Consider the following 57,671-nt stretch of genomic DNA (forward strand, 5'->3'; position numbering starts at 1 on the left):
CTTAGATGCGAGTACTTCATGACGCCTATTGGCATTGATAAACAAAGGCCGAGATTAAGTTGGGTAACGGAAAACACAGAAACCAGTTTTGTGCAGACAGCCTATCGCATTATCGTGGCTTCAAGCCCTGCCCATATAAATCGTCATGCAGGTGACATGTGGGACAGCGGTAAGGTTGATTCCAGCAGGCAAACCGCCATTCCATACGATGGCGTCAAGCTGTCGTCGAAAACCTGCTATTGGTGGAAAGCGAAGATATGGGATCAGCATGGGAATGAGTCCGTCTGGAGCGATGCGACTTACTTTGAAACGGGAATGTACGAACCAGAAGACTGGAATTGCAGGTGGATGAACTGCGAATATCCTAACAGCCCATCAGCCGTCTATTATGAAAGAAGAGAATTTGAGACAAGCCGAAATAACCCGATCAGTACCGCAAGGGCTTATATCGGCGCGACGGGAAGCAAAGCGAATGCCTACGAGCTGCGGATGAATGGTGTCAAAGTTGGCGAGGACCTCATCAGTCCAGGGCAGACCCACTTCAAACGCGGGATGTACCGTACCTATGATGTGACGGATCTCATTCGTTCCGGCAACAATGCGATCGGCATCATGCACACAAGAAAAGTCATCTTCCATCTGCATATCCGATATGCCGACGGTACCACTCAAATCATAGTAGGGGATCAGGCTTGGAAAAGGCTAAAAAAGGGGCCGTATACCGCTCTGCGTTATTCGGGAGGCAGTATATCAGAGGGTAAAGGCGAGACCTATGATGCAAGACTCGAGCCGGAAGGATGGGATAGGCACGGCTACGATGATTCTGCTTGGGGATGGCCGATTCTTGATACCGGCCCTCTGCTGCTGACCGCGCAGCTGCAGCCGATCAGAGGTATTCAAGACATTAAACCGATCTCCATAGCGAGCCCACAAGAAAAGACCTATATCGCGGATTTCGGCCAGAATATGTTCGGTACCCTACGCTTGATCGCAAATGGAGAAGCGGGAACAAAGCTTACCATCCGTTACGCGGAATGCCTGAATCCGGACGGAACGATCAATCCGGGCAGTACGGAAGCCGGCTGGCTGGCCGAAGCTCAGCCTCATTATGACGAATATATTCTAAAGGGAAGAGGGGATGAGAGCTATCAGCCAACATTCTCATGTCATGGCTTCAGATACGTTGAGGTATCCGGGTATCCAAATGAACTTAACGCCGACAGGATTACGGCAACGGTTATTCACAACGATATTCTGAACGGCTCCGAATTTACGTGCTCCGACGAACTGCTTAACAAGCTGCAGCATGGTGCGGTATGGTCGTTTCGATCCAATCTTGTCTCCGTTCCTATGGATTGTCCTGCAAGGGAGAGACAGGGTTGGCTGGGGGATGCCCACTGCCATTCGGAGGCGGATTGCTATAACTTCGACATGGCGGCTTTCTACGACAAGTGGTTCGACGATATAGCAGACAGCCAGTTAGAGAACGGCATCGTGCCGCTTATATGTCCAAGCGAAGGGCATGAATATTCGCTTGATATGCCGTGGGTCGCCGCTGTCGTCTTCATTCCTTGGGACTATTACATGGCTTATGGTGACAAGGTGTTCTTAGCCAAACATTACGAATGGATGAAGCGATGTTTGCATGTCTTCCGAGCTCATCTGGATAGTGGATATTTGCTGCAGAACAGCCTTATTTTCGGAGATTGGTTCGGGAGCGCCACCGACATCTCCAAAACGTATTTGGCGACGGCTTACTATTACAAGTGCTTGGTTTTATTATCTGAAATTTCGGAACATTTGGACTCTAAGGACGATATGTGTTTCTACGCGGGATTGGCTATGAAAGTAAAAGCAGGCATTAATGCTGCTTTCTTAAAGGATGGCACGTACTATGACACCAATTCACAAACAGCGAATGCCCTTGCTTTGTATTTGGGATTCGTTCCAGATGCCTCTAAGCCTGCAGTAACAGACAGTCTGGTCCAGGATATTCAATCCCGAGAAACGATGACGGTGGGTTGTCTCGGGGCGGAAGGCATTCTTGCGGCTTTGGCGGAGAACGGGCGAAATGATGTGGCTTATGCCCTCGCGAACAATACCAATAAAGGCTGCTGGGGGTATTGGATGAAGGAATATGGGGCTACGACGGCTCTTGAAAGCTTTGCCCACAACGGTGCGTCCAACAACCATGCATTTCTGATCGGCGGACTTGGCGCCTGGTTCTATAAATACCTTGCGGGTATCTCTCCCCTGCAGCCAGGGTATGAAGAAATCCAGATTAAACCGTATATTCCGGCTTCCATGAACGGCGCTAGCGCACAAGTAAATACCGTCAGGGGATTAGTGAAATCGAGCTGGCATAAAAGCGGGACCCAGCTTGCGCTGCATGTGATCATCCCGTCTAATGCAACAGCGGAAATATGCATACCGGCCAGCCATTTGGCGAGCATTACTTTTGAAAACGAATGTTATTTGCTAAATGAAAATCAGGTAGGGCGATTGAAGCTGGAAGGGGGATATGCAATATACCAAGTAGGTTCCGGCAATCACGATTTTCTAGCGGAATTAACGGAACAGAGAGCTTAAATGGCTTACGCAGCATATAGCGATACAACGAATTTGGAAAGGAGGTGGGGATTAGCGCAAAATCGATGAGAAAAGGCAGGATTCATCAAGATTTACAGTGGCGTTAGGTTCATTGATCTGGAATCATCAGGTAACCAATCGATTGGGAGGGAAAACTTCATGTTGACAAGCAATGCGCGAAGGTTGTGGACGACACTCGGAATGACGTTAGGCATGGCTATTGTATTGTTCGTTGCCTCAGGCAGTCTCGTCTTTGCATTGAAGGAGCGGGCGCCGGTAGCGCTCGAAGAGATTCAGTCTCATGCAGCGGTTATGAATTCAAATTGGCTCGAACTTACCCTCGTCGATACGCCATACTCCGACGAGCATGTTACGAATACGGACTATTACACCATCACGAGCGAGGAAGATCCGGACTTCTCCGGTGGCGTTACCCCAACAATAGTCCATTACAGGTATTTCCCGGAGCAAGCGCCTTATAATCCAACGTCCTCAGGCAATATCGGCAAAATTCAAGTGTTTTATCGCGCTTATCTCAAGCTGCCTACCACACTCAAGCTCAAGGAAGGGAAAAACTACATGCTTTCCGTTAACTCTGCGGTTGCCAATGTAGAACCGTTCCCGTTCCAATTCGACGTAACGAAACCTAATCTGGCCATACACGCCAATCAGGTTGGTTACCCGTCCGAGGGTACCAAGATTGCCTATCTCTCACACTGGACCGGTCAAGGGAGCATCGATTTCTTAGGCTACAAGAACTTTCAATTGATAGACGACACTACTAGCAAGAAGGTCTACTCAGGCGAAATCAAAGTGCATCTGAGAAACGACAGATGGACCCAAAGTGATATTTTTGCGCTTGATTTCAGCGACTTGCAGGCGCAGGGCCGCTATCGCATTTACATTCCAGGGGTAGGCACATCCTATCCTTTCGAAATTAGCAGCTTGATCTATAAGGATGATATTGCCTATACGATTACGCGTGCCTTGTTCATGCAGCGAGACGGTGACCACGGATTGGATGATCCGAGTCTTACCCATTGGAACCGGCCGCCTTCGCATGAGGATGATGCGATCGACCAAGCAAAATTCATTGATAACGGCGGTATTCTAGCAGATGCGAAAATAGATTTGAAAGGCGGCCACATGGATGCTGGCGATCGGGGGAAGTATCCCTATAATTCGGCCTATGTGGGCATCGACATGCTGATGGCTGCCAAATACTTTCCCGAGCAGATCGAGGCGTTAGGGGAGTCGCTGGAAATTCCCGAATCGGACAACGACATACCTGACTATCTGGACGAACTGGTATACGAGCTGGATTGGCTGACCAAAGCGATTATGAATACGTCAACGGATGGTACGCTTGCCAACTATCTAAGGCCTCAATCGCCGACTAAGCCTGAAGAAGGCTCGTACGAGATCGGATATGATCTGAAGGGCGCGGAAAAGCGTATGTTCTATAACCGTACGCAGGGACCTAACAAAGCGGAAACGTTGTTCGCGGCCGGGGTTCTGGCGCAGGCCTATAATACGCCTATCATGCAGGAGTATTATCCGGACAAAGTAAAGGATTACCTGATTGCTGCTAAAAAAGCGTACAAAGGCTTTATGGCTCACTATAAGGACAAGGAATACTTGAAGGAAAATACCTATTACGACGTTAGTAAAGAGGGTATTAAGAACACCTGGTCCAACGAAATGCTGTTGGCTTCAAGCGCGCTGCTTGTCGCGACGGGGAATGAGCCTGTTCAGGATCTGACTATTTCGGCGCAGGAGTTAAAAAATTGGATAACCAGCGAGATGCCGAAAACTCCAGGTGACTACGATTCGTATAAGCGTTACTTCTGGGTACTGGACCGGGCGTGGCTTGGCGCGTTCGTGTCGATGTATGAGAATCCGCATCTTACGCAAGTACTCAGAGAGTGGGCATATGACAACATTATCGATTTTGCGGAAAAGGAAATGGACCATGATACCCCGTTCGGCGCATCCACGCAGGACGAAGGGTACCCGAATCGGATCGGCTGGCGGTTCACAAGCTCCACCTTGATGCCAATCGTTGTCGGATATGGCGTAACACAAGATGCCAGGTATTTGGAGCGCATTCAGAAAACATGGGATTACACGCTGGGCGGCAACGCGGTGAGCAGGTCGTTCATCACGGGACTCGGCGATCCGCAGCGATCGCCAAGGTGGTTCGTCCACGAGATGAACCAATATCAATGGGTGCAGCAGGCTGCCAACAACAACGGCTGGGTAGAGCCTCCCCCTGGCTTGCCGAATTCCGATATCCAAAGCGCAAAGTATCCAGCCTGGTTTAATGATACGTGGAATACGACGGCGAGAACAAAAGTGTTCCCCTATTATGAGGGTCATGCCGTCATGTACCGGTATACGGACTCCTGGAATACGCAGAACGAGTATTCTATGAACATTTTATCTGCCAACGCGGCTTCCATGCTGCCGTTAATCCCTTTAGACACGTATACCCTTAACGTCAACTCTCCTAACGGAGACGTGTTTCCGGCTGGGGGAACTTACAGCGACGGCATGAAGATTACCCTGAAGGCGAAAGGCAAGCCGGGCTATAAATTCCTCAATTGGAGTGACGGTCTCGGAACGAACAGTACAATCGAGATTACGATGGATGCCAATAAGACGATTACCGCGAATTATGTGCCAGTGGACATCCGTACCATTACGGTCACTGCGGTAAACGGTACAGTCGAGCAGGATAATCCTGAAGGACGCTACAGCGATGGCGATACCGTGACTTTGACTGCAGTACCTAAGTATGGCTATAAATTCATGGGCTGGGGTAATGAATCATTTGAGAACAAGCCAACGATAGAAATCACTCTGCACGACGATCTTCATGTCACTGCGGAGTTTGAACTGCTCCCTCAATATACGCTGGCTGTCGAAGCGGAGAACGGATATGTGAAGATCAATCCCGTGAAGGAAACTTACGTAGAAGGAGAAGAAGTCATTCTGACCGCCGTGGACGATTTCGGTTATCGATTCGACGGCTGGACCGATGCTGATGACAATCTTATTGGCAAGGAAAACCCGATTATGGTGACCATGAACGAGGCAAAAACAATTACGGCCAACTTCAAGGTCGTTTCAACCTTTACGCTTACCACAAATGCGACGGAAGGCGGGACTGTCGCAACGAAGCCGGTAACAAAGACTGATGTGCAAGATGGACTTTACGAGCAAGAAACAAAGGTGATCCTGACCGCAACTGCCAAGCCGGGATATCTCTTTACGGGCTGGAGCGGCGGCTTGGTGAGCAGCAAAAATCCTGCGGAAGTAACGATAAACGGCCATACGACGGTAACGGCTATCTTCCAGCCAGCTAATGGATTGATGAGCGTGGATGTGACGCCTGTCGAGGCGCCTGGCACCACGGAGGAAAACAACGGAGTCTACACGCTTACAAGCAGCGGCAACAAATTCGCTTACGAGCCGGACAGCTTCCGATATCTTCTGCGCCCGGGACTCAAAGGCAATACGGTGTTCACGGCAAAGCTCGAATCATTCACCAGCGACAACAAAGCGGGAGCGGTAGCTGGCATTCAGATCCGTTCGGGCTTGGCAAGCAACGCGCAATATGTTGCCATCATGGTCAAGGATGGGAAGCTTGTCTCTCAAGTCAGGAAAGGCGGCGATAGCAGCGATCTGGTCGTACTGAAAGAAGCAATAAGCTTGCCTGTCATGCTTCGAATTGAAAGAACGATTAACAGGGATATTACGCTGGCGTGGTCGACGGACGGTGTTAATTGGGAGAAGTCTGGTATACACACGGTCTGGGACTGGAACAATTCCAACTTGGAGCTGACGATCGGCTTATTCGCTTCCGCGGGTCAAGTTGCGGATTCAACCGAGGCGCCGACGGTCAGAACGGCTACCGCGCAGTTCAGCAACGTGACTTGGCCGGACATGCGCGAGCTGACGATTGGTACGACGGGAGAAGGCGAGGTAGAGACTGTTTCTGGCCTTTATGTCGCAGATTCGAGAGTGAAGCTCTCCGCCGTGCCTGGTGAAGGACAAATTTTCGCAGGCTGGTCAGGAGGCCTGACTGGCAGGGCCAATCCTGCCTACATTACGATGGATAGTGACAAGACGGTAACCGCCAACTTCGAGGACGCGCCGGCGAAGGTGAACCTGGAATTAGCGGAGGTAACCGGGGGCATCATCGAAGCCATTCCCGGTACCAGCGGAAGCGGGAATCAAGAGGGAGAATACTTGCCTTTCACCGAGGTCAAGCTTCAAGCCAAGCCGGCATTGGGCTACCGCTTCTTATATTGGGAAGGCGATTTAATCAGCGCCGAGGATACCGTTCAGCTTCGCATGGACGGTCATAAAACCATCTCTGCGAAATTCGTATCCTACAAAAGCGAAGAAATTGGGACGAATCTCCCTGGAAGCACAACCGAGGACGCAACCGGCATTACGATAAATGCATCGGGGCAGATCATTTGGGGGGGAACTGACAGTTTCCGGTATACTTACCATGATCATCTTACGGGCAATTCGACGATTGTTGCACGCATTACCGATTTTAACGCAACAGCGGGCGATGCGCGCGCAGGCATCATGATAAGGCAAAGCACCATGGCGAACAGTTATTATCAGGGCATATTTATTACAAATGAGAAAAAGATACAAAGCCAGTTCAGAATCGGAGCTACATCAGGTAAAAAGCTTTCCGAAGAAAAGATGACTTCCTCCGTGTGGTTGAAGGTGGAGAAGAACGGAACGCAGATCACAACTTTTTATTCGATGGATGGCGAGCAATGGACGCAGCATGATTCGCAGAATATCGCTGCCTTCCAAGGTCCGTACACGGCTGGCTTGGCCGTGACCGCGGGTCAAAACAATAAGCTCGTAACAGCGAAGTTCGATCATGTCGAGCTGCCCGTGATACCTGCTTATGAACTCCATTCGGAAGCCGTCAATGGAGAGGTATCTGTCGATGTAACTGCGGATTCGTATCCGGCTGGCACCCTCATCTCGATGACGGCTGCGCCAGCTGAAGGCTACGTGTTCACAGGCTGGAGCGGAGACATAAGCGGTATAGCAAATCCGATCGTTATCACGATGGACGCGAGCAAGCATATTGTGGCGAACTTCAGAAACGCGGCGGATCAGTATACGCTTGCCACAGAGGCAGAGCATGGAACTGTCGAACGCGATCTCAATCAGAACGTATACAATGCGGGGACGGTGGTAACATTGACGGCCATTCCGGCACAAGGTTACGCATTTGTTGGCTGGAGCGGAGATACGCGCGTCGAATCCAATCCGGTTTCCGTGATGATGGATGACGATAAGACCATTACTCCGATTTTCTCAAGGGTGTTGAAGGAAGTGGATCACTTCTCTAGTCTCAACATCAAAACCGGTCATAAGGGTACCGTAACGCAGAACGGAGCTGATTTCACGGTTGAAGGTTCCGGGGACAATATATGGGGAAGGGCTGACAGTTTCCAATATGTTTATCAGAATCATAGCCAACTCACGGGAGATGCTACGATCGTAGCCCGAGTCGACGACGCAGCATTCACGGGGGCCGTTGCCAACTCGAATACGAAGATTGGCATTATGATTCGTCAAAACACGAATGCGGACAGCGCTTTTCAAGGCATCTTTCTCGATGGAGGCAGAGCGATAAGAAGCATACATCGCAGCATTCCCGATGGATGGGCTAGCGCAAATCAGGATACGGTAACGGCAAGTTCGGGAGCCGTTTGGTTGAAGGTCGAGAAAAAAGGCAACACCTTCAAGACGTATTCTTCGACTGATGGGCTTGTCTGGACGTCGAGAAGCTCGCAAACAATCGCGTTTGCCGGGTCGTTCACGGCAGGATTGGCCGTTGCATCGGGAACGGACGGCAAGTTCGCGAAGGTCGACTTCAGTCGCATCGAATGGCCGTATATTCCAGAATGACACGCTGAGCACAATGAATAGAAAAGGAAGCGGGAAGATCCGTGAAGCTATCACGGATCTTCTTCTCTTATTATCAAAAATCGAGCAGGAGCTTACCTATAGGAGTGATGACATGTGATAGGCAAAGATACAGGAATTCGAATCGGCACCATCGTTGAAGGGCAAGACGCGGTCCGCATCATTCCACAGATTGCGGAGCACGGCTTCGAATCCTTCCAACTATCCTTTTGGCAGACGACGGGCGCCATAAACTTGGCCGAGACGGCAAAGCAGATTCGGGAAAAGATTGGAGATCGAGATTTGAAGATCTCCGCCTTAAGCGTATACGGGAATCCATTAACAGACGAAGGCGAGAACAAGGATACGATTGCCAGCTGGGAGCGGCTCATCGATCATGCGCACTTGTTCGGTACGGACATTGTCTCCGGCTTCGCTGGTAGAATAGCAGGACAGCCGATTGACGAATCTTTGCCGCGTTTCGCCCAAGTATTCGGCGAGCTTGCTCTCCGGGCAGAAGACCGCGGTGTGCGAATTGCATTCGAGAACTGCGACATGGGAGGCTCTTGGGAGAGCGGTGACTGGAATATTGCCCATAATCCGGCCGCTTGGGAGAAGATGTTCAACGTGCTTCCGTTCGAGCACGTGGGCCTCGAATGGGAGCCCAGCCATCAAATGGTTAACTTGATTGATCCAATCCCTCAGCTTCGCAAATGGGTAGACAAAATCTTTCATGTTCACGGCAAAGATGCCACAATCGCGTGGGACATCGTACGTGAGGAAGGCATACATGGTCCGCGTCCGTTCTGCTGGCACCGGACGCCAGGCTTCGGCGATACGAATTGGACGGATATCATTACGATTCTTCGCCAAGCGGGTTACCAAGGAAGCATAGACATCGAAGGTGGTCATGATCCTGTCTATAATGGAGTTTTGGAGATGACGGGTCAAGTTCATGCGTTAAATTATCTTAATAAATGTAGAGGCGGCAGCTACGTGCCTAATCCCCGGTAAGTAACGTGCTTCATGTAACCAAGTAATGGGGAGTTGCCGTGATCAAGATCCAGAAGCTTTTGGACACGGAATTGGAGTCAATTTTTTTATTGAGCTAATGAGGAACGGTACTTGATTAATCAAGGAGCAGTTTGCTGCTGATATGCTCCCCTTACGGTAGACAGGTGAAATAATAAAACCTGCTATTGGAAGGGGAGCTTATCATACGGCAGCTGCTCCATTTCTTTGTTAAGCTCCCTCGGTACGATATGATTTTCTCGCGAACGCTCATTTATTCGCAGGCTCTCACCATAGAATAAATCGCTATCCGGACAGAAGAAGATTTGTACTGTCAAACGGTACTCCGTGCAATTTTGAGATTACATAATGAGCCATATGGCAAAATAAAAAGCCACACTCAAGTGCTGTAAGCTGAGCTGATATTTAGGTGACCCAAGTTGTCTCTGTCGGCAGCCGTTGCCAAAGCACATAAAAATATTTTTCTTGACCTGGTGTAAACATCAGGTTGTAGCATGAATTACTGCAACTAAAGAGAGCAGATAATCATAACGTGAGTAAACGGTTCACAATCGAATAAAAGTGAAAGGTTAGTAAATCCATTACAATAGTGATTAATTACATGGAGGATTGCACATTGAATACTGAAATACGAAATAAAGTATCTCTTGTAACCGGCGCAAAATCTGGAGTGGGATACGAATTAACAAAACGATTGCTCTCGGAGGGAATGCAAGTAATAGCCTTGATCCGATCTGATTTCCAGTACAATGATTTTATTATTCATGAAGCCCTAAAGAACAACAATCTCCGAGTCTATAAAGCCGATTTAAGCGATTATAAAAGTTTGAAAGCAGCGCTTAAAGATATCAAATCGAACGAAGAACGAATTGATGTGATATTTAATAATGCAGGTGTTATGCCTGATAAGATCCTTTACTCCAGTCAGGGACGGGAGATGCAATTTGAGGTACATGCAGTAGTTCCTTATATCATTTTCATGGAATTAAGAGAAATAGTATTAAAGGGAGAGATGAGAACAATAGTGAATACTTCCTCCAATTCTTTGCTAATGCTGAAACGGTTCGAACTTGAAACGTTGGAGAAACCGATCCATTTCAAAAAACTTGTCGGTGGTTATGCAGCTACTAAGTTGGCTCTGTCGCTTTGGACTCAAGCAGCGTCGCAGACAGCTTATGCAGAAGGCATCGAGATCAGGAGTGTTTGCCCAGGTGCCAATAAAACCCCGATGAGTGGAGGCTCAGGCATGCCAATTTTGCTACTTCCATTTCGTAATCTCTTGTTTTCCCACCCAAGCAAGGGAGCGGCGCGGCTATATGAGGCCGCATTCGGAGAGAACAGGGGGAAGACAGGCGTCTTCATCCATAAGGGCAAAATAACACCTATAAAGTTCATGCAAGAAGGTCGAGGTGTTCTGGGAAAAGTAGATTCCATATACGAGCAAGAGTTTCTTACCATTTGATAGGATTCAGTGCTTATTTGTGTAAAATGCTTCGAGATCAGTTGCTTGAGAACCCGCTAAATGTTAATTTTATCATATAGCAAGATCTGGAAGCCTCACGGTGTGTGGACTTTCAGACATTGTTTTTCTTTTATGTACGAATACAACTTCATCATATGGCAGGTGGATTTAGGATGAATGAGGGCTTTACGATGAAAGAAATGCTGGTACAATGCGAAATTAGTGAAGATGCTCTTCGCTATTATGAGAAAATCGGGCTTTTGCCGCCAGTTAAACGCAAACAAAATGGACACCGTCTCTATAGTCTAAAGGACAAAGAAATGTTGCTGAGCATTAAATGCTTTAAAAAAATTGGCATGACCCTCGAAGAAATCAAGCCGTTTCTACAGTTGCAAAATGCTGAAGAAAACACTATAAGTGTACAGATGTCTCTTCAGTTGCAGCATTACCAGAAGAGAATTGTTCAGCAGCAACGGCAACTGCAACAAATTTGGGATATGATCGAAACCAAACTTCAAAGCGGTCAAAAGTTTGGAGTTCAGTCCAATTAAAAGTGACCAGGTTTGGTAGATGCAAGTGATAATCACCATTGAGGGTCTTGATAATTACACATAGTCTATTCAACTACCGGGGAACAGTAGGTTCAAGTAATCGATGAGACGAAGGGGAAACCGAAATGAAGACAATCAAGCGCATGATGGACCACCTTTACTGGGCGGACGGACGCATATTGGACGTGCTCGAGGAGAGTGAGACGAAGAACAAGGACCTTTTGAAGCTGGTTCGGCACGTCGCGGTCGCGGAACGAGTCTGGTTGTCCCGATTGCAGGGCAAGGGCAGCATGCAATATTCGTTGTGGGAGGAAGCGGAAGACCTGACGGCGATCCGGACGATGTTCGAAGAGAACGCCGAGCAATATCGCGTCTATATTAATGGGCTCGAGGAATCTGAGTTGGACGAGATGGTCGACTATGAAAACCAGAGCGGGGTTCCGTTCCGAACATGCGTCCGGGACATCCTGTCGCAGGTCCTCTTACATGGGCAATATCACCGGGGACAGATCAACCGGGCACTTCGGATCGAATCGGCAGAGCCCGTCCAAGTCGATTACATCACGTTCGCGAGGCTCTAACGTGGTCAAATCATTACCATTACTCACTCGGAATGGAATTGCAGCGACCTAACAGAGCTCTATAGCTTAACATTCACAAAGGCGAGGCGCTGTCATAGAACGGCAGCCTCGTTGTACTACCGGACTGGATAAATGGTTGGAAGAACAAGGAGTTTGGTTGCTACGCGAACCTGGAGGCTAAGTATGATGTGAAGGTTTACTTCACCATGCTGCTTCGATCTTTGTAATTACATTGTATTGACATTGTATTTACGATTGACTTATGATTAGTATATTCTAATCATGGAGGCATCAACCAAATGGATACTAATTTACAAATACGCATATCAAAGGACATAAAAGAGAATTTTCAGCAGATAGCTAAGGAAAATAATAAAGATACTTCGTCCCTAGTACGTGATTGGATTTCTGCTTATATAGCTGAATATCAGCGATCTGATGAAGAAGTAGCTGCTGAACTATATCGTGCAGGGTACCAATTGCAAGAAGCGCTTGGAGGGAGAGAACATGTTAACAAGGAGTTTGCAAAACAATTACAGGAATATTCCTTAACAAATCAAAAAGAATTTACACAGCGGATACTAACGACCTACTTGGACCTTGAGCTGACCATTCCTTCATGTGTATCGAAAACGTATAGAGGATACGCCTATTCTCAAATGTTTTTATTGGGATTAATTGGGGAAAAGCCGAAGGATAGATCTTAGGTTACTAACTGAATTAAGGAGTTCGTTGTTGAGCTTCTGTTCAGCATTTCTATTCTGAAGAAATAATGATTTGTAACGCTACTGATGTCGCATCTGTTGACTGCAGCTAGGTTCCAAAGCATGTTAGATTATGATGAAGAGGGTTTCCCATTGGCTTATGGCTTATGGGAAACCCTTTTTTATTTGCTTCTAACTAATTTCGCAGACACGCCGAATTCTGAAAAAGCCAGTCATAGCAAGAGATTCGGAATTCGGATAACGGTCGGAAATTAGTCTATTGTGCCTCTCGATGGGGTCCAAGTATAGTGTGGTTAGTCGTCCTCCACCAGAAAGCTAGGCGAGGAGAAGATGCAATCACATATGCAAGTCATGGAGAGAAGGGATGCACATGAATCAACATTCTACCCAACGTAAGACACGATTGTTACGGGCAAGCATTAGTCGTCGAATGGCGACAGGGACTTGGAAAGACTACCAGCTTTATTTGCTACTGCTCCTCCCTATTTCGTATTTTATTTTATTTAAGTATGTACCGATGTATGGAGCTGCGATCGCGTTTCAGGATTACAGTATTTTTAAAGGCGTAACTGGCAGTGCTTGGGTCGGTTTCGAAAACTTTAAGCAGTTGTTCGGAATGAGTCAGTTCTATCAGGTTGTCAGGAATACGCTGCTACTGAACTTACTTGATTTATTATTTTCATTTCCTGCTCCGATCCTACTGGCTATTTTACTGCACGAGCTTAGGGTGGTTTGGTTCAAAAAAGCCGCTCAAACCATATTGTATTTACCGCATTTTATTTCATGGATCATAATCGGCGGTCTTGTGTATCAAATGTTTTCCACTAACGGCGGTCTTATCAACAATCTAATTGGTGCGCTTGGGCTTGACCCAATTCCGTTCTTGACGGAAAAAAACAATTGGCTGCTTGTTTATCTCAGTACTGGCATTTGGCAAAGCGCAGGCTGGGGAACGATCATATATTTGGCTGCATTAACAGGCATTAATAAAGATTTGTATGAAGCGGCTGAGGTTGACGGGGCAGGTAGATTGAAGAAAATATGGCATATTACATTGCCGGGTATTCGTCCAACTATCGTAGTCATGCTCATTATGCAGCTCGGTCATATTATGACCATTGGATTCGAAAGACCATTCGTAATGAGCAATCCGCTCGTTATGGATTATGCGGAAGTGATTAGCACCTTCGTATATAAGGTGGGTCTTCAGTCGGCACAGTTTTCACTGGCGACGGCGATGGGGTTGTTCCAGGCATTGGTAGGACTTTTCTTTGTCGTCATGGCGAATATGATTGCTAAGCGTTCTGGAGAACAAGGATTATGGTAGGAGGTGCGAAATGATAACTACAATTAAGCGAAAAGTACCTAAGTTACGACTTTCAGATGTCATTATTATGCTAATCGTCGGTGTGGCTTTAATGATTTGTCTCCTTCCGTTTTTGCATATCATTGCGATTTCTCTTAGCTCAAAACATGCCGTTTTATCCAACCAAGTTACGATTTTTCCCCGAGGCTGGGACTTCCATGCCTATGAGATTGTATTCACAGATTCGAGAATGCTTTGGTCTATGGGACTAACCATTATACTTACGGTGGTTTATACGATAATCAGTATGGTGATGAGCATTTGCGCTGCGTATCCATTAACAAAGGAACGTTTGAAGGGAAAAGCATTTTTCATGTTGCTCATCGTTTTCACCATGTTTTTCAGTGGCGGCTTGATTCCCGATTATTTGCTCGTTAAGGAGCTCGGTCTGCTAGATAGTTTGTTCTCGCTAATAATTCCGGGTATGATCAGTGCATTTAACTTAATTATTTTAAGAACGTTTTTCACTTCGATTCCAGCGAGCTTGGAGGAGTCAGCACAATTGGACGGATGCTCCCACATTGGAACACTGCTCCGAATCATTCTGCCGCTTTCACTACCGGTGCTTGCGACACTTAGTCTGTTTTATGCTGTCTCCAGATGGAACGGATACATGGATGCCCTATTTTATATTACAGACGCGGATTTATACCCCATACAACTGAAGCTCTACCAGATCGTGATGAACAGCATGGTGACGGATTTGACGGCTCAGGAAGGGGCAGCGCAGCTCGATGTTGTTCCAGAGGGAATTAAAGCGGCAAGCATTATGTTTGCAACCGCACCGATTCTAATCGTCTATCCTTGGCTGCAGCGGTATTTTGTTTCTGGTATTATGATTGGTGCTGTGAAAGGTTAATTGAACATGGAGCGGAGGCTGTCACTCAAATGATAGTCGATGCAATAATCGAGCCGAATCTATCCATTGGTTATCCCTCTGCATTTGCAGAGATGAATAACATAGAGGAAATTCAAATAAGATACGCAAAGGGGAGCTTGAACATGAAGACTGAGCAAAGAAAATGGTTGTTTTTATTTACGGTAGTATTGCTGCTGGCGAGTATGCTATCGGCATGCTCCAAGTCTGCTAATAATGGAACTTCAGATCCTACAAGCAGTGAAGGAAACGGTGCAAGTCAAAAACCTGTAACGTTGAAGGTAGAAGTATTCGACCGGGGCAATGCCCCTGCGGGCGCTGGTCCGGTCACCAATAACTATTGGACACAATGGATTCAGAAAAACTTCGGCGACCCGAACAATATCAAGCTGGAGTTCGTGCCGGTGCCTCGGAATCAAGAGGTAGATAAACTCAATGTTCTTATGTCAACTGGCGATGCTCCTGATCTTGTATTTACTTACGACATGAACACTATATACAATTATGTCAATGACGGGGGATTAACCGAGCTTAATCAACTCATTGAGGAAAATGGCCCGAATTTGAAAAAGTTTCTTGGTGAAGACGTTCTTAGCTATGGCGTATTCAGCGGCAAGCAATATACGATTCCTGCCAAGAGAACGCTGCAGTTTACCCAATCCACCTATATACGAAAAGACTGGTTGGACAAGTTAGGTTTGCCAGTACCTACGACTACAGAGGAATTCTATAATACTATGAAAGCGTTTAAAGAAAAGGACCCGGGGCAAACAGCCGGTAAAGTCATTCCTTACTCTTTCAGTGCGATGAACGGTACGACGATTACTAGCCCGGGTGTTCTGATTAGTTCATTCGTTAAAAATATGGAAGAAGAAGATTTCTATGCCCTATCTTCGGCGAACTATATTCCTGAACTCGCCAAGCCAGGCTATAAAGAAGGCGTACAGTTCCTAAACAAATTATATACAGAGAATCTTATCAATCCGGATTTTGCGCTCGACAAAGACGGCAAGCAATTAGAAAGCGATGTATCGAATGGTTTTGTTGGCGCCTTCACTGCATTGGCAGCTCACCCAAGCTTAATGCAGAGCGGCAATGTATTCGATACGCTCAAGAAGAACGTGCCAGATGCAGAGTTTGTCGCGATAGATCCTTTTACTAATCAAGACGGCAAGACACCAAAAAGTATTTATGATCCAACTGGTATCCATATCATGATTCCGAAGACGAGCAAGCATGCTGCGGAAGCGATTAAGTATTTGGACTGGATGTCGAAGTCCGACGTGTTGTTTACCCTCACAAATGGGCTTGAAGGGCAGCATTATACACTGGAAAATGATCTTCCAAAAGCCATTACAACAGATGAAGCAAAACAAACGTTCTATAATAACGCTGATATTGCGCTTGTAATTAACGGTAAAGATTTCGGCTCCCAGGAAAAAAATATAGAGGCTGTGGCGTTATCGTTCCCGGGCTATACGGAGCTTGCCAAGCAAACGATCGTTAACGGGTTAAAAGACGGCTTTACATTGCCGCGTTTCGACCGGCCGATTGAATCCGAGATCAAGTATGCCAAGACGTTGAAAGACAAAGGCGAGGAGACAGTAGTAAAGAGCATTCTTGCTAAACCCGATCAATTCGACAAAGTCTATGATTCCAATGTCGAGGAATTTTTAAAGCTTGGTGGTCAAGAGGTAATTGATGAACGCAGAGCGGCTTATAAGGATATGAAGAATTAAAACGGAGTATGAGACAAACCCCATTGTTTTTGTGGGGTTTGTCCGTATTTGTAAATATATTCAAAGGATGGGGTAGATGAAAGTCAATAACAACTATATCAAACGGATGCTGCTCTCCTATCTCCCCATTCTGTTCGTTACAGTCAGTATGCTTATTTTTATTTTTTTCTCCATAATCAATCAGCTGCATGTCCGCAATGCCATTCAGGCGAATGATCTGACCGCAGAATATATTGCCAATATGGTGGATAGCTCGCTCAAAAGCATTTCCTTTGATGCGCAGAAGATGATTGAGAGCGGAGGTGATATGGAGCGATTTCTCGACGGTCCCTCTGATCGTGCATCGGACTTTGATGCTTCCAACTTACTTAGCAATTTAATCGTTCGTTACGGGCTTATCGATTCTGTCTATTTATATCGAGCAAATGATAGCAGGGTACTCGATCAAAGTACGATTCGTCCGCTTGATCAGTTTCCTGACCAAAGCTATATTCGGAGCTCACTGAAACAGCCATATATGGGAGTCTGGTCCTCGTCGCGGGAAGCGATAGGTGCGAGTTCAACAGTTAAAGTCACCTCCCTGGGTTTTAAAATCCCACGGGATTCCGGAAGTCTGGGATACTTGGTAATTAACGTTAAACTTTCTTCATTGCATTCGTTTATTGGTCAAATGATTGACCCTGATATTACGGAATCGGAGCTGTACGACGCTCAAGGGCATTCATTCTTCAAAGACGATCGTTCTGCAATGTCTGCGAATAGATTAAGTGCTGATATTGTTTCGGATTATACGGGCTGGACGTATCGGATCAGTATTAAAGGCGGACAGTTATTTGATTTTCTGTTTCACGGGAGTACCTTATGGATCTTGCTAGGCCTTAGCGCTATCGTTTTTGCCATTGGATCGACCCTCTATGTGACAAGAAGAAACTATAAACCGATTGAAACCATTATGCATCGGATCGAGCGCTTCACATCATCCGTTAAAGCATCCGATCCGAAAGAAAAGGAGACTGAATTTTCCTTTATTGATCAGGCGATTGAACGTTTGATTACGAATAATATGGCTTTTCAAGAGCAGCAGCAGGAGCATCTGGTTATTCGGAGGCAGCAGTTTTTGCAGTTGTTGTTGAAAGGTGAATATGAAGGAGATCGGGGAGCATGGGAGCAGGAATGGGACTTTTTCGGGATGTCCGGGGGACGATTTATCGTAGCGTTAGTAGAGCTCGACCATTACGGGCAATTCGCTTTGAAATATAGTCCTAATGATCAATCCTTGTTCAAGTTTATCGTCAGCAGCGTCTCGGTTGAGATCGCTGAGCAGAATGCCTTGCGAATTGTAGTCGAGTGGTTATCGAAAAATCAACTCGTCATCCTTCTTATATCGAATGAAAGCGGTACATTGGAGCATCAGATGCTGCAGCTCTCTGAACAAGTAAGGTCATGGGTGGAGAGTCATCTGGACTTTACGGTCACGATCGGGGTCGGAACGCATGCGGAGGACGAATCTGAAATCGGCTGCTCGTTTGATGATGCAATGGCTGCCGTCAGCCGCAAAGTGTCATTCGGTGTCAATCAAATTATTGATTCGGTCGAGGTAAAGGGGAGTTCGGACCGCGAATGGTTTTCATATCTGGAAATGATTCGCACTATCGTTCGAGAGCTTCGCATGTCGGAGAACGAATGGCTCCATGCATTAAAGGGTCTTTTCAACGAAATGTCCATTCAGCGACTTCGTAAGGACGATGTCAATCGTCTGTTGGACTATTTAATATTTCATCTCGAATACGAGTTAGAAGGGGCGCTGCCGGAAGCAGTCAAGCTTTGGCTTCAGGATGTCAAGCCAGTGCTAGTCGCCGCTGTTGCACAGTCAGATACGCTCCGGCAGCTAGAAGACCGTTTTCTTGAGACATTGGCTCAGCTCTCGCAGCATATTGCGGAGCTTTCTCAGAATCGACGACACAATGCGCTCATGAGACAAATCCGCGATTATGTTTCGGAGCATTTTATGGATCCTAACCTTTCTTTAACGCTGCTTAGCGATCGCTTCCAGATCAGCTCCAAATATTTAAGCCAGCTATTTAAAGAAAGCATTGGTCAGAACTTTAGTGATTTTCTTATCGGGCTGCGGATCGATTATGCTAAACGCCTGCTTCGTAATTCGGACGTTACCGTGCAGGAGATCTCGGATATGATGGGTTATGCGAATGCTACGTCGTTTATAAGAGTATTTAAGAAAATCGTCGGATTGTCCCCCGGACAATATCGCGAGACACAAACGAAAAGCATAGATCCAAGTTAGATTATAAGCCGAAGGGTGATAGATAAATGAATCAACAAGCAAATGGCCATATGCGGCTGAAGGGGAAAGTACGTATACAAGTCCCTTCCTCTCGGACGTCACCGGTGGAGCATGCGCTCAAGATGTTGGTCAGGGACTTCGAAGCGGTATTAGGTGAGAAGCCTGAGCTGGTAACGGGTGTGCAAGAAACGGCTGAGCTCACTATCCGTCTGGCAGAAGGACAAGATATTGGTTTACAGCGTCCCGAAGCGTTTTGTTTCCGTTTTCATATGAATGGTAGCATCTCCCAAATGAGCATTATCGGTCAAGACGAGCTTGGCCTCGTTTACGGCATATTGGAATTTAGTCGAATCATTCTGGGCATTCAACCGTTCTGGTTTTGGGCCGATCAATCCATAATATTTAGGAATGAAATTGTCATTCCATGTCATGATTATGATGCTCCCGCATCTAAGGTGCGATATCGCGGGTGGTTCGTTAATGACGAGGTGTGCTTAATCGGCTGGAAGGAGACGTACCCGCCATCAAGGGAAGTATGGGAGCCAGTATTCGAAGCGCTTCTGCGCTGCGGGGGCAATATGGTTATTCCAGGAACCGACTTGCCGAAAAACGGAATCCATTACGAGCTTGCCGCTGAGATGGGCTTATGGGTCACGCATCATCATGCCGAGCCGCTAGGCGCAGAGATGTTCTTGCGCGCTTTCCCTGGAAGATCTGCCAGCTATCAGGAGGAGCCTGAGTTATTTGAGAGCTTGTGGCAGGAAGCCATCGATGAGCAAAAGGATATGAAGGTGTTATGGGTGCTATCTTTCCGTGGTCAAGGCGACGCGCCTTTCTGGATGAACGATCCTGCTTTCGACACTTCGGAAAAACGCGGTGCGATGATAAGCAAGGTGATACGGAAGCAGTATGACATGATTGGAAGTGCTGTTTCGAGTCCAGTATTCTGTGTAGCCTTATATGGTGAAATAGCTGAATTGTACAAAGGTGGGTACATAATTCTGCCTGAAGACGTGATTAAAGTATGGGCTGATAACGGTTACGGAAAAATGGTTTCGCGTAGGCATAACAATCAAAATCATCGCGTCTGGTCTCTTCCTGCAGAGGATGACGGAGGAAAGCATGGATTGTATTACCATGTGACATTTCATGATCTGCAGGCTTCTAATCATTTGACGATGTACCCGGGGGCTGCGACATTCCTTAAGCAAGAGATTGAGACGTCCTTTCGTGCAGGAGCTGATGAGTATTTGCTGCTTAACTGTGGCAATATTAGGCCCCATGTGTATGCGCTGGATGTGATTCGGGAGCTGTGGAATACAGGTACAATTGACGTCAATAAGCATTTAACTGAATTTGTTAGCCGTTATTATTCTACTGATCACGAAGCACTAGAGGAATTGTATCGAAGCTATACGGAAGCAACAATTGCATACGGACCGTATGAAGATGACTTGGCCGGTGATGAATATTATCATCATCCAGCCAGGCAAATGATCGGTCATTGGCTGCAAGGCAAAGAAAAACATCCGGATCCGAGATTGTTTTGGGCTGTGGGCGAAGTTCCTTTCGAAGAACAAGTCAAGCGGTTTGAAGATAGGCTGGCGCAGGGTAAACAAACTTGGGAAGCATGGCTTAATCGCTGCGATGTGGTTATGGAGAATCTTAGTCCGACCGACAAGCGCAGAGCAATAGATCAGTTGCGGTTCCATGGCGCAATCCATTTATCTGGCTGCGAAGGTTTTTATTGGCTGTGCCGTTCCTATAGTGCGTTCAACGAGCAGAATTACGCCATAGCCTTCGTCTACGCGTCGGAATCAATGTGGTGTTATAAGAGAGGTCTAGATATTTTGCGCGGCTCCGAGCACGGGAAATGGGATCGCTTTTACCGTGCTGATTGGCTTACGAATATTCAGAATACAGTACAAAATGTAGATACACTGCGGCGGTTTATTCGCATACACGGCGACAGTCCTGATTTCTTCCTGTGGTACAAGGAGTATTTGATGCCGGAAACGGAGAAATATATTTATTTGGAAAATACTCATCGAAATCCACTTTCAGATGATGAGTTGGCACAACAGCTAAAGGATTTTTTCTTAACTGCTGGCACCGTCTCCGAAAAATAATCGACAACAAACGAGGGTATCAATAGATGTCACCATTTTTATCAAATTGATATTACATCCAAAGATGATAAACGATAGAAAGGGGAGATTGTAATGAGTATACAAACGCTGCGCGAGAGAGGCTTAGTCATCGACCCGCGAACCAGAGCGTACCTCGAGCCTGCGCGTATTCTCTGGATGACCGAAAGTGGAGCTGCATCTGAGGTGAGCAATCCGGGAGGGCTGCTTGGCTCAAACGGAGGTCAGGTGACAAAAGAAGCACCAAACGCGTGCATGCTTAGCCATAAAGGGGAAGCGCCGGGATTACTGCTGGATTTCGGGTTGGAGCTGCATGGTGGCATTAGAATCTCGGTAGTTGAGGGTCGGTTCCCGTCGCGGAACGTTCGGATTCGTATCCGATTAGGCGAATCTGCCATGGAGGCGATGAGTGAGCTTGGCGGTCTGAGCAATGCTACCAATGATCATGTGGCACGCGATAGTGTTGTGAACGTCGGTCTTCTCGGAACTACCGAGTTCGGTACAACGGGATTTCGTTTTGCGAGGATCGATCTATTAGACGAGGGAACGCTTGAGCTCCAAAGTGTACAAGCTGTGCACGTGTACCGTGACATTGCGTACAAGGGGAGTTTTAGGAGCAGTGATTCGCTCCTGAATCAGATTTGGGAAACTGGAGCCTATACCGTTCATTTGAATATGCAAGATTATCTGTGGGATGGGATTAAACGGGATCGCATGGTATGGACCGGCGATATGCATCCGGAAGTCGCAACGATTAGCGCTGTTTTTGGCGAGCATGAGATTGTGCCCTCCAGTTTGGATTTCAAGCGAGATCGGTCCCCATTGCCCATGTTTATGGATATGCCGACTTACTCGATTTGGTGGCTGCTTGTTCAACATGATTGGTATATGCAGCATGGGAATGAGGCGTATTTGCAGGAACAGCGTACATATTTGACCGGGCTGCTGCATGAGTTAGCAGGGAAGGTCCTGCCGGACGGAACGATTGATGTGTACCGGCCGTTCCTGGATTGGCCTGCATCATCCAATCCAGAAGGCGTAACGGCTGGTGTACATGCGCTGTTTGTTCTTGCCATGCAAGCTGGGGCGCGGCTCTGTAGACTGCTCGGTGAGTATGAGACTGTCGAGCTTTGCGAATCTATCGAAGCGAGGCTGCGCGAAGCGGCGCCTCATCACGCTTACAGCAAACAAGCGGCTGCGCTGCAAGGACTTGCCGGACTGTTGGAGCTAGCCGAAGCGAACAGTGAGGTGATTGCCCCGAATGCCCCGAAAGGCTATTCGACCTTTTACGGCTACTATATGCTGCGGACCCGAGCCGAAGCAGGCGATATCGCCGGGTGCATGGACAGCATACGTGCATACTGGGGCGGGATGCTAGAGCTCGGAGCAACGACGTTCTGGGAAGACTTCGATATCGATTGGATGGACAATGCAGCTCGAATCGATGAGTTGACACCACTAGGGAAAATCGACGTGCACGGCACATATGGCGGTTATTGCTACAAGGGTTACCGCCATAGCTTATGCCACGGCTGGGCATCGGGACCTACCGCTTGGTTGTCGGAGTACGTGCTTGGCATTACGCCGACGGAACCGGGCTTTCGCAAGGTAAGGATCAGACCGAATTTGAATGATTTGGATTGGGTTGAGGGCACGTATCCGACACCGCACGGCATTATTCATGTCAGGCATGAACGGGAAAAAGACGGAACCGTTCGAACCGAATATCAGGTGCCACCTGGGGTCCAGGTAATCGAATAAAAAGTCAGAAAGTTACCCCTTTAGAGCTCTATCGAGCGTCTATCGGGGTAACTTTTTTTGATTCATCTATTTGGTTTCCAGGTTATTTTCCAATTACAGGCTGTCCAGTTACAGGATCTGTATTCGGATCCCAGTTTTTTAGAGGATCCATGCGGAAGCGGGTTAGTTCCGTACTGCTAATCTTCCAGACGCCATCTACTTTTTTATACGATTCGTGGTATTGGCCGTACCCGTGATGTCCCGGATAAGCGTTTTTTGCGTCAGGGAAGGTCAGCAAATCCTCCATAGCCCAAATACCTTTAGCGGTATCCTTGTCTACGATCTCAATCTCAGGCATATATCCGTGGTGAACCGTCGGTGCTTTACCCACAAGGTCCCCGATCATTTTCCCATAAGCGGCTGGCCCGCCTTTGGAGTAATCTTGGCCGTCGGAAACCAATTTAGCATCCGCTGTAAACAGTTCTCCAAATTCATTCCATTTTTTCTCATCAACAAACCGGAAATAACGGGCTTTTAATTGTTTGATTTGCTCAATATTTTCCATGCGCACAAATTTTTCTTCAAGTTCAGCGATTTTAGCTGCTTGCTGCGCCATAATATTTTGTTCTGTTTGAGCTCCTTGCTTCACCTCATTAGTTTGCCCGGAGCATCCCGAGAGTATAATAATTAGCAAAACCACACTCAAAATTACACGGTTTATTACCTTCATGGTCTTAAACATATGAAACACATCCTTTGTTTGACTGTATTCGCAAGAGACGCCTCGCCTTTGAATTCATGGCATTATACGAATTGAACGATCTCTTCCATGGTCCTTCTCGATTTGGCACGCGCCGGTTCTTTGGAGCGATAGCCGAATGCCGTCATCACGCTTAGACCGAATTGGCCGTTTTCAAGCAACCCTTTACTCTCAAGAAGTTTATTGACGGCATCCATATCGAAGCCTTCGATCGGACACGAATCGATGCCGATATGCGCCGCTGCCGTCATCATATTGCCCATTGCCAAGTACGTTTGCTTCGAAGACCAATCCAGCAAAGTCCGCTCGGAATCTAGATGGAGGTCGTCGTAGAATTGTGCATAAGCTTGCTGCATGCTTTTAAAAACTTCCAAAGGCATGCCCTTTACTTGAGTCTGCTGCTCCAAGATGTATGAAGAATCATAAGTAAGCCCTTTTCTGGCCAAAATGATAACGAAGTGGCTCGATGTTGGCAGCGAACGCATTGCGCCGGATACGAGCGGAGCAAGTTCATTTCTGAATTCCGGACTTTGCACGACCACAAATTTCCAAGGCTCATTGCCTCCAGAGCTCGGAGATAAGCGGCCCGCCTCGAGAATGAATCTAAAATCCTCATCTGATATTTTCTTCACCGGATCGAATGCTTTGGTTGCATGCCTGAAATAAAACGTAGTCAACAAATCTGATTTTTTTGACTCGATATTCATGAATTATTTTCCCCCGTGAGTAGATTTTTATGAACGTATTGCTTTTTTCAGTAGACATTTCAAATGGTTTTGACTATACTGCAATTCAATTCACTACGTTTAATTTTTAGTCTAATACTATGAAATGAATGCGAGATGATCTGCTTGGAAACGCCGAAGTTTGAAACGGTTTGTATTGAATCGATTTCTGAAGTTTTACAATTTCTTTCAGGAAAATGGACTTTTCTAGTAATCACGCAGCTCTTAAAGGAGCCTCAGCGTTTTAATCAACTGCGACGAAATTTAGGTAACGTCAATACGAAAGGTTTAACCGATACACTACGAAATTTAGAAGTACATCAAATGATAAAACGACAAGTGTTTCCCACCGTTCCGGTGTCAGTTGAATATTCCATTACTGAAAAGGGAGATGCCTTTTCGAGCGTATTTCAGGAAATAAATCGCTGGAAACAGGAATGGGAATCTACTGATCATAAATCAACGCAATAAAGATGATTAAGTTTTACCTTTTGAATCGTATTATCATAGCAAAGATATTTGTTTGGATGGGTTCAAGCTAGCGAGAGGATCCATCCGAATTAAATCTTCGTTCGCGCGATTGCCCATCGCGTGTTTTCATCTTCCCCATCTTTGAACCCATTTCCATCCGCTTCGTTTTGTTCTCGAGTTTAATTTGTCTGCTTATTCATCTATTAACATTCTTGTCATAGAAGGTTTTTTTTTGCCTACATATTTGACTCGCCTCTTTCTAAAGATGATGGTCAACGAAGCTTTTGTTGCTTCGGAATCAACTATAACAGGTATTCGATTTTCTCATAAGAACGCTATTTATTTACACATGCTTTAGAAAAATAAAGCCATGGTACTTGGTCTAGCTTCAAGTTATGCGATGTTCGCGGCTACGCTCAGTCTGCTCGGAATGAGTAAGCAGGACATGGGGTTACTTGATATGTGCTGGTGGTTTTGTTTAGGCGCGGACAAAATGACGAGGCTTTACCAAAAATGATGTCAATTAGAAACTAGATATTGTCTCCCCATGGTGCCATAGAGCATCACTTTATTTATATAAAGCATGTTTAAAAAAATTGCCTTCTTATGATAACAATAAATACCTGCTATAGTTGACCGCGAGGCAGTCGAAACCTCAGTACCTTACTAATTGAAAAGAGGTTGTTCACTTATGTTCGCAAAAAATTGCCTTCTATAGCGAAGCTTATTATGGAAGATGTAAACGTTGAATCAGAAGGACAGTCTTTAAGAATTCGACAATTGGACTGAAGTCTGGTTGATCATTAATTATTCATCGATGGGAGAGAACATATAATGAGAGATGCGTACAAAACCATTTTCGAACCGCTTCATCTGCGAAGCGGCAAGGATTTGAGAAATAGAATAGTGATGTCTCCAATGGGTCATTTGGGATCGCTGCCCGGAGGTTATATTTCCGAGGAAGAATTGGCCTACTATGATATGAGGGTTAGAGATGTTGGGATGGTCATTACGTCAGCTACAACGATTAAAGAAGGTACTCACTATCCGGGCTTGCCAGCCGTGGAGACAGATGAACATATTCCGGGGCTGCGCAAGCTTAGCACCGTATTGAAATCCCATGGAGCAGCTGCGGTTATGCAATTGTTACATGAGGGGGCTAACGGAGCAGGCGAAGCGCCGAGCGCCGTAGCAGCGGAGAATTCCGAACTTCCTCTGCCGCGCGAGTTATCCGACATCGAAATAGAAGAGATCATCAAGAAATTTGGAGACGCGGTAAGACGAGCCATTGAAGCGGGTTTCGATGGCGTCGAAATTCATGGTGCAAACGGATTTCTGGTTCAGCAGTTTACTTCCCCCCATTACAACCGCCGTATGGACCGATGGGGAGGCACGCCTGAAAAAAGATTAGCTTTTCCACTTGCCGTTATTAATGAAGTCAAAAGTGTAGTGGCAGAAGCCGGAAAGCCGTTTATCATCGGGTACCGTATTTCTCCGGAGGAAGCAGAAACGGACGGATTGACGATGGCGGATACTATACGAAACGTCGATATACTTGCGGATCAGGGATTGGATTATATTCACGTTTCCCTTCATCAATTTTGGTCGAAGCCACGTCGAGGCACGAATGATACCCGGTCCCGGATGGAAATTCTTAAAGAAGTTGTCGGAGACCGCACGGCCTTAATCGGCGTAGGCGAAATAAAGACGCCGGAAGATGCCACCATGGCATTGTCCACCGGAGTAGAACTTCTCGCGATCGCTAGAGGATTGCTCTTGGATCCGAAATGGGTTCAGAAGGTACGCGAAGACAATGGGGATCTTATCAAGAAAAAATTATACCGCAGTGATCAATTGGACTTGATGCTTCCTAATGCTCTATGGGAGATGATTGAAAATTTTATTCCGTTTGAGGATTAACGATCGTTTTCAACCCGTCAAACCCGCTTGGGTTTGACGGGTATTTGACTTTAAATCGACGTTTCCGCAATAAACCGTATCCCCCGTTAAATCGTTCCTTTAATAGAAGGGAGAGAATAATGGCATGCTGCGTGATAATAACAGGCAAGCCGTTATTTCTTAGTTATGAACAGATTTTTTTAGAAACGTTATTTCAAAAACTGTTTACGAAAACGGATAGGAGATAGACCTACGCTACGTTTAAAGCAAGCTGAGAAGTAGGGGGAGTAACGGAATCCGACTTCTTCGGAAATGCGTTCGATCGGCCATTCCGTTGTGACCAATAGGCGTTTTGCACGCTCCAACCGGAACTCCAGCAGATATTCGTTAGGCGTGAGTTCATACTTTGCCTTCATGCACCGAACAATATAATTCGGATGAAAATGCAGGGCAGATGCTAGAATTTCATTGGTGATCTTTCCCTTATAATTTTTTTGAATGTAAGCTGCCGCTTGTTCCGCCAAACGGTCCGCCACTGAGCGCGTGCTGTTCAAGCCTTCTTTCTCGAGCATGGCTAGCAGCTCGGCTAGCAAGCGCTGTTCCTCCCAGAAAGAGCTGTTGATTGGCAGCGCCAGCAAATGTTTGATCAGATCGAAGTACAATTCAGGATTGGATAAATGTGAATGTTTCGGGAGTCGAAGTCCGTAAGGATTGCCGAAAGGCCGCGATGAATACAGTATTCCTTTTTGATTGTTTTTCGGGTATGTTTCCTGTTGTATCGAATGCTCAAAGTGAACCCAGTAAAAAACAGTTTCCTGCGAGCAGGGACTTACCGAGTAATGCTCTCCTTCTGGCAACAGCAGCAGTGTATCTCCTCTCGTCAGCGTCCAATGCTGGCTGTTTTCACCCATATGCAGTTCTCCCTTTGCCACGATCAACAGATCGTAAATGCCAAGATTTTTTCTATTCGGGTGATGATCTCCGATCTGAAATTCCGAATAACCGGATCCCAAATAATAAGGAATCGGCGGTGTTTTTAGTTCAATAATGATCTCTTCGTTCAAAACGTCATCTCTCCTTTCTGTGTTATTTTTTATAAAAAAAAGGTTAATTCATTTCTATTTGACCAGTAAAGTAAAGCATATAATTGAAAACGTTAAGAGTCAAATTGTATAGGAGGAATCAATATGCAGCAAACGCAAGTGGACATTCAGGATGAATTCTGGCAGGACTATTCAGGGCTAATTCGAAATACAGTCATTCCTTATCAATGGGAAGCACTTAACGATAGGATTGAAGGAGCGGCGCCTAGCTATGCGATTCGAAACTTCAGAATTGCAGCAGGCTTGGAGGAAGGCGAATTTGGGGGCTGGATCTTTCAGGACAGTGACCTATACAAATGGTTGGAGGCGGTTGCATTTTCGCTCAGGCATCATCCTGACCCTGAATTAGAGAAAATAGCAGACGGCGCTATCGATCTGATTGGACAAGCTCAGCATGAGAATGGCTATTTAAACACTTACTATACGGTTAAGGAGCCGGGAAAACAGTGGACAAATCTTCACGAAGCCCATGAGCTTTATTGTGCAGGCCATTTGATCGAAGCGGCTGTTGCTTATTATCAGGCTTCGGGCAAGAGCAAGCTGCTTGACATTGCACGCCGATTCACCGATCTCATTGACCGTATGTTCGGAACACAACCAGATCAAATCCGTGGATATTGCGGGCATCAAGAAATTGAACTGGCTCTGGTCAAGCTATATGAGGTTACGGGTGAAGAACGATTTTTGACTCTAAGCCGATATTTCATTGATGAGCGGGGAAGCAAACCAAGCTATTTCATCGAAGAATGGGAACGCCGGGGCAAGATTAGTATTTGGTCGGAAGGAACGCCTAATCTTGAAGTGTATCAAAGTCATCAACCCGTACGAGAGCAATCCGTTGCGGTGGGTCATTCCGTGCGGGCCGTCTATATGTACACAGCAATGGCTGATCTTGCGCGCCTTACCGATGACGACGAGCTGCGCAAAGCTTGCGAGCGGTTATGGGAAAATACGACACGCAAGCAGATGTATATCACAGGCGGGATCGGGGCGACTCATCTTGGAGAAGCTTTCTCGTTCGATTACGATCTGCCTAATGATACCGTGTATGCAGAGACATGCGCCTCAATCGGCTTGATCTTCTGGGCACGTCGGATGCTGCAGCTGGAAGCCAAAAGCGAGTACGCGGATGTGATGGAGAGAGCTCTATACAACAATGTGCTAGGCAGCATGTCCAAGGATGGCAAGCATTTCTTCTATGTAAACCCGCTAGAAGTTTGGCCGGAGGCAAGCTCCAAAAATCCCGATAAGTTTCACGTGAAGCCTGTGCGTCAACCATGGTTTGGCTGCTCCTGCTGCCCGCCTAACGTAGCTCGGCTTCTCAGTTCGCTTAGTGATTATATTTACGATGTCAGCGATGACGGAAATAAAGTCTACACTCACCTTTTTATTGGCAGCGAAATCGGTTTTGCGTCTGGTGGCTGCCAGGTGACGTTGCGTCAGCGCTCTGAATTGCCATGGAACGGCAAGATCGAATTCACCATCTCGTTATCTGGCGATGCTGACAGTGCCGCATTCGAACTTGCGCTGCGAATCCCCAACTGGTTTCAAGATGGACGCCCAGTATTGCGAGTGAACGGAACCGACCTAGAATACCCAGTGGAAAATGGTTATGCGAAGGTTGAGCGAAGCTGGTCGGATGGCGATACGATTACTTGGCTGCTGCCGCTGGAGACGAAATTGATTGCCGCCAATCCGCAGATCAGGGCGGATGCCGGGAAGGCAGCCATCCAACGAGGTCCTCTCGTATATTGCGTCGAAGAAGCGGATAATGGATTGCCGATTGCTTCATTATCATTAGCTGGAGAGCCGAAATTGACGGAGTGCACAGCTGCTGACTTGTTAGGCGGTTTCATTGTTGTGGAGGGTGACGGGCAGGTGGTGGATGGATCTGCGTGGACGGAGAACCAGCCGTATCAACCGCTCCGCAAGCAGACCAAGCCGGTTCGTTTCAAGGCGATCCCTTATTATTTATGGGGAAATCGCCAAGCAGGTGAAATGAATGTTTGGTTGCGATACTGATCATAGATTCGGATGATTAGAGGTTCATAAAACATCTTTGTTTCAAAGCGGTTTATCATGCTTTTTTTTCAAAGCAAAAAAATGCGAAAGATCCCTGGATGAGCCATCCAGGGATCTTTCGGTAGTTTTCCAAGATGGAGATGAGAACATGAAGAAGGAGAATGAACGAAAGTCACATATGGATCGTATGACATTGAAAAATCGGATTCTCTTGCTTTTTGCTGCCGCGACGCTAATTCCTTTCATCTTAACCTGCTATGTTTCTTATAACACCATTACTTCGATTCTGAACACGAAGCTGCAAGCCGGCATTCAGAGTAACCTGAAGCAGGTAAGGCTGTCGTTTGAGAATACGCTGAGTAATCTGAATCACGTTTCTCAGCAGCTTGCCTTTGAAGGAAACATAGGCAAACAGTTGGAATTGTTCCTGACAGCAGAAAAGCCGTATGATCGCAGCTATCTTACGGATCAGATCAAGTATCAGCTTAATCTGATCACATTCACGAATCCGAATATTGGGTTGACGATGTATCATTTCCGTAATGACAGCAGCATTCATTTCGAAAATATGGGCGTGAAGGACTCTTTCGATATCGAAAATCTTCCCATCATAGCTGAATATTACGGTATTACTTACTTTGGACCCCACATGAGCAATGACCGGTTTAATAATCAATATGTGTTTTCCGCTTTGCGCAAAGTCGAGCTGCCTGAGCGTGAAGACGCTTATGTCTATATTGAATCCGGTTTTAAATTAACACAGAGCGTGCTTGATCTTGATGGGGTCAGCAAACATACGGACCATTTGATTTTGGATAATAACGGACGAATTTCCTATAGCGAGTTAAATGACGTATTTCCTGAGAATTCATTGTTTCCAGGCTTGGAATCCCCGGCTTTGGCAACCGGAGTAACTTTCGATTATTATTGGTATCGCCAAATTAGCAATCAAGGATGGAGCGTTGTCTCTCTCATTGCCAAATCCGACTACAACAGGGAGAAGAATCGCTGGGTCATGCAGATGCTAGTGTTGGCTGTTCTCTTTGCAGCAGTCAGCGTAGCTATCGGATGGCTGCTCTGGAAGATGGTTTATCGCCCTCTCTCCAAATTCAACAAAGAGATCAGATGGATGGCAAACAGTAATTTCAATGCCGTAACGACCCAATCACGAATACCAGAATTTGAATCGCTGTTAACCCAATTTCAGCATATGAAGGTTCAAATCGCACATCTCTACTCGGAGGTAGAGATCAAGGAAAAGCGCAGGGCGGATCTGGAGATTGAGAAGCTTCTCTATCAGATTAATCCGCATTTTCTGATGAATACACTGGACACGGCTCATTGGCTTGCCGTCATGAACGGACAGGAAGAAATTGATCGGCTTGTCACTTCACTGAACAAGCTTCTTTATTACAACCTTGGCAAAGGAAATAGCAGCTCGACGATAAGGGAAGAGATCGACTCACTCAAGCAATATCTTATTCTCCAGCAAATTCGATACGATTTTCATTTTGATGTTCGTATACAGGTAGACGATGAACTGCTCGATATGTCTGTTCCACGATTTATACTGCAGCCGTTGGTTGAAAATGCGCTGTACCATGGGCTGGAGGACGATGGAAGAATTGAGGTCGATGTCATCATGCGCGATCGCCTTGAAATTGAGATTAGGGATAACGGTGGAGGCATCTCCGATGAAACGATTCTTGCATTGCTGGAGCAAGAGCATACCGAACGCCACCGGGTAGGGATGGGAATCGGGATGAACTACGTAAAGCGGATGCTGGAATCTCATTATGATGGTCATGCAACTCTTACTGTATCAAGCGAGCTTGGCAAAGGTACAGTTATTGTCATTCAAATTCCCGTTAAGAGGGAGGATAATCAGTCATGATTGATGTGCTCATCGTTGATGACGACAAGCTTGTGCGTAAGGGGCTGATGTCCGTTATGCCTTGGGAATCATTCGGAATGAGAGTCGTCGGGGAGGCAGCGAACGGAGAAAAGGCGCTCGAATTTCTAAAGGCTAATCGGGTGGAGTTAATGATGACTGATCTGGCAATGCCGGTCATGTCAGGAATCGAGTTGATTCGCATCGTCCGCAAGCGTTATCCAGAGGTGGCAATCGCCGTACTGACCTTACATCAGGATTTCGAATATATCCAGGAAGCTTTGCGTCTAGGTGCCATTGACTATATTGCGAAGGTTCAGCTTGAAAAAGAGCAGTTCGAAGAGGTGCTTGGACGTATTCATGCACGTATGCTGAAAGAGCAGCGAAATCAGATTGACGAACCGCACTCGTTGGGCAGCGACGTTTCCCTTTCAAATGAAGTATATGCGCTGCTGGAGCTTGGAGAAAAACTTATTCAGCAGCAGGATATTATTTCATTGGATTGGAGGATTGAGGCTGACGGACAGATTCGGATATGGTCGCCTATCCTTAGTCAGGAGCACCTGCCTGAAGCTGACGCTAATGAAGTTTTACTGCCGGCTCCGCCAAGTGAAGCATATGGCCCGAATTGGCGATTAGTGCAACTGCGGGATGCAAACGGCATATTGTGGACCGATCTGTATCACCTGTTGCGAAATTACAAACAGAAGAATTTCTTCTATGAATGCGACGAGTATGATCCTCATCCTATTAAAAAGTCTGTCTATGAGCTGCAAGAAGAGATGGCAAAGCCAGGTGAAAGCGATGATGAACTGGCGAAAGAGATGCTGCATGCATTCAAATGGGCCTATGATGACCTGTGTTTTCATGCCATGCAAGACCGGCTCAGACAGCTTATGCTGCCAGTTCCAAAACTCATGCAATTGCTCTATGGATTTACATTGGATTGGAACCGTTTATTTAGAGCCGTTACGCTAAACAGTATGACTCTTCCAGATACGCTCACGAGTTGGAAGGACGTCGTAGAGTGGATGGAAATCTTCAGGAAGCTGGCTCTAACGCTGACAGGCAATCAGCAGCTAAGCCGCGAGGTGAGCGGCAGTATCATGTCAGCTGTAAAGATTGTTCATGACGAGCTTGCGCTTCCGCTATTTGCGATTGATGTCGCCAAACGAGTTAATCTAAGTCGAAGCTACTTCAACCAATGCTTTAAGGAAGTCGTTGGACACTCTTTCAATGAGTATCTTCGCAAAGTACGGATAGATAAGGCACGGGAATATCTCGCCCAAACGGCCAAGCCGATCGTCTGGATTGCCGAACATACGGGATATGCGGATGAGAAATATTTCAGTAGGACTTTTCGCGATCAGACAGGCATGCTTCCCAGTGAATATCGACAGCAGCACAAGATAAGGTAGAGTCATGGATTACGTAAGGGGGACAAATGACCGGCAAGCTGAATTTCCGTCCATTTATCCCCCTGCATCTCGATCTTGGTTCTATCTTTGAATGGATTTAAGTCGTGTTATATTGATGGTGCTTGACCACATTGATTACGACTAGAAAGGGGAAAGACAACAAATGAGCAAGAAATATGTGTTAACGGTTATGGCTGCGCTGCTCGTACTGTTAAGCGCTTGCAGCAATACGGGAAGCGAAGGGAACGTTAATAACACTCCTCCTGCATCAACGAATGGAGGTGCCGAAACCGCTGATCCTTTCGGTAAATACGAGGAGACCATCACGCTTACGTACGGCAAGGAAGTAGATCCTACAGACAAAAGCCTGCCTGCAGGAGACACGCCGGAAGACAACCAGTATTCTCGTTATGTGAAGGAAAATTTGAACATCGATACGAAAGTGTCTTGGCAAGCGGCAACAGGCACGAATTATAACCAGAAAGTAAACCTTGCGGTTTCCAGCAACGACTTGCCGGATGCGCTTGTCGTTAAGGATACACAGCTAAGAGCTATGGTGAAAGCTGGCCAGCTAGAGGATCTTACAGAAGCATTTGATCAGTATGCTTCTCCCGCTATCAAAAATTTCATGGAGAAGACCAATGGCGTATCGAATGAGGCAGTCACATTTGACGGAAAAATGTTTGCGATCCCGAGCATTCAAGTTCAATCAGATGGCGTCCATCAGATGTGGATTCGCAAGGATTGGCTTGATAAGTTCGGGCTCGAGCCTCCGAAAACGATGGACGATCTGGAGAAAGTCGCGAAGGCGTTCGTCGAACAAGATCCGGACGGCAATGGACAGAAGGATACCATTGCAATTGCCGGACAGCAGAATGGAGCGAGGTTGTATGCGAATGCTCTCGAATCCACAAACAATACATTTGGTCTTGATCCCATCTTTGGCGCCTTCAAATCACATCCAGGTTATTGGCTGAAAGATGATGCGGGCAATCCCGTATACGGATCTGTATTACCGGAGACAAAAGAAGCACTTGCAAAGCTTCGGGACTTGTATGCAAATGGCCTGATTGATAAAGAAATCGGTATTCGAAAAAGCTCTTATGAGCCGGTGGTTAACGGAAAAGCAGGAATCTTTTTCGCTCCATGGTGGATGGGCTACGGTCCGCTGCCGGATGCGATTAAAAACGATCCGAAAGCAAATTGGCAAGCCTACTTGCTGCCGCTTGACGCAGATGGTCAATTCAATGCGCATATGGGAGCGCCATCCACGTTGTTCGTCGTTGTTAGGAAAGGCTACGAGCATCCAGAAGCGGTGATCAAAATGCTTAATTTACTAGTTCGCGACGAATCTAAATTTGATATATCTGTTCCTGTCGGCCACTATCCACTTCGTGTACCGATGTCTTACACGGATGAAAGTGAATATTCTGCCAAAGCGCTGCAAGACGTTCTGTCTGGCACGAAGAAACCGGAGGATTTTACAGATCCCGGATATAAGCTGCTTGCGGCCGATATTCAGAATGTAAAGAAAGTCAAGAAAGAGCCTTATGACAATATGGATATCCAATATTGGGATCCACAGGCCGACACCGGTGTGTGGAGCCGCATGTACTCGCTCCTTGTTGGATCTTCTACCCTGCAGCAGAACTACAATAAAGTATATAGCGTGCTTTACTCACAAACAAAAACCATGGAAAGCCGATGGTCCAATCTCAAAAAGCTAGAAGATGAAACGTTCTTGAAAATCATCATGGGCGCCGCTCCGTTAGATGATTTCGAAAAATTTGTAGCTGATTGGAAAAGTCAAGGCGGTGATAAGATTACAGAAGAAGTTAAAGATTATATGAAATAATGACAATTGCTGACGCGCCGGTCCAATCCGGCGCTTCATGCCAGCCATGTATAGCGAAGGAGGAACGGAATAGGTGAGAAACAGAGCATTCACCAAGCATTACTACATCATGCTTCTTCCCGGTTTTGTCTGGTTGTTTCTGATTAGTATCATCCCTATATTTGGGGCGGTAATCGCTTTTCAGGATTTTAATCCCGGTCAGGGCTTTTTCAAATCGGAATGGATAGGGCTTGAAAATTTTCGATACATGTTTTCGTTGAACGATACTAAAACGATCTTTTTCAATACGATCTTTATTGCAGTTATGAAAATAGTGGGCAATCTGTTGATACCACTTGTGTTTGCTATTATGCTCAATGAGCTTCGCTTAATGGCTGCAAAAAGATGGATACAAACGATCGTTTATTTGCCTCATTTTTTGTCATGGGTTATCTTATCTGGGAACCTGCTGGATATTTTCTCCTACACTGGTCCTGTTAATGCGCTATTAAATTCGTTTGGAATGGATTCGGTGTTATTCTTTGCACGCGCTGACCTGTTTCCATTCATAGTGGTAGGAAGTGATGTATGGAAGGAATTTGGCTTTAATACCATTATCTATTTGGCGGCATTGACGGGAATCAATCCATCGCTCTATGAGGCTGCTTCCATCGACGGAGCAACCCGTTTACGCAGAATTTGGCATGTTACATTGCCTGGACTAAGAGCTACAATCGTTTTGCTTGCCGTGTTAAGTCTAGGTAACGTATTGAATGCGGGGTTTGACCAGATTTTTAACTTATACAATCCGCTGCTCTATTCAACGGGTGACATTATTGATACTTGGGTATATCGTGAAGGACTATTGAACATGCAATACGGGCTTGCGACGGCGGTAGGATTATTGAAGTCGATTGTCTCTTTTATCATGATCATCGTGTCCTATGTGCTGGCTTCAAAATTCGCGAATTACCGTATTTTCTAATAAAGGAGCAATATTATGATAAGAGAAACAACACTTCGATCAAAGCTGTTTGACTCTATGCTCCTGGTCGTACTGCTCCTCATCGCTTTCCTTTGTTTACTTCCGCTATGGTACACGCTGGCGGTCTCTCTAAGTGAAAAGTCGGCAGCTGCGGCGGGGCAGGTGTGGCTTTGGCCGATTGGCTTCAATTTCAATTCCTATAAGCAAATCATTGGCGACAGCTCGTTCTTTGTATCCTTTTGGATATCCATTCAGCGAGTCTTAATCGGCGCTTTCATCACCTTTGTCGTTACAACTTTAATGGCGTACCCGCTTTCCAAAAGCACCAGGGATTTTCGTATGCGGAACGTATTTATGTGGATTCTTGTCTTTACTCTGTTATTTCATGGTGGGTTAATTCCCTGGTATATGACGGTGAAGGCGCTAGGATTGTATGATACGATCTGGGGACTTGTGCTCGGAGGCGGTGTTCCGGTGTTCAATGTCATTCTAATTGTAAACTACTTCCGCAATCTGCCAAAAGAATTGGAAGAGGCGGCTTTGGTAGATGGTGCCGGTCCGTGGCGGATGCTGCTTACCCTGTATATTCCTTTGGCCGTGCCGGTGTTAGCAACCGTTACTTTGTTCACCATCGTCTATCATTGGAATGAATTTTTTCACGGCCTTGTTTTGACATCCGGGCAAGATCATTATCCGCTGCAAACATTAATTCAACAATTCGTCGTCGTTATCGATTCTTCGAATATGACGGAGGATCAGTATAAGCGGTTAAACGAGCTGTCCAATCAAACGCTTAACGCAGCGAAGATTTTTATTGCCATGATACCTGTACTTATCGTTTATCCGTTTTTGCAACGGTTTTTTATTCACGGCATTACATTAGGCTCTGTAAAGGAATAGTAACTTCAAGCCAGGAGTATATAAGTATTACCTTGATTGTAAATATCAAAGCAAAATGTTAATCTAAATGCTAGAGATGCAATCAAAGGAGCATAACCTTATCATGTGGATTACTCTGTAAGGATTAACAATTCGAGATGATGCCTGCAATAGTGATTTCACTATTTTTTTTGGCATACTTGTCTTTAATCTTACAGGGTATGCAGGCAAGGTTTATCATAAACCCAATCTGTGGATACCTAATGGTATCCGCTTTTATTTTCGTAAGAAACCGCATCTCTATTGGTTCTTGCCTGCCTATCCTCCTAATAGCGAATGGAGGAAGCTAATAATGAGATCTAAATTAGTGCTGATTGAGGGGTTACCGGGATTCGGGAAATCAACAACTGCCAAGCTCGTTCATGAAATCCTTGCGGAAATGAACATTAAATCACAGCTGCTTTTAGAAGGAAATCCGGAACACCCTGCTGATTACGATGGAGTCGCCTGTTTGAAGAACGATGAATTCGACGAACTATTGAGAACTCATGCAAACTTTAGCGATATGTTGAATAAAAATATGATAAAAGATGGAAACCATTATTTGATAGAATATCGAAAAATGAATAATGAATATGGTCCAAGCATCCCAGATGAATTGCTTCATGCCGTTGCCAAAAAGGATATTTATGAATTGCCGCTCGATCTAAATAGGAAGTTGGTAACCAGAAAATGGATGGGTTTTACGGAGAGTGCTCTGAGTGGGCCAGACATTTTCATTTTTGATTGTTGTTTTATACAGAACCCCGTAACCATGGGGATGATTAAATATGATTCAAATAAGGAAGACGTTATAAGCTATGTCTTAGAACTAGCAGAAATCATGGAGCGGCTGAATCCTTTGTTGATCTATGTAGAACAGAAAGATCTCGATCATTCTTTCAGAAAGGCTGTAGGGGAAAGGCCAAAGGAATGGTCTGAAGGATTTATTGACTATTATACGAGCCAAGGATATGGAAAAAATCAGAGCTGCAAGGGCTTAGAAGGAACCCTGCAGGTTCTTCATGCAAGGAGGGAGATTGAAAAAGAAATATTTAATCGCTTAAAAATAGCCAAGAAAAAAGTGGACAACTCCTCGTACAATAAGAATGATTACAAGGAAGTATTAGTTGGAATTTTAACAGAATATTTTCGTTAATCATGCTCACGTAAATAATTGAGTACACGCTGCCGAAAAGGAATTTTAATGAAAAAAGATAGTGGAGAATGACACAGTGATGAGCAGGCGCATCGGTGGCCTGCTCATTTGACTATGCTTAACTCTAGTCTATGGTATTGACGGATTCGTTTAATTGCAAATTATAAAGTAGAAATGTCAATAACGAATCGATAACGCACATCACTTTTGAGGACACGCTCATACGAATCTTCGACTTGTTCTGCGCGGATCACTTCAATCATAGGAGCAATGCCGTGTTCAGCTGCGAAATCGAGCATTTCCTGCGTTTCACGAATCCCGCCAACGAGCGAGCCTGCAATGCTGCGACGACCCATAATTAATGAAAAAACATGATAGTGATCAGGTTCAGCCGGTGCTCCAACGTTTACGAGCGTCCCGTTAATGCGAAGCAGAGACAAATACGCATCAACGTCTAGATTCGCAGACACGGTGTTTAAGATGAGATCAAAACGGCCTGCTAATTCGTCAAATGTATGGGGGTCACTTGTCGCAAAGTAATGATCAGCGCCAAATTTCAAAGCTTCCTCATTCTTATTATTAGAGCGGCTCAATACGGTCACTTCAGCACCCATCGCATGAGCAAATTGGATCGCTACATGACCAAGGCCGCCCATTCCCACAATGGCAACCTTCTTGCCGGGGCCAACGTTCCAGTGTTTTAAAGGAGAGTACGTGGTAATGCCTGCACATAATAGCGGGCTTGCGACGTCCAAATCCAGACCGTCTGGAATACGGACAACGAATCCTTCCGTTACAACTATTTTTTGGCTATATCCTCCGTAAGTTGGATTGCCATCGTAGTCTAGGCTGTTATAGGTGTTGATTACTCCCTTCGTGCAATATTGTTCTTCTCCGCTAAGGCAGTATTCGCATGCTCCGCAGGAGTCAACGAAGCATCCAACGCCAACGCGGTCACCAACCACATATTTGGTCACTTCGCTTCCTACCGCCTCTACGACTCCGGCAATTTCATGGCCAGGAACCATTGGGAAGATGCCGCCACCCCATTCACCGAATGCACTGTGAATATCCGAGTGGCAAATGCCGCTATACTTTATATCGATCAAGATGTCGTTTGGCCGTAATTCTCTCCGTTCAATAGTGGTCTTTTCAAATGGTGCTTTTGCACTTGGGACACTTAAAACTTTTGTCGTGATGATGCCTTTATGATTGTTGCACATATAAGATTACACAATCCTTTCTTTTGTGAATAATAATTTGAATGTATTTACGAGCCGCAAAAATAGCTTAAGCCTTAATGTTGACTTGAAGGCAAGTTTTTTTTGAAAAATAATCGTTTGGAAGGAGAGATTATACTGTTCACTTCATTTTACAAGGCTGCTCTTATTTAATCTTTCTTTGTTGTAATTCTTTTCTATCTCATCGTAATATCCTATTTTTAATTCGATTTTGCTAAAAGCGTCATCCAAGTCTCTTTTTTTCTCCATCATTTTCTCTTTATGCTTTTCAAGTATCTGTTTGCGCTGCAAGGCTGTGCTGTCTCCCTCTTTAGTCAGTTCCACGATCGCACGTAATTCAGAAAGAGGGATGTCCGTTTTCCGTAAACATATAATAAGCTCTAACCATAATAAATCCGATTCGTTAAAAATACGATTTCCGTGTTCATCTCTTTTTATAAAAGGCAGAAGACCTTCTTGTTCATAATATCGGAGCGTATGTGCAGGCAAACCTATCTTTTCTGCTGCTTCTTTTATATGAATTTCCATAGTATCACTCCATCATTTTTAGAATATATTTTGTTCTTTTAACAATGAATCCCCAACGCTTATTATGGACCTTAAAGTGTACTTTAATGCAACATCGATTTATCGTCTATTTCGAGGATTATACTATTTTATTAGTGACTATAACGAGACTAATGAATATGAGGACATGCGAATAAGAACGCCGGTTGTCACGTTCAGACTGACAACCGGCGTTCTTATTTTGTATCCTTTATGTTTCTTTGAGGTTATCAAGTTATAGCTGCGAAGTGATCAGATGGTATCCAATAGATTTTGCATTGGCTAGATATCTAGTTTACGTGTACCAATCCATTTCACCATTTCAGGATAGCGATGCGAAAAGAACAAGCTTTGATTCGTATCTAATGCTGCAATGGAATCTAAATCCTCTTGCCCTAATTCAAAATCAAAGATGTCAAAGTTTTCGGTAATTCTTTCTTTCCGGACGGACTTGGGAATGACAACGACTTCCCGTTGCGTCAACCAGCGTAAAACGACCAGAGCAACGGATTTTTTATATTTTTCTGCAATGGAGCGTAATTCCTCATTCTGAAACAAGTTGTTTTTTCCTTCGGCGAAAGGCGCCCAGGATTGGATTTGAACATTGTTTTCTTTCATGAATTTCGCACTTTCGATTTGTTGGTTGAAGGGGTGCGTTTCAACCTGATTTACGGCAGGAACGATTTCATTATGAAGAATCAGATCGATCAGACGGTCCGGATGGAAGTTGCTAACGCCAATTGCGCGTGCTTTTCCTTCACGGTTCAATTCCTCCATCGCACGCCAAGAGCCATGCACATCGCCGAATGGCTGATGAATTAAATACAAATCCAAATAATCCAATTGCAGTCTTTTCAATGATTTTTCAAATGCTCGTTTGGTGCGTTCGTAGCCAGTATCCTGAACCCAAAGTTTCGTCGTGACAAATAATTCTTCTCTTGCCACGCCACTCCGTTTGATCGCTCTGCCAACCGCTTCTTCATTCATATAAGAGGCAGCGGTATCAATCAGCCGATATCCCGCCATAATAGCGTCATAAACGCTTTGTTCACATTCATTTGGATCAGCAATCTGAAAAACACCAAAACCGAGTACAGGCATTTCAACGCCATTGTTCAAAATGACTTTCTGCATGATGAACCTCCATTACCATTCATTTCTTTACAGTAGCACTGTAGGGCATGTCTTAATTATGTATTCCAAAACATAGTACGGATACATCATTCGTCTCAAATGATTGCCTAATCCTCTCAGTGTTATTCCTTATCATCAGACAAAAGGCTTATAATAAGAAAAATGAAGGATCAAGGAGAAGCCGATGATTGAAGAAATAAAAATGAGACAGGATAACATTACGACACTAATCACACGTCATTGTAAACATTCAGGGGTAGTACAGACAACAATCCCTTCGCTGTTTCTTATTCGTTCTGATAAAGTGAATGTGACAGCCTACCGTGTATTTAATCCTTCCTTTTGTTTTGTTACTCAAGGGTTGAAAGAAATTTTCCTTGCAGAGGAGCGGCTAGAATATGGTCCCTCCCACTATCTAATAACATCTATGAAGCTTCCGGTAATCGGACAGGTTATAAAGGCTTCACCTGATGAGCCCTACTTAAGCTTGAAACTCAATCTAAGCCAGAATGAAGTGCTATACCCTATCTTGCCCCCATACATAAGAAAGAGATCATTTATAGGCTCCTTCAAGGGCAATATGGCGCATCCCTTGCTCAAATCGCCATGGAAGGAAGCAACACCTATCGCATCAGGGAGGCGATTGACCAAATCATTGAACAATATGATCAATCATTGAGAATTGAAGAGCTTGCTGAAGTCGCGAGTATGAGCGTTTCTACGTTCCACCGGCACTTTAAAGAAATCACTGCGATGAGCCCGATTCAATTCCAAAAGCAGCTGCGGCTGCAAGAAGCCCGCAGCCTATTGTTAATGGAGTCAGCAGATGCTACAGAGGTTGCGTACCGGGTTGGATATGAAAGTTCATCCCAGTTTAGCCGTGAGTATTCCCGCATGTTTGGTTATCCGCCTAAGATGGACATAAAGCGTCTGAAGGAAACATATGAGCAAATCGAGTGAAGCACAGATCAAAGTCTCGTTATAACATCTCATTTATGAGGTATACATGTCGGGTGAAAAGAACATATACGACTAAGTGCCGCGTATATCGCGGCTTTTTTATTTTATAGGGAAAAATGCTTGTCAAAACGCAGATCTCGTTCAGTGAAACGAACATGCCATGTCCTTGTCCTGATAATCGCATGAATCCGCCTAAAGAAACTGTTATGATCTAAAAACTGTTGTATGTGAATGAGTTAGAGGCGAGTCTACAATAAAGGTGCAATAGCAAAACAGTCAAAGAGGGGGAAATGACATTGGCATCAAACGCAAAAGCTGCAGCAAAAACACTATTGGCATCGTTAGGCGTCATCCTTGCGATTACAGGCTGTTCAGGAGCCGCGGGTAATTCGAACGGCAACCAATCGCCGAATAATGAAAACGAGGCGAATGCTGAAAGCCCAGTGCTTACGAATCCGAAAGATTTCAAATTTGATCCGCCGATCAAGGTAACGACGGGCTATCGCTGGACGGCGCAAGGGGAAAACGAATTTAAAGAGGGAGAAACGATCGAGGATAATTTCCATACCCGCTGGCTGCGGGAGAGCATGGGCATCGATTTGAGCTTTGATTTCGTAACGCCGAATTTGGAGGATTACCAAACGAAGCTGAGGCTGATGATGGCAGGCAACCAAAAGCTGCCGGACGTGTTCACGTCAAAGGTTGAGATGGCGAGCGATCTAATATCGGCAGGCAAAGTGCAGCCGCTTGATGATTATATCGACAAATATCTGTCTGATAATGTGAAAGCGATTTACGAGAAATATCCGGACGTTTTGTATCCGGTGACACGCGACGGCAAAATCTACGGCCTTCCGAATCTGTATGCGATGGATGAAGGGACTGTCATGTGGGTACGCGAGGATTGGCTGCAAAAGCTGGAGCTCAACGCTCCGAAAACGATCGACGAGTTTACGGAGGTTATTCGCGCCTTTACGGAGGAAGATCCTGACGGTAACGGCGTCAAGGATACGCTCGGACTAGCCATTTCATTAAAAGAAAGCCCTTACAATTGGATGTCCAGCGGCGACGGACTCGTAGGCGCATTTGGTCATGCAATGCCTTCGAAGTACATCTGGGAGTATTGGAATCCGGATGAAAGCGGACAACTCATTTACAACGGCATACAGCCGAGCATCAAAAGCTTTCTTGCTCAAATGAGGGAGTGGCACGAGAAGGGCTACATTGATCCGGAAGCGGGTATTAAGGACCCGGGCAAAGCGGGTGAAATGGCCTCAAGCGGTCAAGCTGGCATCATTTTCGGACCTGCTTGGATGAATGGTTATCCGCTCAGCGGCGTACCAGGATTTAAAGCTTATCCGCTGCCTGCTGGCGCGGACGGCCAGCAGGCGCGTGCGGAAAAAACGATGGTGCGGGATTATCTGCTTTTCAATAAAGACTTTAAAAACGTGGATGCGATTATTGGTTACATCAACAAAATATATGCCGCAAGCTTCGGCGAATCTGATCCTTACTTCGATGAAACGTTAAGAAACGGTTGGATGGAAGGCTACGATTACGTCACTCACAACGGCAAAGTGTACCGCAACCATTTCAGCGAGCATGGCGTTCCGAAGGAGAAGTGGCCAAACGCAAGCGACGACACGATCACGTACGGCCTGAGTCTTCCGTTCCTAAATGGTACCGTACCGTTCCAAAGCGATACCGCGTTCGAGAAGTTTCTGAACGAGCCTGACGCAGAGCCGTCCAACATGACAGAAATCAGCATTTCGAAAGCGGATCCGCGCATGCTGGAAGCCGGACTTGTACGCATCTCGCAGAATGCTTCTACGGTTGTGAACTATTTTAATGCTGCGCCGACCAAGACTATGATCTCCAAAGGCGAGCTGCTGAACAAGCTGACTAACGAAACGTATCTCAAAATCATTTACGGCAACGAGCCTGTCGATTTCTTTGATGAATTCGTTGAGCAATGGAAGAAAAACGGAGGCGACGAAATAACGAAGGAAGTCAACGAGTGGTATGCAAGCGTGAAGAAATAGAAAATTCGGAGGAGGGATGTTTTTACATCCCTCCTCGCTTAAGCAATGGTTTGGCGGAAGGAGTAGGGAATATGAGTGAAACGGCAGTATTAATAGATAAAGTTTCCATTCGTCCCAGGAAAAAAAGCTTCAAAACCTATTGGAAAAAAACATGGCCACTGCATGTGTTGCTGCTTCCAGCGGTCATTATCGCGATGGTTTACAACTATATCCCGATTATGGGACTTGTTATTGCATTCCAGGATTACAAGCCGTGGCTCGGCTTTACGAATTCGCCATGGGTTGGATTTGATCATTTCATATATTTATTCGAATATCCGGACGGAATGCAAATCGTCAAAAATACGCTGATCATCGCATTTGCGAAAATTATTACCAATATGATTTTTCCAGTGTTGTTTGCTTTGTTCCTAAATGAAATTAGAGTGAACTGGTATAAGCGGATCGCTCAGACCTTCGTATATTTGCCGCATTTCTTGTCCTGGGTCATCTTAGGCGGCATATTCGTCGACGTGCTATCCATTCGCGGGGGCATCGTTAACCGTTTCTTAGCATGGTTTGGCATTGATCCGATATCATTTTTGTCGGACGGCAATTGGTTCAGGGTGACGGTTATCGTCTCGGACGCATGGAAGGACTTCGGCTTCTCCGCGATTATTTTCCTTGCGGCGATTGCGGCGACCAACCCGGCGTTATACGAGGCGGCTGAGATTGACGGCGCCAACCGTTGGCAGCAGGTTATTCACGTCACGCTGCCGGCCATTATACCGATCTTTATCGTTGTGGCAACGCTTTCTCTTGGACGGGTGCTCGATGCGGGCTTTGATCAAATTTTCAACCTGTACAATCCGCTTGTCTATAATAAAGGAGATATCATCGATACGTTCGTCTATCGTGTCGGTCTGCTTGGCAGCCAATACAGCTTCGCGACAGCGATCGGCTTCTTTAAATCGGTGATCGGCTTCATCATGATTATTATTAGCTACCGCCTTGCTTATAAGCTGGCCGGTTATCGCATTTTCTAGCAGGAGGGAAGGCTAATGAGGTATTACTCCAAATCATACAAAACGTTCCAAAGTATCAATTATATATTGATCGCGCTGTTAAGCCTTGCCTGTATTTTGCCGCTCATTCATATTTTCGCAGTATCGCTCAGTTCGAAGGACGCGGCAACAGCCAATATCGTCAACTTTTTCCCAATTGATCTTACCTTTGCGGCCTATAAGGAGACGCTGGGCAACGACAACTTTTTACGGGCGCTCAGTATCGGCTTTCAGCGCACGGTGCTCGGAACATTGCTATCACTAGCGGTTACGATGATGGCTGCCTATTCTTTGTCGAAGGACAATTTTCGCTTTCGCGGCAGAAATGTTTATTCCTGGTATTTCATCGTCATCATGCTGTTCCACGGTGGCCTGATTCCGACTTATCTAGTCGTTTCCGGGACAGGACTGATGGACTCGATCTGGGCGCTAATCATACCTTCTGCCGTCAACGTCTGGAATATGATCCTGATGCTCAATTTCTTCCGCAACCTTCCGCCAGAGCTGGAGGAAGCGGCTTTGATCGACGGCGCAGGCCATTTCCGGACACTTTTCTCGATCTTCATACCGGTGTCGATGCCTTCGGTGGCGACGATTATTCTGTTTACGATGGTCATGCACTGGAATTCTTGGTTTGACGGCATTATTTATATGACGAAGATTCATGATTATCCACTCGCTTCCTTTCTCCATACGATTGTCGTAAAGGAGAATTTCACGGAGGTCGGCGTTGATTTGGCTGCGCTTAACCAAATTTCAAACCGCACGGTCAAAGCATCGCAAATCTTTATTGGATCGCTGCCGATCCTGCTTGTGTACCCGTTTTTACAGAAATATTTCGTGAAGGGCATCGTACTGGGCTCAGTGAAAGGCTAATTGTCCGCGGAATCTGCTCCTTGTTCGATTTCAAGGTAAACTATAGGTATTGATCAACAAGTGAGCAGGGGGAGCGGCAGATGCTTAAAAGGCTGAATACGTTTCAAAAAATCATCATTATGCTTGCCATTCTATTGATTCCGGTCATTGTAATCTATACGTATTCCAACCGTGTCAATACGAAATTCATTCAGCAGGAGTTGATTCAGCTTACGCTGAACCAGCAACATTTTTTGGTGGAGCAGCTCGATATGATCAGCGAACAGCTAGGCCGGTCCGCCTATATGACGCTTGCCGATCCGAACGCGCTCATGCTGCAGAGCCAGTCGATTACTGCTCCGAGGTTCGAGAACTTCAAAATCATTGAAGCGCTTGAGCATCATTTACGGCTGCAGAGCACGTCGTTTTATTGGCAATATGAGCTTGCGTTGTTTTCGCCGATGACAAACGCGGTCATTGCGACCAATACGAACCGAAAATATGATCTTGCTTATTTTCAAAGTCATTTTTATACGGACTGGTCTTATCAGAAGCTGGATGCACCAGAAGGCGGGAAAGCATACTATTTCATTCGCCATATGACAAAGCCGTTCACGTTGGATCAACGGCCAGAGGAGCTTGGCCTGATCTTGGAGATTGCCATACCTGCTAGCAATATAGCGGGCCTAATGGAGCAATTCTCTCTCGGCCGAACTGCCGAGCCTCTGTTCTATCATCCGGATTACGGCGTCATTGCAAGCAGCAAGACTGAGCCGGCAAGCGCGGAACTGTACAAGGAAGTTCTGAGGGCAGCTAAGCTGGAGTCGAGCGGTCACGACATTACGAAAGTGGATGGACATCGTTACCTCTTGAATTATACGGAGTCGAACTGGCATGGCTGGTATTTGGTCGATTTCGTTCCTCTGAAGACGGTAGTCGCGCCGCTTAATCATAGCTTGCGCTGGTTCTACTTCATCATGGCGCTGCTCATGTTAATTGGGTTCGCGTTCGCGGTCGTTATTTACCGAAGCGTGCAAATACCGATTGTCGAGCTGATCAAAGGGGTTCGCCGTTTGAAGCAGGGCAACTATTCGTTCCGGATCGCGATCAAGGGCGAGAGCGAATTCCATTACTTGTTTTCTGAGTTTAATCGGATGTCGGAGGAAACGCAGCAATTGATCGAGAAGGTATATGTCAGCAAGCTTAGGGTTAGGGATGCGACGCTGAAGCAGCTGCAGTCACAAATAAATCCGCATTTTTTATATAACAACTTTGCGTTTATCCAGAGCATGACCCAAATGGGTAACAAGCAAGCTGTTATTGCGTTCACGCAACATTTGAGCCAGTACTACCGCTATACGACCAGAACCGAATCATCCATGACGGCGATGGCAGAAGAGCTTCATTTAGTGCAAAACTATTTGGAGATTCATAAAATGCAAATCATTCGTCTCACGTATGAACTGACAGTGCCGAAGGATCTATTGAATCAGACAATTCCAAAGCTCATTATTCAGCCAGTGGTTGAAAATGCGATCGTTCACGGCATAGAAACGATGCTGAAGGATGGCTTCATACGTATATCGGGCCGGCAATCAGATGGCTATATGATCGTCACCGTCGAAGATAACGGTACTGGACTGGCAGAGGACGAGCTGGAGAAGCTGCAACGAAAGATGACTGTTCCGATTGAGGACGAGAACGGCTTTGGCTTGTGGAACATTCATCAGCGGCTTATGTTATACAACGGCGATGCAACAGGACTTAAATTCAGAGCGTCGCCGCTTGGCGGGCTACTTGTGGAGATGCGCTTCCGAATCGGATATGAAGAGGTCGACACTCGCATGGACACGTTTATCAAGGAGGGATTATGATGTTAACTTTGCTTATCGTAGACGATCATCCCTATCAGGCGAACAGTATTGAACATGTCGTGACTGAGGCGAGGCTGCCCTTTATCTCAACGATTTATAAGGCATATTCCGCTAAAAAGGCATTAGAGTGCTTTAACGAACATAAAGTGGACATCGTAATCACCGATATCCGTATGCCGGAGATTAGCGGGATTGAGCTGATCGGCAAGCTTCGGCAAACGTCACGCAAGGTGAAATGCGTTCTGTTGTCGGGCTATGCGGAATTCGAATATGCCCAGAAGGCGCTTGAGCTCCAAACGTCCAAATATTTAATGAAGCCGGTTGTCGAGGCTGATCTCATTGGCACGCTAGAAATGCTGCGCGACGAAATAGTAGAAGAACGTCAAAATATGCAGCAGCTCGATAAGGCTGTTCATGTGATGCGGGAGAATATGCCGATCATGAAGAACAATTTGGTACTCGATCTCATTCTTGGCAAGCCAGTTACGAGAAGAGAGCTTGATCAGCGTATGGAGTCATTGGAGCTGCCGTTCGTTTATGGGGATGAGGCATTGTTCTTCGCTGTCCAACTGGAAGATGATCTATCTGGTTATAACGAGAATGACAAGTCACTGATCTGTTATGCGGTTGGCAATATCGCCGAAGAGCTGTTTCGCGATTCGTTCTTTATGCTTCATGCGACTGTAACTAACCGACAGCTCGTATTTGTACTTAAGCCGCAAGATTGGAAGCGGGAGCATGTGCCCGATCGGCTGGAGAGGAGGGCGAAGGAGCTGCAGCGCAGTGCATATCGTTATTTGAAGCACATCATATCGGTTGCGATCGTGAGCAGTACGGTGCTGTTTCCAAGCGGGCTGCAGGAGGCTTATCAGAAGAGCAAGCTGCTGTTCCGCAACCGTGAGGATAAAGTGGCTGGTTTGTTCGCTACGATAACGGACCTGCCAATTCCTAAGCTAACGGGATCGATCAATTCGCTTTATAAGCCTCCGACATTCGCAAGCTTTATGGAGACGGCAAGATGGAATGAGGCGGAGGCCAGGCTGTCGGAAATATTCCTCGAACTGGAGAGCAAATGGAGCGATTCGACCGAGTATGCCCAGGAAGTGTTTTTTGTCATTGCAGGCACTTACCAATTCGTCTCGCATAAGCAAGGCAAACAGCTGATTGACGTGATCGGACCGTTATACAAACAGATGCTTGAAAAGCATGAAAGTTGGGATCTTGGAACGTTCCGCGCATGGGCGTTCCAGTCGCTAGACAGTATAATCGTCGATCAAACGGCTTCGAATTTGAACCGTTCGCAGTCGCTGTCCATTCGAATCCAGCAATATGTTGAACGCAATCTGGGTCAAGATCTGTCTCTGCAGATGATTTCGGAGGAGCTCAGATTTCATCCGGCATATTTGTCGAATGCATTCAAGGTCGAGACAGGTCAGACGTTAAGTGATTATCTGCTAAAGCAGCGCATGGAGCATGCTGCCGAACTGTTGAAGCAAACCGACGGGAAAATCTATGAAATCGCGGAGAAGGCTGGCTATCAGACGACGCATTATTTTATTAAGCAGTTTAAAAAGTTTTTCGGCGTTACCCCTCAGCAGTTCCGCAACAGTGATATCGGTCGGAACTAATCGATAAATCCTGCCGCCTTTACGAATAAAAAACCGAAGGAGCATGACGATGACATGGTGGTCAAGAAATAATCTCCGGCTTGTGCAGAACAATTTGCGTGAAGTCGACGCCGATTTGGACGTGGATTTACTCATCGCGGAGCTAAAAGACTTTGAGGCAAATGTGCTGATGATGAACGCCGGCGGCATGTTCGCTTTCTATCCTTCCAAATTACAATACCAGTACGTTACCCCTTATTTGACGAAGGACCTGCTAGGGGAGGCAATTGAAAAGGCTCATGCGAATGGCATCCGGTTCATTGCTAGATTCGACTTTAGCAAGGCTCATGAATCGATTTTCCAGCAGCAGCCGGATTGGTTCTATCGTAACAAAGAAGGAAGAGAGGTCAACTACAACGGTATCGTGCACACCTGTTTGAACGGCTATTATCAACAGCAATATTCGCTCGAAATATTGGAGGAGGTACTGCGGGAATACGATGTCGACGGCGTGTTCTTCAATATGTTCGGCTATCAGAACTGGGATTACAGCGGCAACTACTACGGAATTTGTCATTGCGCCAGCTGCCGCAGACGGTTCATGGAGATGTACGGCTTGGAGCTTCCAGATAACGAGGATAAAGACTCGGCCGTGTATCGAAAGTACCGTGAGTTCCAGGAGAAGACATCGGTCGCTATATTGGATCAAATACATGGGCTTGTCAAGAGGCTGAAACCGGAGGCAGCGATCTGCACCTATCATCCTAACAAGGTCGATATCGTCAGACATGAGTCGACGACAGCGCTTTCTCGTCCGCATCCAAAGTGGCTGTATTCATCAGCGGAGAATGTCATGCCGATTGCGGGCAGTTACGGCGATAAGCTGTCGAGCAATTGCTCCATTAACGCAATCGACCTGACCTATCGCTTTACAGGAGTTTCGGATTATGAGACGGAAATTCGGCTGTACGAAAATATTGCGAACGGCTCAGGGCTCGACTTTTGCATTATCGGAACGTTTAAGGGGTATCCGGATCAATCCAATATGGAGAAAGTGAAGCAGGTATTTCGCTTCCATCAGGAGAATGAAGAGCTGTTCGGGCAATTCCGCTCCGTCGCGGACATCGTATTGGTGAAGCCGTCATCGTCCGCGAAGCGGAATTCCAGGCAGGAATACCTTGGTGTGTTTAAAATGCTGAAAGAATCGCATCTGCTCTTTGATGTCGTCCATCAAGAAAGGCTGGAGCATATTGCTGCCGATACGGAGGCAAAGGTCGTCATTTTACCGGGAATCGCGGAGCTTGCAGCCGGTGATCTGAGAGCGCTGGAGGTTATGCGCGATCGCGGCCTCCATATGGCAGCGACCGGAGGCTCTTTGGCGGAGCAGCCAGAGGCGCTGCTGGCGCTGTTCGAGGCGAAGCTGGCCGGCGTAATGCATGATACGACAGCCGGGTATGTGCTCGTCGATAATAAATCGATGTTTCCAAAGCTGCGAAAGCGCGATTGGGTCATCGTAAACGGACCATTTGCTTTAATTCATTTTAGCGGTGATACGATAAAGAGCTTACCGCTTATAGCGCCGGCATCCTTTGGTCCGCCCGAGCGCGCTTACGGACATGAGATGACCGAAAGCTATGGTCTTGGTATGACAAACCCGATTTCAGATTGCGGAATGGGACGAGGAGCCTATCTTGGCTTCAATGCAGGCGAATTGTATTTTCTGCATGGCTTTGCGGACCATAAGGTGCTCGTGACGGGCATATTGGATCATTTGCTTAGCGGTGATAGACGGTTGCGAACAAATGCGCATTCCAGTGTGGAAATCACTTATAATCGACTGCCTGACGGCACGAATTTGCTGCAATTGATTAATTTATCCGGTTTTAACGGAGTCACATACGATGCTCCGATTCCGATGTTTAATATTGAAGTGGAAATTTATGGATCGCCGAGCGTGAGCCTGGTTAAGAGACTTGGCGAGTCAGCTGAAGCGAGTCTCGACACTCGTGGAGAGCAGCATGTTGTCATTCGTATTGCCGAGTTGCACGCTTACGGAGCTTATCATTTCATGTGAAATATGGCTTATTTAATTTGAAACGGAGGTTGGAAGCATGAGTTCTCAAGTATGGTGGCAGCAGCCGCTTCGCATTATTCAACCAAATCTGCAGGTTAAGGATACGGCACTTATCGATCCCGAGCGTTTAGCGAGACAGCTGAAGGATATGGGAGCCAACACTATCGTCTTCAATGTGGGTGGCATATACGGCTGGTATCCGTCGCAAGTTCCGTTTCATCATGTTAATGAATATTTGCCGCAGCATATGGATTTGCTGGATGAGGTTATTCGAGCATTCCATCGTGACCATTTGAAATTCGTCGCACGCGTCGATTTCAGTAAAGCGGACGATTCGGTTTACCAGATGCGGCCTGAATGGTTCGTCAGAAACAGCGAAGGCGAGCCGGAGATCATCGGCGCGAATCGACCTGGCAGCTGGTCGCTGCTAATGTCGACTTGCATCAACGCGGGTTATCGCAACGAGGACGTGGCGGCGCCTGTACTTACTGAGATGCTGAACCGATACGATATCGACGGCGTTTTCTTTAACAATCCAGGTACAATCCCCTGCCAATGCGGGCGTTGCCGCGACAAGTACATGGATTTGTTCAATGTCCCAATGCCTGCGAAATCTGCGGACTATGACCGCTCATGGGGTTCGATCTGCTTGAAGCATAACATGGAGCTGCTTGGCGGTACAATCAAGTCGATTCGTCCGGATGTGCCAGTCATCAGCTATTATAATCTATTCAATGAGCGGCTGGAGGATCGTAAAGCGGCAGCGGATCTGCTGTGTACCGAGCCGCAGAATGTACTGTCCCAAGGCAGCAAAAATATTCCTGAGTTTTGGAAGCCGGYCCTCAGCATTAAGCTTGGTCGTTCCAGATCAGGCGGCGTGGCGCCGCTTGGCATCGTGCATTCCTGCCCTGGTATGGATTGGCGGCATACAGGCCTTCCTCCGGCAGATTATGCATTTTGGCTGACTCAAATTCCCGCATACGGCGGTCAAATCTGGCACTCGCTCACGGGTATTCCGGATACGATTCACGATAAAAGGATAATACGAACCGTTACTCGCTTTAACAGCCAAGCGGCAAAAATCGAAAACGAAATGAATGGCGCGGAATCGCTTGCAGGAGCGGCGCTGCTGTGGAGCGCGCGGCCTTCTACGGAGGGCTGGGCGGACGGGCTAATCAATCGCCAAATTCCGTTTGACATTATTCCTGAAGAGCAGGCGGAGTTGAACACGCTTCGACGTTACCGTGCCTTAATCGTTCCGGAGCATTATCCGGTCGGCGAAGCGGAGGTTTCCCGCTGGCGGACTTATGTGGAAGAAGGCGGGAATCTAATTGTCGAAGGCGCCGTAAATGCAAGCGCAGCCATTCGCGTAGAATTGCATGAGCTGCTCGGCATCGGACCTTCCGTCACGATCAGCGAATCGCTCGTCGCCAGCTACCTGCGGTTTGATGGCGGTACAGGCAATCCGCTGCAGAGAGGGATGGATGAAACCGAGCTCATTCCGCACCGCGGACGCGTCGCGTATTGCAAGCCGTGCGAAGGAGCCGATGTGTATGCAACGCTTGTGCCGCCGTTCTCGCCGCTGGAAAGCGTCGGAGCGCCTCCTGAAAGGGCGTCTCTTTCTGTAGAGCACACCGACATTCCGCTGGCGATTCACCATACGAGAGGAAACGGAAGCGTACTCTATATTCCGTTTTCGTTAAGTCAGCTCATCAATGAATTTAAGCTTGGCGAGCATTACCAGCTGCTGGACAATGCATTGGATTTGGTTCTTGGCGAGCAGCGGCTGCTGCATGTAACGTCTATCACGGGCTTGCAGGTCACGCTTTACCGTAACGAAGATGGTTTGCTGATTCATTTCGTGAATGGAACAGGCAGAAGGCCGCTTACTTCGACGATTCCTTTGTATCACATTGAAGCAGCCATACCGCTAACAGCGCTGAGGGGTGAGAGTGTTTCGGCCGTCAAAGGGCTGCTTGAGTGCGGCGATATTCCGTTTCGCATGGAGAGCGGGGAGCTGCGATTCACTGTTCCAAAGCTCGAAGTGTGGGAAGTTGTCAAAATAGTCGAACAAAATAAATAAAGGAAAAGGAGTTAATAAGAGCATGCTGGATGTGAATGGGTTGAAAATCGGTTTTATTGGCACTGGCGTAATGGGGAGCAGCATGGCCAAAAATTTGTTGAACGGCGGCTGCGAGGTTCATATTTTTACGAGAACGAAAGCCAAGGCTGAAGAGCTGCTTGCGCTTGGCATGATCTGGCACGATACGCCTGGAGACTTGGCCTCGTCGTGCGATGTCATCCTCTCGATCGTAGGCTATCCGAAAGACGTGGAGAAGCTTTATTTGGAAGCAGGCGGAATCGTGGATTCCGCGAAGCCAGGCGCGTATTTGCTCGATATGACGACGTCCAGCCCTAAGCTTGCTGAGCGAATCGAGAGAGCAGCTGCTTTAAGGGGTCTGCATGCGCTCGACGCTCCGGTGTCGGGGGGCGACGTGGGAGCGCGCAACGCGGAGTTGTCAATCATGGTCGGCGGCGACTCGGCAGCGTTCCAGGCGGTGGAGCCGCTGCTTCGGTTGTTGGGCAAAAATATCGTGCTTCAAGGAGGACCGGGCGCTGGTCAGCATACGAAGATGGTCAACCAAATCGCTATCGCTTCCAATATGGTAGGCGTCTGCGAAGCTTTGGTGTACGCGAAGCATGCCGGTCTCGATCTGAGCAGCGTGCTGGCCAGCATCGGGTCGGGCGCTGCGGGAAGTTGGTCATTAAGCAACCTGGCGCCGCGTATTATAGCGGGCAACTTCGAGCCGGGCTTCTTCGTGAAGCATTTTATTAAGGACATGGGCATAGCGCTTGAAGCCGCTGAAGAAATGGGAATTGAGCTGCCGGGATTGACGCTTGCCAAAGGTCTGTACGATCGCATAGCGGCGGAGGGTCTTGCCGATAAAGGGACCCAAGCGTTATTCCAAGCATGGGAGTAGCAAAGCAACATACAAAGAGAGGTGAACGGGATGATGCATTTACCGATCGGCGCACTTCTTAAGGCGGTATACGCCGAAGAAGTGATTCCGCATTATTTGGCTCATGGCTTCGAAAGCTTCGGTATTACGCACTGGCAGAGCACAGGGACAATCGAATTGGCCGAGCAGGCGAAGCGTCTCAGAGCGCTGCTGGAGGGCAGCGACGCTTCTATATCCAGCTTGACTGTGTTCGGAAATCCGTTAACGGGAAAAGGAGATAACGAGGACACTTTGAAGAGCTGGGAGCGGTTAATCGATCACGCCCATCTGTTCGGCACGGATTTGGTTACAGGCTTTACCGGCAGGCTGACGGATGAACCGATTCCCGCGTCACTTCCTAAGTATAAGGAGGTATTTGGCGAGCTTGCCAAGCGTGCCGATGCTAAAGGCGTTAGACTTGCCTTCGAAAACTGCGATATGAACGGAACATGGGATAAAGGGGACTGGAATATTGCACATCATTCGATAGCTTGGGAAATGATGTTCGACGTGCTGCCAAATGACAATATCGGCTTACAATGGGAGCCTTGCCATCAGATGGTTAGCTTAATCGATCCGATACCGCAGCTCCGCAAATGGGCGCCGAAAATTTTTCATGTCCATGGCAAGGATGCGACAATCGCCTGGGATGTGTTGCGGGAGCACGGCATTCACGGCCCGCAGCCGTTCGTCTGGCATCGGACCCCAGGGTTCGGTGACACGAATTGGGCCGACGTTATTACGATTTTGATGCAAAACGGCTACCAAGGCAGCATCGACATTGAAGGGCGGCATGATCCGGTGTACCGCGACGAGCTAGAGATGAGCGGGCAGGTCTCTGCGCTGCATTATTTGAAGCGCTGCCGCGGCGGGGAGTATGTGCCGAATCCCCGTATACGCTACGGAAACGGGAAGCTATAGCGCGAAGGGGGGCTGCGAGGGATGAATACAACTAAACTGGTGTTGGCCGGTTGCGGACAAATGGGCGGAAGATGGCTGGATTATGCGCTTCAGCGAAAGGACACCGAGCCGGTCGCGCTCGTTGACATCTCGCCGGAAAACGCAGCGGCTATGAATGATCGATTTGGCTTGAATCTTCCGGTTTACTCTACCGTAAAGGAGGCCATTCGGGAAACGGGAGCCGTGCTGCTGCTTGACACATCGATTCCGGATGCCCATGCCAGTAATGCGTGCATCGCAATGGAGCTTGGCGCCGGCGTCATGATGGAGAAGCCGATGGCTACGACAATGGCGGATGCTCAGCGATTGATTGGCGTGTCGAAGCGTACTGGCAAGTTTTGCGCTGTGATGCAGAACCGGCGGTATACGAAGGAAATTCGTTCGCTTAAGGCGATGCTAGATGAAGGAATAATTGGCAAGCCGGGTTATGTTACGGCCGACTTCTTCCTAGGTCCACGATTCGGCGGCTTCCGGGAAACGATGGAGCATCCGCTTATTCTTGATATGGCTATTCATACTTTCGATGCGGCAAGATATTTGATTGACGAGAGACCGACAGCCGTTTACTGTCAGGAGTTCAATCCTGAGGGCTCCTGGTATCTTGGAGCATCGTCCGCAGCATGCTTTTTCGAGTTCGAAAACGGAGCGGCATTCTCATATAACGGGAGTTGGAGCGCGCAAGGGTTTCCCACCTCGTGGGAGGGGGCTTGGCGTCTCAGCGCCTCCAAAGGAACAGCCATCTGGGACGGCGACAACATGCCGCATTTTCAGGCGGCGAATGAAGGAGCCGGAGGCAGCCTCGCATGTATAGATGGTTATCTCCGCTGGAGCGGTGCCGAGCGTCGCGAAGCTTGCCTAGACGAAATGTTCGATGCCTATCGTAACGGTACAAGATCGGAGACGGATATTCATGACAATATCCACAGCGTTGCGATGATGCTGGGCGCCATTGAGAGCTCAAGGCGCGGGGCAAAGGTAAAGCTGTCAGAACTTTACTCGATGTAGCCAGTATTTAAGGGAATCTTAGTCAGAATTTATCCGGAAGGAGATTTTACCCTATGAAGGTAGTGCTGGCATTTGATTCATTCAAAGGCAGTCTTAGCTCGGCCGAGGCAGGCGCCGCAGCCGCTAGGGCGATCCACTCCGTCTTCGAGGATGCAAGCTGTGATGTTATTCCGCTGGCAGACGGCGGTGAAGGGACGGTCGTCGCTGCTGTGGATGCTGCTTCCGGAACCTACGAGACGCTGCAAGTAACCGGGCCTTTAGGAAAACCGGCTTCGGCCATAATCGGCTTGATTCGGGAGAGGCAGTCAGCCGAGCTGACTGCGGTGTTAGAGGTCGCATCGATATGCGGAATTACGATGGTGCCGGCTGGCCAGCTTGATCCGATCGGTGCAAGTACGCGCGGCGTTGGCGAAGCGGTCATGCAGCTGCTTGACCGTGGCATCCGTCGCTTCGTCATTGGCCTAGGCGGCAGCGCGACGAACGACGGGGGCATGGGCATGCTGGCCGTGCTTGGCGCTGTTTTTCGTGATAGCGAAGGTAGAAGCTTGTCTGGTTGCGGAGGCGAATTGCAACGAACGGTCTCAGTCCGGCTGAGCGGTCTCGATCCGCGGTTGGCAGACTGCGCTATCACGGTTGCGACGGATGTAGGCAATCCGCTTTGCGGGCCTGATGGCGCTACGATGATATACGGCAAGCAGAAGGGCGCAAGTCCAAAGCAGCAGGTCATGCTCGACAAGGGAATGGGCAGTTACGCTGCGCTTATCGAGGCGGCTTCCGCTGCTTCTTGGCAATCGAATCCGGGTGCGGGAGCAGCCGGAGGACTTGGTTTCGCTTTACTGGCGATCGGTGGAGTCATTGAATCTGGCGCGGGGTGGCTGATGAGTATCGCAAAGCTTCGGGAGCGGGTTCGCGGCGCCAATTGGGTTTTGACGGGCGAGGGGCGAAGCGACAGCCAGACGCTATACGGCAAGCTGCCGATTCATGTAGCGGCTGTAAGCGAAGAAGCGGGCTCGCGCTGCATTCTCCTGTCTGGCAGCTTGGGGGAGCAGATGGATGAGCTGGAAAAGAGGTTTCATGGCT

General features: G+C 46.9%; 42 protein-coding genes (2 of these 42 running past the window's edge). 35 read left to right on the forward strand and 7 right to left on the reverse strand.

Going from position 1 to position 57,671, the window contains the following annotated elements; all coding sequences use genetic code 11:
• From AB4Z29_RS16015 to AB4Z29_RS16025, 3 genes are all read left to right on the forward strand, one after another.
• On the forward strand, window positions 1–2,589 hold the 3' portion of the coding sequence (locus AB4Z29_RS16015) for a family 78 glycoside hydrolase catalytic domain (RefSeq protein WP_441944034.1). 45 nt of this gene lie to the left of the window's left edge; 2,589 of the gene's 2,634 nt are visible here — the last part of the coding sequence; the start codon falls outside the window, past its left edge; the stop codon is at window positions 2,587–2,589.
• Window positions 2,590–2,748: 159 nt separating this feature from the next.
• Window positions 2,749–8,547 (forward strand): InlB B-repeat-containing protein, encoded by a 5,799-nt coding sequence (locus tag AB4Z29_RS16020; protein WP_441944035.1) that lies wholly within the window; start codon window positions 2,749–2,751, stop codon window positions 8,545–8,547.
• Window positions 8,548–8,661: 114 nt separating this feature from the next.
• Window positions 8,662–9,558, forward strand: coding sequence for a sugar phosphate isomerase/epimerase family protein (locus tag AB4Z29_RS16025; RefSeq protein WP_441944036.1), 897 nt, complete (start codon window positions 8,662–8,664; stop codon window positions 9,556–9,558).
• 182 nt (window positions 9,559–9,740) lie between these two features.
• Here AB4Z29_RS16025 and AB4Z29_RS16030 read toward each other — a convergent pair whose 3' ends face one another.
• Window positions 9,741–9,893, reverse strand: coding sequence for a hypothetical protein (locus tag AB4Z29_RS16030; RefSeq protein WP_441944037.1), 153 nt, complete (start codon window positions 9,891–9,893; stop codon window positions 9,741–9,743).
• Window positions 9,894–10,192: 299 nt separating this feature from the next.
• On the opposite strand from AB4Z29_RS16030, the gene AB4Z29_RS16035 reads away from it, so the two are divergent.
• The 10 genes from AB4Z29_RS16035 to AB4Z29_RS16080 all read left to right on the forward strand — a co-directional run bounded on the left by AB4Z29_RS16035 (window position 10,193) and on the right by AB4Z29_RS16080 (window position 23,087).
• Complete coding sequence (locus AB4Z29_RS16035; RefSeq protein WP_441944038.1) at window positions 10,193–11,038, forward strand: SDR family NAD(P)-dependent oxidoreductase; 846 nt, start codon at window positions 10,193–10,195, stop codon at window positions 11,036–11,038.
• Between the two features lie 173 nt (window positions 11,039–11,211).
• A complete protein-coding gene (locus tag AB4Z29_RS16040; protein ID WP_441944039.1) occupies window positions 11,212–11,589 on the forward strand; it encodes a MerR family transcriptional regulator in 378 nt (125 codons plus the stop codon).
• Between the two features lie 125 nt (window positions 11,590–11,714).
• Entirely contained in the window at window positions 11,715–12,170 is a 456-nt protein-coding gene (locus AB4Z29_RS16045) for a DinB family protein (protein WP_441944040.1), read from the forward strand.
• A 299-nt stretch (window positions 12,171–12,469) separates the two neighbouring features.
• Complete coding sequence (locus AB4Z29_RS16050) at window positions 12,470–12,877, forward strand: hypothetical protein (RefSeq protein ID WP_441944041.1); 408 nt, start codon at window positions 12,470–12,472, stop codon at window positions 12,875–12,877.
• A 448-nt stretch (window positions 12,878–13,325) separates the two neighbouring features.
• Window positions 13,326–14,222, forward strand: coding sequence for an ABC transporter permease (locus tag AB4Z29_RS16055; RefSeq protein ID WP_441944157.1), 897 nt, complete (start codon window positions 13,326–13,328; stop codon window positions 14,220–14,222).
• A gap of 10 nt (window positions 14,223–14,232) precedes the next feature.
• Window positions 14,233–15,120, forward strand: coding sequence for a carbohydrate ABC transporter permease (locus AB4Z29_RS16060; protein ID WP_441944042.1), 888 nt, complete (start codon window positions 14,233–14,235; stop codon window positions 15,118–15,120).
• 143 nt (window positions 15,121–15,263) lie between these two features.
• Window positions 15,264–16,877 carry an extracellular solute-binding protein gene (locus tag AB4Z29_RS16065; protein ID WP_441944043.1) on the forward strand — a complete coding sequence of 538 codons (1,614 nt, stop codon included), beginning with the start codon at window positions 15,264–15,266 and terminating at the stop codon, window positions 16,875–16,877.
• 76 nt (window positions 16,878–16,953) lie between these two features.
• Window positions 16,954–19,179: an AraC family transcriptional regulator gene (locus tag AB4Z29_RS16070; protein WP_441944044.1), complete on the forward strand. Its 2,226-nt coding sequence runs from the start codon at window positions 16,954–16,956 to the stop codon at window positions 19,177–19,179.
• Between the two features lie 26 nt (window positions 19,180–19,205).
• Complete coding sequence (locus AB4Z29_RS16075; RefSeq protein ID WP_441944045.1) at window positions 19,206–21,308, forward strand: glycosyl hydrolase 115 family protein; 2,103 nt, start codon at window positions 19,206–19,208, stop codon at window positions 21,306–21,308.
• Between the two features lie 93 nt (window positions 21,309–21,401).
• Window positions 21,402–23,087 carry an alpha-L-rhamnosidase-related protein gene (locus AB4Z29_RS16080; RefSeq protein ID WP_441944046.1) on the forward strand — a complete coding sequence of 562 codons (1,686 nt, stop codon included), beginning with the start codon at window positions 21,402–21,404 and terminating at the stop codon, window positions 23,085–23,087.
• A gap of 82 nt (window positions 23,088–23,169) precedes the next feature.
• On the opposite strand, the gene AB4Z29_RS16085 is transcribed toward AB4Z29_RS16080, so the two are convergent.
• Both AB4Z29_RS16085 and AB4Z29_RS16090 read right to left on the reverse strand, forming a co-directional pair.
• Window positions 23,170–23,808: a nuclear transport factor 2 family protein gene (locus AB4Z29_RS16085; RefSeq protein WP_441944047.1), complete on the reverse strand. Its 639-nt coding sequence runs from the start codon at window positions 23,806–23,808 to the stop codon at window positions 23,170–23,172.
• A 62-nt stretch (window positions 23,809–23,870) separates the two neighbouring features.
• Entirely contained in the window at window positions 23,871–24,533 is a 663-nt protein-coding gene (locus AB4Z29_RS16090; RefSeq protein WP_441944048.1) for an NAD(P)H-dependent oxidoreductase, read from the reverse strand.
• A gap of 135 nt (window positions 24,534–24,668) precedes the next feature.
• Here AB4Z29_RS16090 and AB4Z29_RS16095 point away from each other — a divergent pair, with 135 nt between their 5' ends.
• Window positions 24,669–25,022: a winged helix-turn-helix transcriptional regulator gene (locus tag AB4Z29_RS16095; RefSeq protein WP_441944049.1), complete on the forward strand. Its 354-nt coding sequence runs from the start codon at window positions 24,669–24,671 to the stop codon at window positions 25,020–25,022.
• A gap of 834 nt (window positions 25,023–25,856) precedes the next feature.
• The gene (locus tag AB4Z29_RS16100; protein ID WP_441944050.1) at window positions 25,857–26,942 is read left to right on the forward strand and encodes an NADH-dependent flavin oxidoreductase; all 1,086 of its coding nucleotides are present in this window, start codon (window positions 25,857–25,859) and stop codon (window positions 26,940–26,942) included.
• A gap of 188 nt (window positions 26,943–27,130) precedes the next feature.
• On the opposite strand, the gene AB4Z29_RS16105 is transcribed toward AB4Z29_RS16100, so the two are convergent.
• The gene (locus AB4Z29_RS16105; protein ID WP_441944051.1) at window positions 27,131–27,985 is read right to left on the reverse strand and encodes a helix-turn-helix domain-containing protein; all 855 of its coding nucleotides are present in this window, start codon (window positions 27,983–27,985) and stop codon (window positions 27,131–27,133) included.
• Window positions 27,986–28,108: 123 nt separating this feature from the next.
• On the opposite strand from AB4Z29_RS16105, the gene AB4Z29_RS16110 reads away from it, so the two are divergent.
• The 7 genes from AB4Z29_RS16110 to AB4Z29_RS16140 all read left to right on the forward strand — a co-directional run bounded on the left by AB4Z29_RS16110 (window position 28,109) and on the right by AB4Z29_RS16140 (window position 38,251).
• On the forward strand, window positions 28,109–30,046 hold the full coding sequence (locus AB4Z29_RS16110; RefSeq protein ID WP_441944052.1) for a glycoside hydrolase family 127 protein: 1,938 nt from the start codon (window positions 28,109–28,111) through the stop codon (window positions 30,044–30,046).
• 148 nt (window positions 30,047–30,194) lie between these two features.
• Window positions 30,195–31,940, forward strand: a complete 1,746-nt coding sequence (locus AB4Z29_RS16115) for a sensor histidine kinase (RefSeq protein WP_441944053.1) — start codon at window positions 30,195–30,197, stop codon at window positions 31,938–31,940.
• A complete protein-coding gene (locus tag AB4Z29_RS16120; protein ID WP_441944054.1) occupies window positions 31,937–33,355 on the forward strand; it encodes a response regulator transcription factor in 1,419 nt (472 codons plus the stop codon). The genes AB4Z29_RS16115 and AB4Z29_RS16120 overlap by 4 nt, the downstream gene beginning before the upstream one ends.
• A 163-nt stretch (window positions 33,356–33,518) precedes the next feature.
• On the forward strand, window positions 33,519–35,210 hold the full coding sequence (locus AB4Z29_RS16125; protein WP_441944055.1) for an extracellular solute-binding protein: 1,692 nt from the start codon (window positions 33,519–33,521) through the stop codon (window positions 35,208–35,210).
• 109 nt (window positions 35,211–35,319) lie between these two features.
• A complete protein-coding gene (locus AB4Z29_RS16130) occupies window positions 35,320–36,174 on the forward strand; it encodes an ABC transporter permease (RefSeq protein WP_441944158.1) in 855 nt (284 codons plus the stop codon).
• Window positions 36,175–36,189: 15 nt separating this feature from the next.
• Window positions 36,190–37,074: a carbohydrate ABC transporter permease gene (locus tag AB4Z29_RS16135; RefSeq protein ID WP_441944056.1), complete on the forward strand. Its 885-nt coding sequence runs from the start codon at window positions 36,190–36,192 to the stop codon at window positions 37,072–37,074.
• A 331-nt stretch (window positions 37,075–37,405) separates the two neighbouring features.
• Window positions 37,406–38,251 (forward strand): hypothetical protein, encoded by an 846-nt coding sequence (locus AB4Z29_RS16140; protein ID WP_441944057.1) that lies wholly within the window; start codon window positions 37,406–37,408, stop codon window positions 38,249–38,251.
• A gap of 161 nt (window positions 38,252–38,412) precedes the next feature.
• Here AB4Z29_RS16140 and AB4Z29_RS16145 read toward each other — a convergent pair whose 3' ends face one another.
• The 3 genes from AB4Z29_RS16145 to AB4Z29_RS16155 form a co-directional block, all read right to left on the reverse strand.
• Window positions 38,413–39,474, reverse strand: coding sequence for an NAD(P)-dependent alcohol dehydrogenase (locus AB4Z29_RS16145; protein WP_441944058.1), 1,062 nt, complete (start codon window positions 39,472–39,474; stop codon window positions 38,413–38,415).
• Window positions 39,475–39,618: 144 nt separating this feature from the next.
• Entirely contained in the window at window positions 39,619–40,020 is a 402-nt protein-coding gene (locus tag AB4Z29_RS16150) for a MerR family transcriptional regulator (RefSeq protein ID WP_441944059.1), read from the reverse strand.
• 300 nt (window positions 40,021–40,320) lie between these two features.
• Window positions 40,321–41,172, reverse strand: coding sequence for an aldo/keto reductase (locus tag AB4Z29_RS16155; RefSeq protein WP_441944060.1), 852 nt, complete (start codon window positions 41,170–41,172; stop codon window positions 40,321–40,323).
• 184 nt (window positions 41,173–41,356) lie between these two features.
• On the opposite strand from AB4Z29_RS16155, the gene AB4Z29_RS16160 reads away from it, so the two are divergent.
• From AB4Z29_RS16160 to AB4Z29_RS16220, 13 genes are all read left to right on the forward strand, one after another.
• Entirely contained in the window at window positions 41,357–41,851 is a 495-nt protein-coding gene (locus tag AB4Z29_RS16160) for an AraC family transcriptional regulator (RefSeq protein ID WP_441944061.1), read from the forward strand.
• A 29-nt stretch (window positions 41,852–41,880) separates the two neighbouring features.
• Window positions 41,881–42,132, forward strand: a complete 252-nt coding sequence (locus AB4Z29_RS16165; protein ID WP_441944062.1) for a helix-turn-helix transcriptional regulator — start codon at window positions 41,881–41,883, stop codon at window positions 42,130–42,132.
• A gap of 296 nt (window positions 42,133–42,428) precedes the next feature.
• Window positions 42,429–44,174, forward strand: coding sequence for an extracellular solute-binding protein (locus AB4Z29_RS16170; protein WP_441944063.1), 1,746 nt, complete (start codon window positions 42,429–42,431; stop codon window positions 44,172–44,174).
• A gap of 71 nt (window positions 44,175–44,245) precedes the next feature.
• Window positions 44,246–45,199: an ABC transporter permease gene (locus tag AB4Z29_RS16175; protein ID WP_441944064.1), complete on the forward strand. Its 954-nt coding sequence runs from the start codon at window positions 44,246–44,248 to the stop codon at window positions 45,197–45,199.
• Window positions 45,200–45,214: 15 nt separating this feature from the next.
• Window positions 45,215–46,093 (forward strand): carbohydrate ABC transporter permease, encoded by an 879-nt coding sequence (locus AB4Z29_RS16180; RefSeq protein ID WP_441944065.1) that lies wholly within the window; start codon window positions 45,215–45,217, stop codon window positions 46,091–46,093.
• A gap of 80 nt (window positions 46,094–46,173) precedes the next feature.
• Complete coding sequence (locus tag AB4Z29_RS16185) at window positions 46,174–47,946, forward strand: sensor histidine kinase (RefSeq protein WP_441944066.1); 1,773 nt, start codon at window positions 46,174–46,176, stop codon at window positions 47,944–47,946.
• A complete protein-coding gene (locus tag AB4Z29_RS16190; RefSeq protein ID WP_441944067.1) occupies window positions 47,943–49,574 on the forward strand; it encodes a response regulator transcription factor in 1,632 nt (543 codons plus the stop codon). Before AB4Z29_RS16185 ends, AB4Z29_RS16190 begins: the two co-directional genes overlap by 4 nt.
• Window positions 49,575–49,623: 49 nt before the next feature.
• Window positions 49,624–51,627 carry a family 10 glycosylhydrolase gene (locus AB4Z29_RS16195; RefSeq protein WP_441944068.1) on the forward strand — a complete coding sequence of 668 codons (2,004 nt, stop codon included), beginning with the start codon at window positions 49,624–49,626 and terminating at the stop codon, window positions 51,625–51,627.
• 37 nt (window positions 51,628–51,664) lie between these two features.
• Window positions 51,665–53,710, forward strand: coding sequence for a beta-galactosidase trimerization domain-containing protein (locus AB4Z29_RS16200; RefSeq protein ID WP_441944069.1), 2,046 nt, complete (start codon window positions 51,665–51,667; stop codon window positions 53,708–53,710).
• 22 nt (window positions 53,711–53,732) lie between these two features.
• A complete protein-coding gene (locus AB4Z29_RS16205) occupies window positions 53,733–54,608 on the forward strand; it encodes an NAD(P)-dependent oxidoreductase (RefSeq protein WP_441944070.1) in 876 nt (291 codons plus the stop codon).
• A 30-nt stretch (window positions 54,609–54,638) separates the two neighbouring features.
• Window positions 54,639–55,547 (forward strand): sugar phosphate isomerase/epimerase family protein, encoded by a 909-nt coding sequence (locus tag AB4Z29_RS16210; RefSeq protein ID WP_441944071.1) that lies wholly within the window; start codon window positions 54,639–54,641, stop codon window positions 55,545–55,547.
• Window positions 55,548–55,568: 21 nt separating this feature from the next.
• Window positions 55,569–56,591: a Gfo/Idh/MocA family protein gene (locus AB4Z29_RS16215; RefSeq protein WP_441944072.1), complete on the forward strand. Its 1,023-nt coding sequence runs from the start codon at window positions 55,569–55,571 to the stop codon at window positions 56,589–56,591.
• Window positions 56,592–56,644: 53 nt separating this feature from the next.
• Window positions 56,645–57,671: the 5' portion of a glycerate kinase gene (locus AB4Z29_RS16220; protein WP_441944073.1), read on the forward strand. Its footprint extends 116 nt past the window's final position; the window shows 1,027 of its 1,143 coding nt (coding positions 1–1,027); it begins with the start codon at window positions 56,645–56,647; its stop codon lies beyond the right edge, outside the window.

This window comes from Paenibacillus sp. 2TAB23 (assembly GCF_052115165.1).
GTDB lineage: Bacteria > Bacillota > Bacilli > Paenibacillales > Paenibacillaceae > Pristimantibacillus.

What these genes read in the sequence shown, in the direction of transcription:
- AB4Z29_RS16050 (WP_441944041.1), top strand. Translation starts at nt 12,470, where the DNA reads ATGGATACTAATTTACAAATACGCATATCAAAGGACATAAAAGAGAAT.
- AB4Z29_RS16215 (WP_441944072.1), top strand. Translation starts at nt 55,569, where the DNA reads ATGAATACAACTAAACTGGTGTTGGCCGGTTGCGGACAAATGGGCGGA.
- AB4Z29_RS16130 (WP_441944158.1), top strand. Translation starts at nt 35,320, where the DNA reads ATGCTTCTTCCCGGTTTTGTCTGGTTGTTTCTGATTAGTATCATCCCT.
- AB4Z29_RS16095 (WP_441944049.1), top strand. Translation starts at nt 24,669, where the DNA reads ATGATCTGCTTGGAAACGCCGAAGTTTGAAACGGTTTGTATTGAATCG.
- AB4Z29_RS16205 (WP_441944070.1), top strand. Translation starts at nt 53,733, where the DNA reads ATGCTGGATGTGAATGGGTTGAAAATCGGTTTTATTGGCACTGGCGTA.
- AB4Z29_RS16150 (WP_441944059.1), bottom strand. Translation starts at nt 40,020, where the DNA reads ATGGAAATTCATATAAAAGAAGCAGCAGAAAAGATAGGTTTGCCTGCA.
- AB4Z29_RS16185 (WP_441944066.1), top strand. Translation starts at nt 46,174, where the DNA reads ATGCTTAAAAGGCTGAATACGTTTCAAAAAATCATCATTATGCTTGCC.
- AB4Z29_RS16070 (WP_441944044.1), top strand. Translation starts at nt 16,954, where the DNA reads ATGAAAGTCAATAACAACTATATCAAACGGATGCTGCTCTCCTATCTC.
- AB4Z29_RS16180 (WP_441944065.1), top strand. Translation starts at nt 45,215, where the DNA reads ATGAGGTATTACTCCAAATCATACAAAACGTTCCAAAGTATCAATTAT.
- AB4Z29_RS16165 (WP_441944062.1), top strand. Translation starts at nt 41,881, where the DNA reads ATGAGCGTTTCTACGTTCCACCGGCACTTTAAAGAAATCACTGCGATG.
- AB4Z29_RS16115 (WP_441944053.1), top strand. Translation starts at nt 30,195, where the DNA reads ATGAAGAAGGAGAATGAACGAAAGTCACATATGGATCGTATGACATTG.
- AB4Z29_RS16160 (WP_441944061.1), top strand. Translation starts at nt 41,357, where the DNA reads ATGATTGAAGAAATAAAAATGAGACAGGATAACATTACGACACTAATC.
- AB4Z29_RS16020 (WP_441944035.1), top strand. Translation starts at nt 2,749, where the DNA reads ATGTTGACAAGCAATGCGCGAAGGTTGTGGACGACACTCGGAATGACG.
- AB4Z29_RS16090 (WP_441944048.1), bottom strand. Translation starts at nt 24,533, where the DNA reads ATGAATATCGAGTCAAAAAAATCAGATTTGTTGACTACGTTTTATTTC.
- AB4Z29_RS16085 (WP_441944047.1), bottom strand. Translation starts at nt 23,808, where the DNA reads ATGTTTAAGACCATGAAGGTAATAAACCGTGTAATTTTGAGTGTGGTT.
- AB4Z29_RS16100 (WP_441944050.1), top strand. Translation starts at nt 25,857, where the DNA reads ATGAGAGATGCGTACAAAACCATTTTCGAACCGCTTCATCTGCGAAGC.
- AB4Z29_RS16135 (WP_441944056.1), top strand. Translation starts at nt 36,190, where the DNA reads ATGATAAGAGAAACAACACTTCGATCAAAGCTGTTTGACTCTATGCTC.
- AB4Z29_RS16210 (WP_441944071.1), top strand. Translation starts at nt 54,639, where the DNA reads ATGATGCATTTACCGATCGGCGCACTTCTTAAGGCGGTATACGCCGAA.
- AB4Z29_RS16045 (WP_441944040.1), top strand. Translation starts at nt 11,715, where the DNA reads ATGAAGACAATCAAGCGCATGATGGACCACCTTTACTGGGCGGACGGA.
- AB4Z29_RS16110 (WP_441944052.1), top strand. Translation starts at nt 28,109, where the DNA reads ATGCAGCAAACGCAAGTGGACATTCAGGATGAATTCTGGCAGGACTAT.
- AB4Z29_RS16120 (WP_441944054.1), top strand. Translation starts at nt 31,937, where the DNA reads ATGATTGATGTGCTCATCGTTGATGACGACAAGCTTGTGCGTAAGGGG.
- AB4Z29_RS16190 (WP_441944067.1), top strand. Translation starts at nt 47,943, where the DNA reads ATGATGTTAACTTTGCTTATCGTAGACGATCATCCCTATCAGGCGAAC.
- AB4Z29_RS16065 (WP_441944043.1), top strand. Translation starts at nt 15,264, where the DNA reads ATGAAGACTGAGCAAAGAAAATGGTTGTTTTTATTTACGGTAGTATTG.
- AB4Z29_RS16155 (WP_441944060.1), bottom strand. Translation starts at nt 41,172, where the DNA reads ATGCAGAAAGTCATTTTGAACAATGGCGTTGAAATGCCTGTACTCGGT.
- AB4Z29_RS16060 (WP_441944042.1), top strand. Translation starts at nt 14,233, where the DNA reads ATGATAACTACAATTAAGCGAAAAGTACCTAAGTTACGACTTTCAGAT.
- AB4Z29_RS16075 (WP_441944045.1), top strand. Translation starts at nt 19,206, where the DNA reads ATGAATCAACAAGCAAATGGCCATATGCGGCTGAAGGGGAAAGTACGT.
- AB4Z29_RS16125 (WP_441944055.1), top strand. Translation starts at nt 33,519, where the DNA reads ATGAGCAAGAAATATGTGTTAACGGTTATGGCTGCGCTGCTCGTACTG.
- AB4Z29_RS16040 (WP_441944039.1), top strand. Translation starts at nt 11,212, where the DNA reads ATGAATGAGGGCTTTACGATGAAAGAAATGCTGGTACAATGCGAAATT.
- AB4Z29_RS16175 (WP_441944064.1), top strand. Translation starts at nt 44,246, where the DNA reads ATGAGTGAAACGGCAGTATTAATAGATAAAGTTTCCATTCGTCCCAGG.
- AB4Z29_RS16140 (WP_441944057.1), top strand. Translation starts at nt 37,406, where the DNA reads ATGAGATCTAAATTAGTGCTGATTGAGGGGTTACCGGGATTCGGGAAA.
- AB4Z29_RS16080 (WP_441944046.1), top strand. Translation starts at nt 21,402, where the DNA reads ATGAGTATACAAACGCTGCGCGAGAGAGGCTTAGTCATCGACCCGCGA.
- AB4Z29_RS16055 (WP_441944157.1), top strand. Translation starts at nt 13,326, where the DNA reads ATGGCGACAGGGACTTGGAAAGACTACCAGCTTTATTTGCTACTGCTC.
- AB4Z29_RS16195 (WP_441944068.1), top strand. Translation starts at nt 49,624, where the DNA reads ATGACATGGTGGTCAAGAAATAATCTCCGGCTTGTGCAGAACAATTTG.
- AB4Z29_RS16145 (WP_441944058.1), bottom strand. Translation starts at nt 39,474, where the DNA reads ATGTGCAACAATCATAAAGGCATCATCACGACAAAAGTTTTAAGTGTC.